At 62.8% G+C, this 50401-nt stretch carries 46 protein-coding genes; 22 read left to right on the forward strand and 24 right to left on the reverse strand.

The genetic code is table 11. The features are described 5' to 3' along the window. Positions 1 to 132 precede the first annotated feature (132 nt). Entirely contained in the window at positions 133 to 2079 is a 1947-nt protein-coding gene (locus tag BLU85_RS28335; RefSeq protein ID WP_092205092.1) for a methyl-accepting chemotaxis protein, read from the reverse strand. A gap of 52 nt (positions 2080 to 2131) precedes the next feature. Further along, positions 2132 to 3802, reverse strand: a complete 1671-nt coding sequence (gene gcbA, locus BLU85_RS28340) for a diguanylate cyclase GcbA (protein ID WP_092205093.1) — start codon at positions 3800 to 3802, stop codon at positions 2132 to 2134. A 284-nt stretch (positions 3803 to 4086) separates the two neighbouring features. Here gcbA and BLU85_RS28345 point away from each other — a divergent pair, with 284 nt between their 5' ends. The 6 genes from BLU85_RS28345 to BLU85_RS28370 all read left to right on the forward strand — a co-directional run bounded on the left by BLU85_RS28345 (position 4087) and on the right by BLU85_RS28370 (position 10734). Next, positions 4087 to 5154: a DUF2333 family protein gene (locus BLU85_RS28345; protein WP_092205094.1), complete on the forward strand. Its 1068-nt coding sequence runs from the start codon at positions 4087 to 4089 to the stop codon at positions 5152 to 5154. Between the two features lie 3 nt (positions 5155 to 5157). Then, the gene (locus tag BLU85_RS28350) at positions 5158 to 5715 is read left to right on the forward strand and encodes an NUDIX hydrolase (protein WP_060739343.1); all 558 of its coding nucleotides are present in this window, start codon (positions 5158 to 5160) and stop codon (positions 5713 to 5715) included. A 169-nt stretch (positions 5716 to 5884) separates the two neighbouring features. Next, the gene (locus BLU85_RS28355; protein ID WP_003197435.1) at positions 5885 to 6256 is read left to right on the forward strand and encodes a translation initiation factor Sui1; all 372 of its coding nucleotides are present in this window, start codon (positions 5885 to 5887) and stop codon (positions 6254 to 6256) included. A gap of 211 nt (positions 6257 to 6467) precedes the next feature. Continuing rightward, on the forward strand, positions 6468 to 8381 hold the full coding sequence (speA, locus tag BLU85_RS28360) for an arginine decarboxylase (RefSeq protein ID WP_060739342.1): 1914 nt from the start codon (positions 6468 to 6470) through the stop codon (positions 8379 to 8381). A gap of 254 nt (positions 8382 to 8635) precedes the next feature. Beyond that, positions 8636 to 9943, forward strand: coding sequence for a type VI secretion system Vgr family protein (locus BLU85_RS28365; RefSeq protein ID WP_092205095.1), 1308 nt, complete (start codon positions 8636 to 8638; stop codon positions 9941 to 9943). Next, positions 9940 to 10734: a DUF4123 domain-containing protein gene (locus BLU85_RS28370; RefSeq protein ID WP_092205096.1), complete on the forward strand. Its 795-nt coding sequence runs from the start codon at positions 9940 to 9942 to the stop codon at positions 10732 to 10734. The genes BLU85_RS28365 and BLU85_RS28370 overlap by 4 nt, the downstream gene beginning before the upstream one ends. Before the next feature lie 3 nt (positions 10735 to 10737). On the opposite strand, the gene BLU85_RS28375 is transcribed toward BLU85_RS28370, so the two are convergent. After that, positions 10738 to 12087, reverse strand: coding sequence for an MATE family efflux transporter (locus tag BLU85_RS28375; protein WP_092205097.1), 1350 nt, complete (start codon positions 12085 to 12087; stop codon positions 10738 to 10740). 183 nt (positions 12088 to 12270) lie between these two features. After that, a complete protein-coding gene (locus tag BLU85_RS28380; RefSeq protein WP_003197447.1) occupies positions 12271 to 12564 on the reverse strand; it encodes a hypothetical protein in 294 nt (97 codons plus the stop codon). Positions 12565 to 12728: 164 nt separating this feature from the next. Here BLU85_RS28380 and BLU85_RS28385 point away from each other — a divergent pair, with 164 nt between their 5' ends. From BLU85_RS28385 to BLU85_RS28400, 4 genes are read left to right on the forward strand one after another with little or no spacing between them, the layout of a single operon-like run. After that, on the forward strand, positions 12729 to 13034 hold the full coding sequence (locus tag BLU85_RS28385) for a MazG-like family protein (protein WP_092205098.1): 306 nt from the start codon (positions 12729 to 12731) through the stop codon (positions 13032 to 13034). After that, positions 13031 to 13780: a methyltransferase gene (locus BLU85_RS28390; RefSeq protein WP_092205099.1), complete on the forward strand. Its 750-nt coding sequence runs from the start codon at positions 13031 to 13033 to the stop codon at positions 13778 to 13780. Before BLU85_RS28385 ends, BLU85_RS28390 begins: the two co-directional genes overlap by 4 nt. A gap of 25 nt (positions 13781 to 13805) precedes the next feature. Continuing rightward, positions 13806 to 14423, forward strand: a complete 618-nt coding sequence (locus tag BLU85_RS28395; protein ID WP_092205100.1) for a DUF4136 domain-containing protein — start codon at positions 13806 to 13808, stop codon at positions 14421 to 14423. A gap of 20 nt (positions 14424 to 14443) precedes the next feature. Continuing rightward, a complete protein-coding gene (locus BLU85_RS28400) occupies positions 14444 to 15001 on the forward strand; it encodes a DUF4136 domain-containing protein (protein WP_092205101.1) in 558 nt (185 codons plus the stop codon). 213 nt (positions 15002 to 15214) lie between these two features. On the opposite strand, the gene BLU85_RS28405 is transcribed toward BLU85_RS28400, so the two are convergent. After that, positions 15215 to 16069 (reverse strand): MaoC family dehydratase, encoded by an 855-nt coding sequence (locus tag BLU85_RS28405; RefSeq protein ID WP_092205102.1) that lies wholly within the window; start codon positions 16067 to 16069, stop codon positions 15215 to 15217. A gap of 2 nt (positions 16070 to 16071) precedes the next feature. Further along, a complete protein-coding gene (locus BLU85_RS28410) occupies positions 16072 to 17424 on the reverse strand; it encodes a 3-oxoacyl-ACP reductase (protein WP_092205103.1) in 1353 nt (450 codons plus the stop codon). Positions 17425 to 17679: 255 nt separating this feature from the next. Here BLU85_RS28410 and BLU85_RS28415 point away from each other — a divergent pair, with 255 nt between their 5' ends. Further along, complete coding sequence (locus BLU85_RS28415; RefSeq protein ID WP_092205104.1) at positions 17680 to 18957, forward strand: acetyl-CoA C-acetyltransferase; 1278 nt, start codon at positions 17680 to 17682, stop codon at positions 18955 to 18957. Here BLU85_RS28415 and BLU85_RS28420 read toward each other — a convergent pair. After that, on the reverse strand, positions 18944 to 19972 hold the full coding sequence (locus BLU85_RS28420; RefSeq protein WP_092205105.1) for a bile acid:sodium symporter family protein: 1029 nt from the start codon (positions 19970 to 19972) through the stop codon (positions 18944 to 18946). The genes BLU85_RS28415 and BLU85_RS28420 overlap by 14 nt on opposite strands. A 79-nt stretch (positions 19973 to 20051) precedes the next feature. On the opposite strand from BLU85_RS28420, the gene BLU85_RS28425 reads away from it, so the two are divergent. Continuing rightward, on the forward strand, positions 20052 to 20843 hold the full coding sequence (locus BLU85_RS28425) for an AraC family transcriptional regulator (protein ID WP_092205106.1): 792 nt from the start codon (positions 20052 to 20054) through the stop codon (positions 20841 to 20843). Positions 20844 to 21064: 221 nt separating this feature from the next. Then, positions 21065 to 21958: a PA4780 family RIO1-like protein kinase gene (locus BLU85_RS28430; protein WP_072410317.1), complete on the forward strand. Its 894-nt coding sequence runs from the start codon at positions 21065 to 21067 to the stop codon at positions 21956 to 21958. A gap of 352 nt (positions 21959 to 22310) precedes the next feature. Here BLU85_RS28430 and cueR read toward each other — a convergent pair whose 3' ends face one another. The 3 genes from cueR to BLU85_RS28445 form a co-directional block, all read right to left on the reverse strand. Next, on the reverse strand, positions 22311 to 22712 hold the full coding sequence (gene cueR, locus BLU85_RS28435) for a Cu(I)-responsive transcriptional regulator (RefSeq protein ID WP_092205107.1): 402 nt from the start codon (positions 22710 to 22712) through the stop codon (positions 22311 to 22313). Continuing rightward, positions 22709 to 25102, reverse strand: coding sequence for a heavy metal translocating P-type ATPase (locus tag BLU85_RS28440; protein WP_092205108.1), 2394 nt, complete (start codon positions 25100 to 25102; stop codon positions 22709 to 22711). Before BLU85_RS28440 ends, cueR begins: the two co-directional genes overlap by 4 nt. A 193-nt stretch (positions 25103 to 25295) precedes the next feature. Then, positions 25296 to 25679 carry a hypothetical protein gene (locus BLU85_RS28445; RefSeq protein WP_092171257.1) on the reverse strand — a complete coding sequence of 128 codons (384 nt, stop codon included), beginning with the start codon at positions 25677 to 25679 and terminating at the stop codon, positions 25296 to 25298. 148 nt (positions 25680 to 25827) lie between these two features. Between BLU85_RS28445 and BLU85_RS28450 the strand changes: the two genes are divergently transcribed. Continuing rightward, positions 25828 to 26025 (forward strand): heavy-metal-associated domain-containing protein, encoded by a 198-nt coding sequence (locus BLU85_RS28450; protein WP_092171253.1) that lies wholly within the window; start codon positions 25828 to 25830, stop codon positions 26023 to 26025. Positions 26026 to 26120: 95 nt separating this feature from the next. Beyond that, positions 26121 to 27323: a multidrug effflux MFS transporter gene (locus BLU85_RS28455; protein WP_092205109.1), complete on the forward strand. Its 1203-nt coding sequence runs from the start codon at positions 26121 to 26123 to the stop codon at positions 27321 to 27323. Between the two features lies 1 nt (position 27324). Here BLU85_RS28455 and BLU85_RS31210 read toward each other — a convergent pair whose 3' ends face one another. Together BLU85_RS31210 and BLU85_RS28460 are read right to left on the reverse strand one after the other, a co-directional pair. Beyond that, on the reverse strand, positions 27325 to 27495 hold the full coding sequence (locus BLU85_RS31210) for a hypothetical protein (RefSeq protein ID WP_170842341.1): 171 nt from the start codon (positions 27493 to 27495) through the stop codon (positions 27325 to 27327). A 262-nt stretch (positions 27496 to 27757) separates the two neighbouring features. Continuing rightward, positions 27758 to 28771: a zinc-binding alcohol dehydrogenase family protein gene (locus tag BLU85_RS28460; RefSeq protein ID WP_092205110.1), complete on the reverse strand. Its 1014-nt coding sequence runs from the start codon at positions 28769 to 28771 to the stop codon at positions 27758 to 27760. 114 nt (positions 28772 to 28885) lie between these two features. Between BLU85_RS28460 and BLU85_RS28465 the strand changes: the two genes are divergently transcribed. The 3 genes from BLU85_RS28465 to BLU85_RS28475 all read left to right on the forward strand — a co-directional run bounded on the left by BLU85_RS28465 (position 28886) and on the right by BLU85_RS28475 (position 32189). Continuing rightward, a complete protein-coding gene (locus BLU85_RS28465) occupies positions 28886 to 29815 on the forward strand; it encodes a LysR family transcriptional regulator (RefSeq protein ID WP_092205111.1) in 930 nt (309 codons plus the stop codon). A gap of 141 nt (positions 29816 to 29956) precedes the next feature. After that, positions 29957 to 30691 (forward strand): ArsR/SmtB family transcription factor, encoded by a 735-nt coding sequence (locus BLU85_RS28470; RefSeq protein WP_092205112.1) that lies wholly within the window; start codon positions 29957 to 29959, stop codon positions 30689 to 30691. A 115-nt stretch (positions 30692 to 30806) separates the two neighbouring features. After that, on the forward strand, positions 30807 to 32189 hold the full coding sequence (locus BLU85_RS28475; RefSeq protein ID WP_092205126.1) for an MFS transporter: 1383 nt from the start codon (positions 30807 to 30809) through the stop codon (positions 32187 to 32189). 187 nt (positions 32190 to 32376) lie between these two features. On the opposite strand, the gene BLU85_RS28480 is transcribed toward BLU85_RS28475, so the two are convergent. From BLU85_RS28480 to BLU85_RS28490, 3 genes are all read right to left on the reverse strand, one after another. Then, positions 32377 to 33330, reverse strand: coding sequence for an adenosine deaminase (locus tag BLU85_RS28480; protein ID WP_060739317.1), 954 nt, complete (start codon positions 33328 to 33330; stop codon positions 32377 to 32379). Between the two features lie 84 nt (positions 33331 to 33414). Further along, a complete protein-coding gene (locus BLU85_RS28485; RefSeq protein ID WP_092205113.1) occupies positions 33415 to 34380 on the reverse strand; it encodes a 2-oxoglutarate and iron-dependent oxygenase domain-containing protein in 966 nt (321 codons plus the stop codon). Positions 34381 to 34431: 51 nt separating this feature from the next. Next, positions 34432 to 35514: a BMP family ABC transporter substrate-binding protein gene (locus BLU85_RS28490; protein WP_092205114.1), complete on the reverse strand. Its 1083-nt coding sequence runs from the start codon at positions 35512 to 35514 to the stop codon at positions 34432 to 34434. Between the two features lie 291 nt (positions 35515 to 35805). Here BLU85_RS28490 and BLU85_RS28495 point away from each other — a divergent pair, with 291 nt between their 5' ends. Beyond that, positions 35806 to 36897, forward strand: a complete 1092-nt coding sequence (locus tag BLU85_RS28495) for a calcium:cation antiporter (protein ID WP_092205115.1) — start codon at positions 35806 to 35808, stop codon at positions 36895 to 36897. Between the two features lie 124 nt (positions 36898 to 37021). Here the strand turns inward: BLU85_RS28495 and BLU85_RS28500 are convergent, their stop codons facing one another. The 3 genes from BLU85_RS28500 to BLU85_RS28510 all read right to left on the reverse strand — a co-directional run bounded on the left by BLU85_RS28500 (position 37022) and on the right by BLU85_RS28510 (position 39687). Then, positions 37022 to 38380, reverse strand: a complete 1359-nt coding sequence (locus tag BLU85_RS28500) for an 8-oxoguanine deaminase (RefSeq protein WP_092205116.1) — start codon at positions 38378 to 38380, stop codon at positions 37022 to 37024. Positions 38381 to 38624: 244 nt separating this feature from the next. Then, positions 38625 to 39311 (reverse strand): SDR family oxidoreductase, encoded by a 687-nt coding sequence (locus BLU85_RS28505; RefSeq protein WP_092205117.1) that lies wholly within the window; start codon positions 39309 to 39311, stop codon positions 38625 to 38627. A gap of 25 nt (positions 39312 to 39336) precedes the next feature. Next, the gene (locus tag BLU85_RS28510; protein WP_053118143.1) at positions 39337 to 39687 is read right to left on the reverse strand and encodes a MerR family transcriptional regulator; all 351 of its coding nucleotides are present in this window, start codon (positions 39685 to 39687) and stop codon (positions 39337 to 39339) included. A gap of 80 nt (positions 39688 to 39767) precedes the next feature. Between BLU85_RS28510 and BLU85_RS28515 the strand changes: the two genes are divergently transcribed. Further along, a complete protein-coding gene (locus BLU85_RS28515) occupies positions 39768 to 40196 on the forward strand; it encodes a hypothetical protein (protein WP_092205118.1) in 429 nt (142 codons plus the stop codon). Between the two features lie 76 nt (positions 40197 to 40272). On the opposite strand, the gene BLU85_RS28520 is transcribed toward BLU85_RS28515, so the two are convergent. From BLU85_RS28520 to BLU85_RS28545, 6 genes are all read right to left on the reverse strand, one after another. After that, positions 40273 to 41199 carry an ABC transporter permease gene (locus BLU85_RS28520; protein ID WP_092205119.1) on the reverse strand — a complete coding sequence of 309 codons (927 nt, stop codon included), beginning with the start codon at positions 41197 to 41199 and terminating at the stop codon, positions 40273 to 40275. Continuing rightward, entirely contained in the window at positions 41199 to 42305 is a 1107-nt protein-coding gene (locus tag BLU85_RS28525; RefSeq protein WP_092205120.1) for an ABC transporter permease, read from the reverse strand. The genes BLU85_RS28520 and BLU85_RS28525 overlap by 1 nt, the downstream gene beginning before the upstream one ends. An 11-nt stretch (positions 42306 to 42316) precedes the next feature. Beyond that, positions 42317 to 43870 (reverse strand): ABC transporter ATP-binding protein, encoded by a 1554-nt coding sequence (locus tag BLU85_RS28530; protein WP_092205121.1) that lies wholly within the window; start codon positions 43868 to 43870, stop codon positions 42317 to 42319. A gap of 534 nt (positions 43871 to 44404) precedes the next feature. Next, positions 44405 to 44986 carry an IMPACT family protein gene (locus BLU85_RS28535; protein WP_092205122.1) on the reverse strand — a complete coding sequence of 194 codons (582 nt, stop codon included), beginning with the start codon at positions 44984 to 44986 and terminating at the stop codon, positions 44405 to 44407. Between the two features lie 7 nt (positions 44987 to 44993). Beyond that, on the reverse strand, positions 44994 to 45644 hold the full coding sequence (locus BLU85_RS28540) for a TetR/AcrR family transcriptional regulator (protein ID WP_060739307.1): 651 nt from the start codon (positions 45642 to 45644) through the stop codon (positions 44994 to 44996). A gap of 264 nt (positions 45645 to 45908) precedes the next feature. Beyond that, positions 45909 to 46829 carry a LysR family transcriptional regulator gene (locus tag BLU85_RS28545; protein ID WP_092205123.1) on the reverse strand — a complete coding sequence of 307 codons (921 nt, stop codon included), beginning with the start codon at positions 46827 to 46829 and terminating at the stop codon, positions 45909 to 45911. Between the two features lie 123 nt (positions 46830 to 46952). Here BLU85_RS28545 and BLU85_RS28550 point away from each other — a divergent pair, with 123 nt between their 5' ends. Next, positions 46953 to 48302 (forward strand): omega-aminotransferase AptA, encoded by a 1350-nt coding sequence (locus BLU85_RS28550; RefSeq protein ID WP_092205124.1) that lies wholly within the window; start codon positions 46953 to 46955, stop codon positions 48300 to 48302. A 72-nt stretch (positions 48303 to 48374) separates the two neighbouring features. Continuing rightward, positions 48375 to 49868, forward strand: coding sequence for a CoA-acylating methylmalonate-semialdehyde dehydrogenase (locus BLU85_RS28555; RefSeq protein WP_092205125.1), 1494 nt, complete (start codon positions 48375 to 48377; stop codon positions 49866 to 49868). The last annotated feature ends 533 nt before the right edge of the window (positions 49869 to 50401 follow it).

Genomic DNA, 50401 nt, shown 5'->3' on the forward strand with positions numbered 1-50401 from the left:
CAGGCTTCCCTCGAATCTAATGTGGGAGCGAGCTTGCTCGCGATGACGGCGGCATATCCAGCATCGATGCAAGCTGACGCACCGCTATCGCGAGCAAGCTCGCTCCCACAGTGTTTCATGCAGTCTGTGGCGCTAAACCCGAAATGCCTGCACGGCGGTGTGCAAACGTCCGCCCAGCACCAGCAGATTGTCACCCTGTTCCCGGCCCTGGCCGATGCGCAGCAGGTTGTCTGCGCCCAGTTGATGAATCCGCTCGCTGTGATCGCGGATTTCGCTGACGGCGCCGCTTTGCTGGGCGGTGACGTCGGCGATGCGTACCGCCGTGTCGGAGATGGTCTGGATGGCGCCGACGATCTCATCCAGCGCGCCGTCGGCCGCTTGCGCCTGGTTGGCGGTGGCTTCGGCGTGTTCGACCTGGGCGCGCATGCCGTCCACCGATTGGCGCGCGGCCAGTTGCAGGCGGGCGATCAGTGTCTGGATTTCGGCCGTGGCGCCGGCCGTGCGCTGGGCCAGGGAGCGGACTTCCTCGGCCACCACCGCAAAGCCCCGGCCCATTTCCCCGGCGCGAGCCGCTTCGATGGCCGCATTGAGCGCCAGCAGGTTGGTCTGGTCGGCAATCGAGCGAATCACTGTCAACACGCCGCCGATGGTGGCTGATTCCTCGGCCAGTTGCTCGATCATCTGCGCGTTGCCTTGCACTTCCCCTACCAACGCATGCAGGCCCGTGAGGCTCAGGCCGATGACTTTCTGCCCTTGCTCCACCGCTTGCCCGGCGCTGCGGCTGGCGCCTGCGGCCTGGCTGGCATCGCCGGCCACTTGCTGGATCGTCGCTTCCAGCTCGCTGAGGGAATCACGGATCAGCGCCGTATCGTCGGCCTGATCCTCCGCACCACTGTGCAGTTCGCCGCTCAGCTCGGCCAGGGCCCGGCTGCTGCCGGCGACCTGTTCGGCGTTCACCCGAATGGTGCCCACCAGGTCCACCAGGTAAGCGCGCAGGCGATTGAGCGAAGCCTCGATGTCCTGCATTTCGCGGTTGCTGGCGCCCACGTGGATGTCCCGGCTGAAGTCTCCCTCGGCCCAGGTCGACAGGGCTGGAGCCAGGTGCGTCAGGGTACGGGCCAGGCGCCGCTGCAAGGTGTCGATGAGCAGCGCGATCAGCAGGATCAGGCCGATCATCAGCCCCTGGATCATGCGAACCTCCCCCTGGATCTGCCCATGCTGGGCCCGTACCGCCGGCTCCAGGGTATCGATCGCCGTTTGCACGTCGGCGATTTTCAGGTGCGTGGCATTGCTCAGCTCGGTGCGTTTCTGGATCAGTTCGCGGGTGCGGGTCAATTCCGCCGGGTAACGGCCGAGCAGGCTGTTGAGTTCGCGCTTGAGGGCGATGCCCGCATCTTCGGCGGCGGTTTTTTCCTGGGTCTCCAGGCCCATCAGCGCGGCGAAATCATCGCTGCCCGATTCGCTGCTGGCGGTGACACCCAACAGGGGCAGGCTGTCGAGGCGTTCGGCCTCGGCACGGATGCTCGCCAGTTCCCGTTCGACATCGGCGGCCAATTCACTACGGCCGCTGCTGACCAGTTTGTCCCGCGTGAGGGACAACCGACCCAGGTGCTGCGAAGCGGCAAACAACGGGGGCAGGTAGGCCGGGGCGCCATTGGCGTATTGGGCCAGTTGATCGAGGCTGGCGCTCAGTTCACGCTCGGCCTGCAGCAACAAGGCCTGCGGATCGCCAGCCAGTTTGCCGGCGGCCAACAGATCGGTCTTGCTGAAGCCGTCGAGGTTCGACAGGCTCGGGCGCAGGGTCTTGGCCAGCTCCGGGGGAAACTGGTCAAGGTCTTTCTGCAGCGTCTCCAAGGCCTGGGTGGCCGCGCTCAGGCGCAAGGCGTCGCCGCTGGCCAGGTAGTCCTCGATGTTGCGCGCCACTTCGCCCTGGAAATGCCGCGACAGGCCCAGGTAGCGCTCCATCAGCATGTAGGGCCGTTCCAGGGCGATCTGCGACCACCACAAGGTGGCTCCGAGGCCCAGGCAGACGGCAACTAAAAGAACGGTGTTGAGATTGGTCAGCAGCTTCAGGCGCATCAAGGGTCTACCGAGGGCAGAATCGTAAGTGCCTGAAGTTATTGCGTTTGCGTTACAGGTTTATGACCGAGTCAGTCGATTCCGATGAAAAGGTGGCACTTTGCTTTGATTGCCGGGCGCTCTGTACCCGGTTGCGTCCGGCATGCTTGGCACGGTACAGCGCTTCGTCCGCCTGGCTGGCCATCATCAGGCTGTCGGACTCATCGCTCATCTCCACCACGCCAGCGCTGAAGGTGCACCACAAGTCCTGGGGCTGGGCCGGATAGTGGATTTCGGCAAAGCGCTGGCGAATTTCATCCAGCACTTTGCAGGCGGCGTCGATGTCGGTGTCGGGCATGACGATGGCGAACTCTTCGCCGCCGTAACGGCCAATGAAGTCGGTCTTGCGCAGGCGCTGCTTGAGAAACAGCGCCAGGCTCTTGATCACCCGGTCGCCCATGGGGTGGCCGTGGCTGTCATTGACCCGTTTGAAGTGATCGATGTCGAGCATGGCGAAGCTCAGGGGCTTGCCTTCGCGACGAGCGCGGAAGCTGCAATCCTCGAGCAGTTGCAGGATATGGGTGTGGTTGTACAGGCCGGTGAGGCTGTCGCGCACCATCCGCGCCTTGAGGTTGCGCGCCCGGGCGGCACGGTTGCGCACGGTGGTGATCAAGTGCCGGGGCTTGATCGGTTTGGTCAGGAAGTCGTCGCCACCTTCGCTCATGGCGTCGAGTTGCTTGTCCAGGTCGTCTTCGGCGGACAGATAGATGATCGGCACGCTGACATAACGGTCATTGTGACGGATGACCTTGGCCAGTTCCGTGCCGGTGCAGGCTGGCATGTACATGTCGAGGATGATCAGGTCGGGCTGGAAATCCGCCAGTTCGGCCATGGCCTGGATCGGCTCGATCAGCGTGCGGGTGATGATGCCGGCGCTGTTGAGCAGGCGCTCGGTGTGCAAGGCCTGGGCGCGGGAGTCATCGATGATCAGCACTTTGTAGGGGTCGTACTGGGCGACGCAGGTCAGCACTTCGATCTTTTCCAGCAGGCTCGAGGCTTCGAGGGTGCCGGTGAGGAATTCCTGCCCACCGGCGCGTACCGCGGCCAGGCGTGTCGGGGTGTCGGTTTCCAGCAAGCTGAAGAACAGCAGCGGCAACGGTTGTTCCAGGCCTTCCTGGGCTTCGGCGGCCAGTTTCAGACCGGTGCCCGGGCCGCTGAAGTCCACGTCCATGACAATCGCCGCCGGCAGGCGCTCGACCATCGAGGCCCGAAATGCCGCGACACTGTCCAGTGCCTGGGCGCTGAGACCGAAGAACTCCAATTGCTTGGCCAGGCGTTCGGCGCGGTCATGGTCCTGCAGCATCACATAGATGGGTTTGCGCAGCGGCGGCAGGAAGGTCTGTTCGAGCTGGTCGCCGTGGCGCAGGCCGGTGCGAGACAAGCGTTGCATCAGTCGGTTGAGTTCGGTGATCAGCTGGCTGCTCAGGCGCCCGCGATTGGCGTCCACCGCTTGCAGCGACTGGCTGATGCCTTGGGCCAGTTGGGTATGCTCGGGCTGCTCGAAGCGCTCGGCAAAGCGCAGCAAGCGCAGATTGGCTTCGCTGAGCTCCGACAGATCGGTGCTTGACCACTCACTGCGCTGCAGGCGCTGCCAAATCTCCAGCATCTGGCGAGCCTGATGAATCACCCGCTGGGCGAAGTGGTGCTTGAGGCGCTCACGGCTGGGGTCTTCTGGCTCGGTCATATCCTGACTACTAGTTAGGGTGCATGCTGAGGTCGACTGGTGGCTCTATGCTAGCACCTCTTTTCCTCCATATGAGTGTCATACGTCAATATTCTGTCCAGTCGCCTGATTCAGTTTGTGACCGGACAGTCTCGTAGGCCGATGGCGACGCTTCCTTTATAGTGCTGTTCGATTGCCCTGTCGCGCCCGGCATGGTTGGCGCCGCATTATCGCGTTTCAAATCAGGCACGATGGCGTAGGGTTGTGGTCGAACCGAGAACTCAAGTGATTGAAGGAACATCGCCATGCTGGACTGGAAAAACCGCGCGGGCAGCGCGCCTGAACGTGCCGCCGAGCCGAAATCGGACACCCGCAGCTACCTGGGTGGGCTTTTTTTCAGCCGCGCACTGGCCACGCTGATCGGCCTTTACCTGCTGGTGACCATTGCCCTGGGCTGGTACTGGAGCCAGGAGCCCGCGTTGTTCCCCGTGCAGCAGAACGCCCAGGCCGCAGCCGAGAGGGATGGCCGGCAAATGGTGGTGGGCTACACCACGGTCGAGACGCTCAAGACCGTGGCCGGGACCCTGCTGACCAAGCAAGGCGGCTACATTTCCAACGACCGCTTCCCGCCAGGCCTGTGGATGGACAACATGCCGAGCTGGGAGTACGGCGTGCTGGTGCAGGTTCGCGACCTGAGCCGCGCCCTGCGCAAGGACTTCGCCCGATCCCAGTCCCAGTCCGCCGAGGACGCCGACCTGGCCAAGGCCGAGCCGCGCTTCAACTTCGACAACCGCAGTTGGGTGTTGCCTTCCAGCGAATCCGAATACCAGGAAGGCATCAACTCCCTGAGCCGCTACCAGGCCCGGCTGTCCGATCCGAACCAGAAAAGCGCGCTGTTCTACGCCCGCGCCGACAACCTGAACAACTGGCTGGGGGATGTCGGCACGCGCCTGGGTTCGTTGTCCCAGCGCCTGTCGGCCAGCGTTGGCCGGGTCAAGCTCAACACCTCGCTGAAAACCGAGGTCACGGCCCCGGGCCAAGTGCCGCAGGTGGACGAAGAGGTGGTCGAGACTCCATGGCTGCAGATCGACAACGTGTTCTATGAAGCCCGCGGCCAGGCTTGGGCACTGTCGCACCTGCTGCGCGCCATCGAAGTGGACTTCGCCGATGTACTGGCGAAAAAGAATGCCACGGTCAGCGTGCGGCAGATCATTCGTGAACTGGAAGCGTCCCAGGAACCGGTCTGGAGCCCGATGATCCTCAACGGCAGCGGCTTCGGTGTGTTGGCGAACCACTCGCTGGTCATGGCCAACTACATTTCCCGGGCCAACGCAGCGGTCATCGATTTGCGGCAACTGCTGAACCAGGGCTGATCCATGAGCGAAAGCCCCCGGGAGGTCGCTCACCGAGCGGCCTCGGATGCCGAACTGATCGCGTGGGTCGACGAGCACGACAACCTGCTCGGCAGCCTGGTGCGTTCGCAGCTGCGCGAGCGCGGCCTGATCGGGCGTGGCACCTACATCATGCTGTTCAATTCGGCCGGTGAACTGTGTGTTCACCGGCGCACCCTGAGCAAGGCCATCTACCCGGGTTTCTGGGACGTGGCGGCGGGCGGCATGGTCCAGGCCGACGAGACCTACGCCGAGTCGGCCGCCCGTGAGCTGGCGGAAGAACTGGGCGTGAGCGGCGTGGAACTGACCGCCCACGACCATTTTTATTTCGAAGACCCCGGCAGTCGCCTGTGGTGTTCGGCGTTCTCGGCGGTGTGGGACGGCCCGCTGGTCCTGCAGCCTGAAGAAGTCCTCGAAGCGCGTTTCCTGCCGCTTGAACAGGTGCTCGATGAAATCCAGCGCATGCCTTACTGCCCGGACTCCCTGGCGGCGCTTGAACGCTATTTGCGTGCCCAGGGTGGCGACGTCGCAAAGAAGCTATAAATTGGCGCTGATTGGCCCTTAGCAAGTCGGCTTTTTGCCGTTACACTGCGCGACTTTTCAAGCTGAACCGCGTCTGCGGTCCAGTAGCGCTGCCCCTGCCTGAGTGGGGTTTCGCGGTCGAGGCACGTTCTCCCCTCGACCAGTCTTTGTCCTCCCGAGAGGATTGCCGGTGGCCAAAAAAGCCGCATCCTTCGCCGCCCTGGGCGGCCTGGTATTTTCTACCGACGCCGGTCGTCATTGCCCTGATTGCCGTCAACCGGTGGATGCCTGCATCTGCAAACAGACCGCCATCCCTGCCGGTGACGGCATTGCCCGTGTGCGCCGTGAAAGCAAAGGTCGCGGCGGCAAGACGGTGACCACGATCACCGGCGTGCCGTTGGCCGAAGACGCGCTCAAGGAGCTGGCCACCACATTGAAGAAACGTTGTGGCACCGGTGGTGCGTTGAAAGACGGCATCATCGAGATCCAGGGCGATCACGTCGAGCTGCTGCTGGCGGAACTGGTCAAGCACGGCTTCAAGGCAAAGAAATCCGGCGGCTAGCAGCTTCTGTGAAAACCACCCTCGGCTTGACCCGGACCTGACGTTCGAGGTCGCCCGCATGGTTTTCACAGAGCCTGTTCTGAACGGGTTTCTAAACTCATCGCTGGGAGCAGGGTCTACCTTGCTAACAGGCAATTCGTCATTTTCACTCTCTAGACTGCCCCAGCCTCCGACCGGATGGTGCATTTTGACTTCTTTATAGGGGACTTCGATGTCCGTACGACGCACACGCAAAGACGATGGCAGCCAATGGACAGTTGCGGACAGCCGCAGCGTTTACGGGATTCGCCATTGGGGGGCCGGGTATTTCGCGATCAATGAAGCCGGTCGCGTCGAAGTCCGTCCGAACGGTCCCGGCAGTTCGCCCATCGACCTGTTCGAGCAAGTCGACCAGTTGCGCCAGAGCGGCCTCTCGCTGCCTTTGCTGGTGCGCTTTCCCGACATCCTGCAAGACCGCGTGCGCCAGCTGACCGGCGCGTTCGACAGCAACATCGCGCGCCTGGAATACCAGAGCAAGTACACCGCGCTCTACCCGATCAAGGTCAACCAGCAGGAAGCGGTGATCGAGAACATCATCGCCACCCAGAACGTCTCCATCGGCCTGGAAGCCGGTTCCAAGCCGGAGCTGCTGGCGGTGCTGGCCCTCGCGCCGAAGGGCGGCACCATCGTCTGCAACGGCTACAAGGACCGCGAGTTCATTCGCCTGGCGCTGATGGGCCAGAAGCTGGGTCACAACGTCTTCATCGTCATCGAGAAAGAGTCCGAAGTCGGCCTGGTGATCGAAGAGGCCGCGGTGCTCAAGGTCAAGCCACAGGTCGGCCTGCGCGTGCGCCTGTCGTCCCTGGCGTCGAGCAAGTGGGCCGATACCGGTGGCGAGAAGTCCAAGTTCGGCTTGTCGGCCGCGCAACTGCTGTCGGTGGTCGAGCGCTTCCGCGCCGCAGGCCTGGACCAGGGCATTCGCCTGTTGCACTTCCACATGGGCTCGCAGATCGCCAACCTGGCGGACTACCAGCACGGCTTCAAGGAAGCGATCCGTTACTACGGTGAGCTGCGCAATCTCGGCCTGCCGGTGGATCACATCGACGTCGGCGGTGGCCTGGGCGTGGACTACGACGGCACGCACTCGCGCAACGCCAGTTCGATCAACTACGACATGGACGATTACGCCGGTGTCGTGGTGGGCATGCTCAAGGAGTTCTGCGATGCCCAGAGCCTGCCGCACCCGCACATCTTCTCGGAAAGCGGCCGCTCGCTGACCGCCCACCACGCGATGCTGGTGGTGCAGGTGACCGACGTCGAAAAACACAACGACGACGTGCCGGTGATCGACAACAAGCAGGAACTGCCGGAAACCGTGCAATGGCTGGTTGACCTGCTGGGCCCGACCGATATCGAGATGGTCACCGAGACCTACTGGCGCGCCACGCACTACATGAGCGACGTGGCGACCCAATATGCCGACGGCAAGCTGACCCTGGCGGAGAAAGCCTTGGCCGAGCAGTGCTACTTTGCCGTGTGCCGTCGCCTGCACAACTCGTTGAAGGCCCGCCAGCGCTCGCACCGCCAGGTGCTGGATGAACTCAATGACAAGCTGGCCGACAAATACATCTGCAACTTCTCGGTGTTCCAGAGCCTGCCGGACACCTGGGCCATCGGCCAGGTACTGCCGATCCTGCCACTGCATCGCCTGGACGAAGAGCCGCTGCGCCGCGCCGTGCTGCAGGACCTGACCTGCGACTCCGATGGCAAGATCAAGCAGTACGTCGACGAGCAGAGCATCGAGACCAGCCTGCCGGTTCACGCTCTCAATCCGGGCGAAGACTACCTGCTGGGCATCTTCCTGGTGGGCGCCTACCAGGAAATCCTCGGTGACATGCACAACCTGTTCGGCGACACCGACTCGGTGAACATCTACCAGAACGCCGATGGCAGCGTGTACCACGCCGGTATCGAAACCCACGACACCATCGAAGACATGCTGCGCTACGTGCACTTGTCGCCGGAGGAGTTGATGACTCACTACCGCGACAAATGCGCCAGCGCCCGTATCAGCGCCGCCGAGCGCACCCAGTTCCTCGATGCGCTGCGCCTGGGGCTGACGCGTTCGTCGTACCTGTCTTCCTGACGGAGAGACAGCGCCAATAGCCGTCCCCTCAATGCCCGCTGGGGCTGTCAGAAAACACACCGCACATCGCGGGTTTTTTCTGATAGTTCCGGAGGGCATTTTTGTTTACGCCACGGCTATTTCTTCACACCGGTGCATTTAATCGGTGATGTCCTTATTTCGTGTAGTCCCTTTCCTAACCTGTACTTGCCCCCTCTACTCGACCATGGCGGTCGGCGAGAATCCCCGACCGCCCCTCCTGTAGAGATACGCCGATGTCCGATCCAGCCTGCGAGCCAGCATTTCGTCTGGAAATAGCCGGCCTGCCCGAGCCTGTTGACGTGGTGGCCTTCACGGGTAGCGAAGCCATTAGCGAACCCTTTGTCTATGAAGTGGAGCTTCTGTTGCACGATGCGAACCTGGACTTGGCGAGCCTGCTGTACCGCAGCGCCTGGTTGAGTTTCGAGACCCCGGGCCGGGGCATTCATGGGCAACTCCATGAATTGGTCCAGCACCGTCACGGCGCCGGTTGCCGGGTGCGTATCGGGCCGAAGCTGGCGTGTCTGGCGCAGCGCTTCAGCCAGCGGGTGTTCAGTGCCCGCTCGGTGCCGCAGATCATTCGCCAGGTGCTCAAGGCCCATGGCATCAGCGGCCGCCGCCTGTGCCTGGACCTGAGCGGCGATTATCCGCCCCAGGATTTCTGTACCCAGTATCGGGAATCGGACCTGCAGTTCCTCCAGCGCGTGTGCGCCCGGGCGGGTATCCACTTTCATTTCGAACACACGCGGGACGGGCATTGCCTGGTGTTCGCCGACAATCCCCACAGTTTTCCCCCTGCTGGCAAGGCTGTCTACAGGGACGACGGGCCAGTCGCCGCGGTGCGGACCTTCAGCGTGCACACCGATGTGTCGGGGCAGCAGGTTGCCCAGGGGCGCAGCGAACTGACAAACCTGCGCAGTGGCCAGGTGCTGACGTTGACGGACCATCCGTTTGCCGGTTGGAACCGGCGCTGGCTGTTGACGAAGGTCGAGCATCGCGCCCAGGGGGGGGTGTATGGCAACCATTTCAAGGCCATTCCCCGGGGCGTGCTGTTCGTGCCGGACAGTGTCCCGGCCACACCACGCATGGTGAGCCGGCAACGCGGCTGGGTCGTGGCGGTGGACGAGTCGCCGGAACTGGGGGCGGGGCGCGTGGCGGTGGAGTTCGACTGGGTCTACCAGGGCGAAGGTTCCAGCCCCAGTCATTGCTGGCTGCCCTTGGCGCCGGAGCTGGCTGCCGGCGGGGCGGCCGCGCTGTGTGACGGTACCGAGGTGCTGGTGAGCTTTATCGAAGGTGATCCGGATCGGCCGCTGATCAGTGCATTTCTGGGCGAGCCTGCCTCGGCAGCGGTTGCCGATGAGTCATCTTCAGGCGAAACACTTGGGCGGTCGGTTGCCGATCCGGTGCTGTTGTCGGCGATGCGGGAGGCCGAGCCGCTGGTCTTGTTGTGCCTGTTGCCCGAAGGCGGGCCTTTCAACCCCTGCGGCCAAACGCTGTGCACCTGCCGTATGCTCATGGGGCGCGGCGCGGGCGCTGCTCGATGAGCGCGGCCGTGCCTGGATCAACGCCGCAGTGGTTGCTGCTGGACGTACCGAGTGCGCCTGAGGCGGTGCGGCTGGTGCATGCGCAGTTCGCCGAGGCCCGGTGTTTTGCCCTGTTCGAAGGCACCGAGTTGCATGGGCTTCGCGAGCACGGCCCGCTGTTGGTGGATCTGCGCCAATCACCCGCGCTGGTCAGTCTTTGTCACCTGGACCCGCGCGCCTGGCCGGGGTTGTTGTTGGCCAGTCCAAAGCCCGTCGTGCAATTGCTCACGCATCTGCGACGCATGCTGACGGTGACACTGGGCCTGCATCACAAAGCCCTGTTGAATTACTACAACCCGCACACCGCCAGCTATTTTTTCGACGGTTGCGATTCCCATGAGCTCAGTTGCTGGCTGGGCCCGATCAGCCTGGCGCGCTGGTTCGGTGGCACGTGGGCCGACCGGGCGATCGGCAGCCAGGGTTGGCAACAACTGTCCAACCCGGGACTGCCGGTGGCGGCGCTGGAGAAAGAGCACGGCCTCAGCGACCGACAGCAGGGCCAGTTGCAACGATGCCTGTTGGAGCGCCACGCGTGGCAATGGTGCCGCTCCACCGGGCGTGATTACCGTCGCCTCTGGGAGGATTTGCAGCAGGGGCTGGCGTTGGGATTCACCGAGCGGACGGTGCTCGATGACTGGCTGTGGCTGCGCTTGCAATACCCCGATGCCCGGCCCATTCCGGGGCCGGAGGGAGGTTCGCAGCGCGAGCGTCTCGATCACCTGCGGCGGCGGTGGCGGGGTCGCCAGGATTGAAGGTTATGGGGGCGGCGCGCCGAGCCAACGGTCGCGCCGCTGCAAATGCCAGGCAAATGCACCGAGGGTCAGGCTGCGCAGGGCCATGAACAGCAGGAAGGTGATCCACAGCCCATGGTTGCCCAAGCCCAGCAGCATCCAGGCGATCGGCGATACGAGCAGTAGGGTCAGGACCATGCCGTTGCGCATTTCCCGGGCACGGGTGGCACCGATGAACAGGCCGTCGAGCAAGTAGCTCCAGACCGCGATCAGCGGCAAGGTCGCCAGGTAGGGCAGGTAGTCGTAAGCGGTGGCGCGCACGTCGGGGATATCGGTTTGCATGTCGATGAACAAGTGGCCGGCGAGCAGGAACAGCAGGGCAAAGCCGAGGCTTGCAATCAGTGACCAACCGCCGGCCACCACCAGCGAGCGGCGCAGGGCCAGTCGGTCGCGGGCGCCAATGGCATGGCCGCACAGGGCTTCCACGGCGTGGGCCAGGCCGTCCAGGGCATGGGCAGTCAGCAGCAGGCCGTTGAGCAGCAAGGCATTGGCCGCCACGGTGGCGTCCCCCAGGCGCGCGCCTTGCACCGTGATCAGGAAAAACACCGCTTGCAGTGCCAGGCTGCGAATGAAGATGTCCCGATTCACCGCCAGCAGCGGACGCCAGTTCTGCCACATGCCCAGGGCCGCCCAGGCAATCTGCCCGGGCCAGGCCCGCAGTGTCTTGCGGGCCAGGGCCAGGCCGACCAGCGCTCCGGTCCACTCGGCAATCACCGACGCCCGGGCCGAACCGGTCACGCCCCAGTCCAGGCCGATCACGAACCAAAGGTTCAGGGCGATGTTGACCAGGTTGGTCACCAACAGGATCGCCAACGGCGCACGGGCATTCTGGGCACCGAGGAACCAGCCCACCAGCGCATAGCTGGCCAGCGCCGCCGGCAAGCCGAAGAGCCGGGTATGGAAGAAGTCGCGGGTCAACTGGTTGAGCTCGGCGGACGGCTGCATGAAATGCAACGCCACGTCGCTCAACGGCACACCGACGGCACCGAGCAGCAGCGCCAGCCCCATCGCCAACAGCAGTCCTTGCCACAACACTTGCCGCAACGCCGCTCCGTCACCCCGCCCGGCGGCCTGGGCGGCGAACCCGGTGGTGCCCATGCGCAAGAAACCCATGGCCCACGCCAACACCGTATACAAGCTCGCCCCGACCGCCACGGCGCCCAACTGGTGGGCATGGGGCAAATGGCCGATGACGGTGCTGTCCACCAACGCCACCAGCGGCACGGAGATGTTCGAGAGAATCATCGGCGCAGCCAGTGCCCAGACCCGGCGATGGGTCAGGCGGTCGCGCCAGTCGGTGATCAGGTTGGACATGCGGGCTCCTTGATGGAGCGCGATTGTAGCGGGTTCTTGGATTGATCGTGCCCACGTCCCGCGTGGGATGCCTCCATAAATCTGTGGGAGCAAGGCTTGCCCGCGATGAGGATGACGCGGTCTTTCAGGGAACCGAGGCGTCTGTATCGCGAGCAAGCTTTGCTCCCACAAGTGCTCTGGAACCTAGTGAATGATCCAACTCAACAACCACAGCCCCAGCACCAGCCAGATGATGCCCATGACGATCGAGGCCCGCATGAAGGCGCGGATGGCCGAGTACAGCAGCATCAACCCGAGGATCAGCGCGATGATGCTGATGATCGAAGTGTCCATGCCCAAGGTGCGTGACAGCCCATCGACGAAGTTGCCGCCGGCGTTGGCCAGGGTGTTGAAGAGGCCGCTGAGCAGGTCGACGATGAAACGGATTACCGAACCGAGCGCCTGGCCGAGCCATTCGAAAAAGCTTTCTACCTGCATATGTGCATCCTGATGGGAGGGAATCCGAGCTGAGCCGTTGGCTCCTGATTGTAGGAGCTGTGGCGGCCGAGTTGGTTCGATTATGGGGCAAACCGTCGCTTCGTACCGAGACTCTTGCCTTCCCCGGTCATCCCCCTGAAGCTATGCGCATTCAGGAGAACCCGATGAACCTTGTTGAACTGACCGAACGCCTGCACGCCATTCGTGACCATAACGATTGGCGGCAATTCCACAGCCCGAAAAACCTCGCCATGGCCGCCAGTGTGGAAATGGCCGAGCTGGTGGAGATTTTCCAGTGGCTGACCGAGGACCAGTCGCGCCAGTTGCCGGCGGACAAACTGGCCCACGCCGGGCAGGAAGTCGGTGACATCGTGTTGTACCTGTTGCTGCTTTGCAGCGAGCTGGGCTTGGACATGGACGCCGTGGTGCGCAGCAAGCTGGCCGACAGCGAACGGCGTTTCGGCCAATGAGCGACCGTCATTTCGATCAGCTCGCCACGCGCTTCGCGGAAAAAATCTACGGCGGGGCCAAGGGCGCCATCCGCCTGGCGGTGCTTCAGGCCGATCTGCTGGAAACCTTGCCGCAGCGTCCATTGCGTGTGCTGGACATCGGCGCTGGCCTGGGCCACATGTCGTCGTGGTTGGCCGAGCGCGGTCACCAGGTGACCCTGGCCGAGCCGGCCGAGCCCATGCTCGAAGGCGCCCGTCAGCGTTTTGCCGAGGCGGGCCAGCAGGCCACGTTCATCCAGGCACCGTGGCAGGACCTGCTCGGCCAACTGACCGAGCCTTACGACCTGGTGCTGTGTCACGCGGTGCTGGAGTGGCTGGCCGAGCCCCACGCGATCCTGCCGGTGCTGCATCAACTGACGGCGCCTGGCGGTTGGCTGTCCCTGGCGTTCTACAACCGCGACGCGCTGGTCTATCGCAATCTGCTCAAGGGGCATTTCCGCAAGTTGCGCAAAAATGACATGGCCGGCGAAAAACAGAGCCTGACGCCGCAACAACCCCTTGATCCGCGAGATCTGGCGGCGCAACTTGAAGGCCTGTGGCAGGTCGAAAGCCAGAGTGGCGTACGGGTTTTCCATGACTACATGCCGGTGGAGTTCCAGGGCCGCGTGGAACTTGCGCAGTTGCTGGAAATGGAACTGGCCCACCGTCGCCATCCGGCGTTTGCCGGGTTGGGACGTTATCTGCACTGGATCTGCCGTCCCCTCTGATCCGCATGTGCAATTGGAGCGCGAAATGAAAGGTCGTTCAGGGTTGTTGGTGCTGTGCCTGGGGCTGGTGGCCTGCCAGGGCAGCAACCCCTATGTCGCCACCTCCAATCCGTTGCCGCCGGCACCACCGCAGGCCGCCACGGTGTTCGACCGCAGCGCCTACCCGGCGCCGCCCCGTGATTACGGGCGCTATCGCAGCTGGGCCTGGCGCGACGGGCGCCTGCCGCCGGGCACGGCCTGGGCGGATTCGGCCCAAGTGGCCGAAGCGGTGAGCAATGCCCTCGACCAGCGTGGCCTGCGGCCGCTGCATGACAACCGGCCCGCCGACCTGTTCGTCAGCGCCGACCTGCGCCTGGAGACCCGCGTGCGCCAGGTCCGGGATGATTATGATGCCGGCTATTACGGCGGCTATAACCGGTATGACCGCTACGGTCCGGGTTATGGCGTGTACCATCCGGTGCCGATGGTGCGCACCTATCAGGAGCAAGTCGTGGTGGTCCGGGTGGACCTGTTCGATGCGCGCACCGGTCAGCCGGTGTGGAGCGCCAGCGCCGAGACGGGCCAGCGGGGCAGCCAGAGCGAACGCAGCGATGCCATTCGCGAGGCGGTGGAAAAAGCCATGTCGGCGTATCCCCCAAGTTGATTACGCAACGGAGAAAAACCATGTTTCGCCGTCTTGCTCTATTGGCCTTCACCCTGTTGCTGGGGGCTTGTGCTTCTAATCAGGTCAACCATGACTTCGACACCAGCCGTGACTTTGCGGCGTATCGCAGTTGGAGCTGGAAAGACCCGGCGCTGCAGTATCGCCCCGATGACCCACGCATCAAGAGCGACCTGACCGAACAGCGGATCCGCCAGGCGGTGGCCGATCAACTCGACCAGCGCGGCTTGCGCCCGGCTGCGGCGGGCGGGCGCAGCGATGTGCTGGTCCAGGCCTATTTGATCGTCGAGGACCGCCAGCAGCAGGTCACCACTAACTACGGCGGCGGTTGGGGTGGCCCGTGGAATGGCTACTGGGGTGGGCCGATGTACAACGAAACCCGCAACATCAGCTACAAAGTCGCCACCGTGCAGATCGACCTGCTCGACGGCAAGGACGGCAAGCTGGTGTGGCGTGGCAGCGATGAACAACTGCTCAGCAACTCCCCCAACCCGGCCGACCGCAACACCGCCGTGCGCGAGACGGTCGGGCGGATTCTGTCCAACTACCCGCCGCGCTGAAGACGGCGAATTCAAGATGGATGGAGGCTGAGCCACCGCCATCGCGAGCAAGCTCTCTCCCACAGGGGTTGGCGGTGGACATCGAATCTATGAACACCCCGAAGCAAACTGTGGGAGCGAGCTTGCTCGCGAAGACGGCGGCACATTCGACCTCGATGCGAGCTGACCCAGCGCCATCGCGGGCAAGCTCGCTCCCACAGGGATGGACCCTGCTCAGGTCACCGGCCGCCACTCTCCCTCCATATGTTCCAGCGCCCCGGTCCCCACCAGCTGCAGTTGCCCACTGGAGCCCGCCGCGCTGGACAGCAGGGTCACTTCGCTGGGCAGGCGCACCGGTTTCTTGAAGGTCACCTCGATCTCGATGTTGGCCTCGGGCAGGTGGTCATCCAGCGCCGCGAGGGTCCTGGCCTTGTTCCACAAGCCATGGGCGATGGCGGTGGGGAAGCCGAACAGCCTGGCGCTGATACCGCTCAGGTGAATCGGGTTGTAGTCGCCGGACACCTTGGCGTACTGCCGGCCAATGTCGGCCGGCGCGGTCCAGTGCGCCACCTCCATCAAAGGCAGGCTGATATCCGGCCGGTCTTCCACCAGCGCGCCGTCAAGCTGGACCCCCTTGCACAGCATCTGGCTCTCAGCCTCCCATAAAGGGCCCAACTGGTCATCGATGTGGGTCACGAGATTGAACACCGCGCCCTTGGGATGGGCTTGCAGGTTCTCGACATGGACGCTGGCCCGCACCTGGCCGACCCCGCCCATGGGCCGCAATACGCGAATGCGGTTGTTCAAGTGGATCAGCCCCAGCAGCGGAAAGGGAAAGTCCCGCCCCGTGAGCAATTGCATCTGCAGGGCAAACGCCAGAACGTGGGGATAAGTCGGCGGCAGCAGTCCGTTATCGACGAAACCGCACACTTTGCGATAGGCCGCCAGCCGTTGCGGGTCGACTTGAAGCACCTGGCGCAAGCCTTCCTCGGGCAAGGTCGTTCCGGTGACCTTGCGCCGCGTCGCCGCTTTTGAATAGAGCCCGGACATGGATGGCGGGCTGCTGACCTCATGCCATTGGATCGTCATGGTCATGCTCCCAAAAGGCTTTGCCCGCATACCCGCAGGGCCTGCCCGGTCACGGAGCCCGTGCCCGGCTGCGCGAGCCAGGCCACGGCTTCGGCGACATCTTGAGGCAGGCCGCCCTGGCCGAGGGAACTCATGCGCCGCCCGGCCTCGCGCAAGGCGAAGGGGATCTCGGCGGTCATGCGGGTTTCAATGAAGCCCGGCGCCACGGCGTTGATGCTGATGCCCCGGGGTTGCAGCAGCGGCGCCCAGGCCTGGGCCAGGCCGATCAGCCCTGCCTTGCTCGCCGCATAATTGGTCTGCCCACGGTTGCCGGCAATGCCGCTGATGGAGGCCAGCAGGACGACCCGGCCATTGTCGCGCAGGGTGCCGCTGTCGAGCAGGGCCTTGGTCAGCACTTGCGGAGCGTTGAGGTTGACGGCCAACACGGCGTCCCAGAATTCCGGGGTCATATTGGCGAGGGTCTTGTCCCGGGTGATGCCGGCGTTGTGCACCACGATGTCGACCCCGTCGGGCAGGTGCTCGATCAACTGGGAGGCGGCATCTTCGGCGCAGATATCCAGCGTGACGCTGCGCCCGCTCAAACGAGCCGCCAGGGCGTCGAGGTCGGTCTTGGCCTGGGGGACGTCGAGCAGGATCACGTCGGCGCCATCGCGGGCCAGGGTTTCGGCGATGGAGGCGCCGATCCCGCGGGCCGCGCCAGTGACCAGCGCCTTGAGCCCCGTAAGCGGTCGGGTCCAGTCCTGGACCTGGGTGCCACAGGCGTCGAGGCGAATGACCTGCCCGGAAATGAAGGCACTCTTGGGCGACAGGAAAAACCGCAGCGCACCTTCCAACTGGGCTTCGGCACCGTCGCCGACATACAACAGTTGCAGCGTCCCGCCGTGGCGCAGCTCTTTGGCCAGGGAACGGCTGAAACCTTCCAACGCCCGCTGGGCACTGGCGGCGAACGGATCGCCAAGGCTTTGCGGCGCGCGTCCCAGGATGACGACATGGGCGCTGTGGTCGAGGTTCTTCATCAGCGGCTGGAAAAATTCCCGCAACTGCTTGAGCTGGTCGACCTGCACCAAATGGCTGGCGTCGTACACCACGGCCTTGATTTTCGGGCCGTGGCCGGGGATCCACTCGGTGGCCACGGTCGGTTCGCCGCCGTAGATGAAAATGGTGTCGGTCAGGCGCTTGGCGAACGTGCCGATCTGTTCGGTCAACGGCCCGCCGCCCAGCAGCAGTGCGCCTTCGATAGGCCGCAGCCGCCCGGCCTGCCAGCGCTCCAGGCGTACCGGCGATGGCAGGCCGAGGGACCCGACCATGCGTCGGCCAATGGGCGAATTGGCGAAGTCGATATAACGGTCAGACATGGAACACACTCCGACTGATGAGGTTCCAAGTGTGGACCATGATTGGCAATCAGTCGTTCGATCGGCGAGATAAAGCCTAAGCTTGAGCGGGAGCGCTTTGTCCAGGGCACCGAACCCCTGTGGGAGCAAAGCTTGCTCGCGATACAGACACCGCGTTTTTCAGTAGGCCGCGTCATCGTTCATCGCGAGCAAGCTTTGCTCCCACAGGGGGCGGTTGAGTTTTCTCAGTGCATCAGACTTACAGGGGAGTTCTTCATGACACAACTACGCCGCGTCGCGATCATCGGTGGTAACCGCATTCCTTTCGCCCGCTCCAACGGGCCCTATGCCACCGCCAGCAACCAGGCGATGTTGACGGCGGCCCTCGAGGGGTTGATCGAACGCTGCAACCTGCATGGCTTGCACATCGGCGAAGTGGCTGCCGGTGCGGTGCTCAAGCACTCCCGGGATACGAACCTGACCCGCGAATGCGTGCTCGGTTCGCGGCTGTCGCCCACCACGCCGGCCTATGACGTACAACAGGCCTGTGGCACCGGATTGGAAACGGTGCTGCTGGTGGCCAACAAGATCGCCCTGGGCCAGATCGACAGCGCCATTGCCGGCGGCGTCGACACCACGTCGGATGCGCCCATCGGGGTCAATGAAGGGTTGCGCAAGATCTTGCTGCAAGCCAATCGCGCCAGGACCACCGCCGAGAAAATCAAAATATTCCTGCAATTGCGCCCCCAGCACCTGGTGCCGGACTTGCCGCGCATCAACGAGCCGCGTACCGGCCTGAGCATGGGCGAGCACTGTGAATTGATGGCCCAGACCTGGCAGATCCCCCGGGAGGCCCAAGACCAGTTGGCCCTGGAAAGCCATCAGAAAATGGCCGCGTCCTACGCCGAAGGTTGGCAGAACGACTTGATGACACCGTTTCTCGGCCTGACCCGGGACAACAATCTGCGCCCGGACTTGACCCTGGAGAAACTCGCCTCCCTCAAGCCGGCCTTCGAAAAAAGTGCCAGGGGCACGCTGACGGCGGGCAACTCCACACCACTGACCGACGGTGCCTCGTTGGTGCTGCTGGGCAGCGAAGAGTGGGCCAAGGCCCGGGGCCTGCCGATACTGGCGTACCTGCGCGACGGTGAAACGGCGGCGGTGGATTTCGTCAATGGCGCTGAAGGGTTGCTGATGGCCCCGGTCTACGCCGTACCGCGATTGCTGGCGCGCAACGGCCTGACCTTGCAGGACTTCGATTACTTCGAGATCCACGAAGCGTTCGCCGCCCAAGTGTTGTGCACGCTGAAGGCCTGGGAAGACCCGGACTATTGCAAGACCCGCCTGGGCCTCGACGCGCCACTGGGGTCCATCGACCGCGGTCGGTTGAACGTGAAGGGCAGTTCCCTGGCCGCCGGGCATCCGTTTGCCGCCACGGGCGGGCGCATTGTCGCCAACCTCGCCAAGTTGCTGGATGCCGCCGGGCGAGGTCGCGGGTTGATTTCCATCTGCGCCGCCGCCGGCCAGGGTGTGACGGCGATTATCGAGCGTTGACGAGGGCGCCCTCCTGGCGGGACGCCAGTGCCTTGTGCTGGCTGGCGTAGCGCTCGGCCAGGATCGAGCAGACGATCAACTGCAGCGGGTGGTAGATCATGATCGGCAACAGAATCAGCCCCAGGCCGGGATGGTTGCCGAAAATCAACGCCGCCATCGGCACCCCGGCGGCGAGGGATTTCTTGCTGGCGCAGAACACCGCGGCGACTTCATCGGCGCTGTTGAATTTCAGGGCGCGGGCGGTGCGGGTGGTCGCCCACAGGATGATTGCCAGCAGCACGGCACTGCCCACCACTGCGCTGAGCAACACGCCGTTGCCTTGCTGGCGCCAGATGCCGGACACCATCGAGTTGCAGAAGGCTGCGTAGACCAGCAGCAGGATCACCAGCTTGTCGATGACGCTGGTGTAGCGTTTGTAGCGACCGAAAAAACCGGCCAGCCAACGCCGCAGGAACTGCCCCAGCACCAGCGGCAGCAGCAACATCATGCACAGGTCGAGCAAGGTCGAACCCAGGTCGATGCCACCGGCACCGCTGCCGACCACGAAACTGACCAGCAACGGTGTCAGGAAAATGCCCAGTACGCTGGACAGGCTCGCGTTGAGAATCGCCGCCGGCACGTTACCTTTTGCGCTGCCAGTCAGGGCCACCGAGGAAGAAATCGTCGAGGGCAGGGCGCACAGGTAGAAGAACCCCAGCATCAGCAGCGCCGGCACATGGCTGCCCAGCAGCCAGTTGCTGAGCAGCCAGAGCAACGGGAATACGCCAAAGGTGAAAGCCTGCACCATCACGTGCAGCCGGATGTTCTTCAGGCCGTGGCGGATCTGCTCGCCGGACAGGTTGATCCCGTGCAGGAAGAACACCACGAAGATGCCGATGTTGACCACCCATTCGGCATGCATGGCACCGCCCGTGGCGCCGAAGGTGGGAAAGAAGTACGCCAGCAGCGTGGCGAGCACCATGCCGCACAGGAACCAGTCGGTCACCATGCGTTTGAGGTGTCTGAAGATATGCATAGGGCACCGCATGTTGTAAGAAAAGTCGACTTAGCCTAACGTCGTCCTCATCAGTCGTCTTGCGACATAAGGCCAATCAATGCCGCCTAACGGACACCAGCAGCTGGAACGACGTATCCCCGACCTGGCGCAATTGCCGAGGCCGCTGTACGCCCGTGTCGAAAGTTTGAGCGCCGGTTCCTGGACGCAAGCCCATCGTCATGACTGGGTGCAATTTTCCTACGCCATCAGCGGCGTTCTCGGCGTACACACCGCCGCCGGCAGTTTCTTCGCCCCGCCACAACGGGGCATCTGGATCCCCGCCGACCTGGAACATCAGGTGGTGACCTCCACCCGGGCGGAAATGCGCAGCCTGTATGTCCATCGTCACGCCTGCCCCTGGGCCGATGAGCGCTGTCGGGTGCTGGAAGTCACGCCACTGGCCCGTGAGTTGATCAAGGTGTTCTGTCAGCTGCCAGTCGATTATCCCCAAGGCGATACCCAGGAAGAACGGCTGGTGCAGGTGCTGCTGGACCAGTTGGCGACGTTGCCGGAAGTGGGGTTTTCCCTGCCGCTGCCGCGACATGCCCGCTTGCTGGCGCTGTGTAACGAATTGATCGAACAGCCTGAACAGAACGTCACCTTGCAAGCCTGGTCTGAACGTCTGGGCACATCGGAAAAAACCCTGATGCGTCTGTTCCAGCGTGAGACCGGCCTGAGCTTTCGTGCCTGGCGCCAGCGCATGCGCTTGTTGTCGTCCCTGGGCTCGTTGGAGAAAGGGGACAGCGTCACCAGCGCCGCGTTGTCGTGTGGGTACGATTCAACGTCCGCATTCATTGCCGCGTTCAAGGGGATGTTCGGGTATACGCCGGGGGAGTTGTTCAAGCATTGAGTTGTCGGTAGACATGCCTGTCAGCTCTTGTCGCAAATACCTGGGTATCGAGTTGCCAACGCCAGCGCCGGTCTCGGCTATGATTCGACGCCGTCGATTGATCCGGCACATTGTGTGCATCACAGGTTCATAGGTCGGCAACCCCTCCCCGTGGAGGAAGGATTGCCGTATAACGACTGTCATTCGCGTGTTTGGTAATAAAGGACCCACAATAAAAGCTGATGAAGACTCCAAAACGCATTGAACCCCTGATCGAGGACGGTCTGGTCGACGAGGTGCTGCGCCCACTCATGAGTGGTAAAGAAGCAGCTGTTTATGTGGTGCGCTGCGGCAACGAGCTACGTTGCGCGAAGGTCTACAAGGAGGCGAACAAGCGAAGTTTTCGTCAGGCGGCCGAGTATCAGGAAGGCCGCAAGGTGCGCAACAGCCGTCAGGCCCGTGCCATGGCCAAGGGCTCGAAGTTCGGGCGCAAGGAAACCGAGGACGCCTGGCAGAATGCCGAAGTGGCGGCACTGTTCCGCCTGGCAAGCGCGGGTGTGCGCGTGCCCAAGCCGTACGACTTCCTCGAAGGCGTGCTGCTGATGGAGCTGGTGGCCGACGAGTACGGCGATGCGGCACCGCGCCTGAACGATGTGGTGCTGGAGCCGGACCAGGCCCGTGAATATCACGCCTTTCTGATTTCCCAGATCGTGTTGATGCTGTGTACCGGTCTGGTGCACGGTGACCTGTCGGAGTTCAACGTGTTGCTGACGCCGACGGGGCCGGTGATCATCGACCTGCCGCAAGCCGTGGATGCCGCGGGTAACAACCATGCCTTCAGCATGCTGGAGCGGGACGTGGGCAACATGGCGTCCTACTTCGGCCGGTTTGCCCCGGAACTCAAGCGCACCAAGTACGCGAAGGAAATGTGGGCGCTGTACGAAGCTGGCACCCTGCACCCGGCCAGCGTGTTGACCGGCGAGTTCGACGAGCCGGAAGAACTGGCGGATGTCGGCGGGATCATGCGTGAAATCGAGGCCGCCCGCCTGGATGAAGAACGCCGTCAGGCCGTCCGCGCCGCCGACGATGCCCCACCTGGCAAGACTGAAGAACCACCCCCGCCGTGGATGCAATGATCGGTTGAACAGAAACCCGGCCAATGGCCGGGTTTTTTGTGGGCGCTGTAAAATCTCCTATCCACCGCAGACCTCCAGTGGGAGCGAGCTTGCTCGCGATAGCGGTAGGTCCGCTTGTATCGATGTTGAATGTGCCGCCGTCATCGCGAGCAAGCTCGCTCCCACATTGGTTTTTGGAGGGGCCCGAGATTTAAGTCGCCGTTGATCCCTGTGGGAGCGAGCTTGCTCGCGATAGCGGTAGGTCCGCTTGCATTGATTTTGAATGTGCCGCCGTCATCGCGAGCAAGCTCGCTCCCACCGTTTTGCTTCGGCTGTTCACAGCATTGCTGTCCACCGCCGGTCTGTGTGGGCATCAACTCTTGCAGCACCCCGACGCCAGTTCCTTGAGGATCGGGCAATCCGGACGGTGATCGCCGTGGCAGTGCTCGACCAGGTCTTGCAAGGTGTCGCGCAGTTCGGCCAGTTCACGGATTTTCTGGTTCAGCTCATCGATGTGTTGCCGGGCCAGGGCCTTGACGTCGGCGCTGGCGCGTTGGCGGTCTTGCCAGAGAGCGAGCAATTTGCCGACCTCTTCCAGGGAAAACCCCAAGTCGCGGGAGCGCTTGATGAACGCCAGGGTGTGCAGGTCATCGGCGCCGTAGATCCGGTAGCCGCTGTCGGTGCGATGAGCGGCCTTGAGCAGGCCGATGGATTCGTAATAGCGGATCATCTTCGCGCTCAGGCCGCTCTGGCGGGCCGCTTGGCCGATGTTCATCGCTTGTCCTCCAACTGCTTGGGTGTCCAGAATTTCAACAGTAACGCATTGCTCACCACGCTGACGCTCGACAGGGCCATGGCCGCGCCGGCCAGCACCGGGTTGAGCAAGCCGAACGCGGCCAGGGGGATGCCGATCAAGTTATAGACGAACGCCCAGAACAGGTTCTGGCGGATCTTGGCGTAGGTCTTGCGGCTGATGTCCAGCGCCGCCGGTACCAGTCGCGGATCGCCACGCATGAGGGTGATGCCCGCGGCATGCATCGCCACGTCGGTGCCACCGCCCATGGCAATGCCGATGTCGGCGGCGGCCAGGGCCGGGGCGTCGTTGATGCCGTCGCCGACCATCGCCACCACCGAGTGGCGCTTCAATTGTTGGACGATGGCGGATTTATCCGCTGGCAGTACCTCGGCATGGACATTGGAAATCTCCAGCGCCTGGGCCACCACCCGGGCGCTGCCTTGGTTGTCGCCGGTGAGCAGATGGCTGGCGATGTGCTGTTCATTCAAGGCCTGTACGGCGGCGAGAGCGCCGGGCTTGAGGGTGTCACCGAAGGCGAACAGGCCCAGCACCCGCGGCATCGCGCCTTGTTCGAGCAGCCAGGACAACGTACGGCCCTCGGCTTCCCAGGCCTGTGCGGATTCGGCCAGCGCGCCGGGGTCCAGGCCCAGTTCGTCCAGCAGGCGGCGATTGCCCAGGGCCAGGCGTTGCCCGGCGAGGTTGCCGGCGATGCCGCGCCCGGCCAGGGATTGGCTGTCGCTGACATCCGGCACATCCAGGCCGCGCTCGGCGCAGGCGTCCAGCACGGCTTTGGCGAGCGGGTGTTCGCTGCCGCGTTGCAGCGCGCCGGCCATTTTCAGCAACGCATCTTCATCGCCGTCCAGGGCGGTCAAGTGGGCGATGCGCGGCGCGCCGGAGGTCAGGGTGCCGGTCTTGTCGAACACCACGGTCGTGACTTCATGGGCGCGTTCCAGGGCCTCGGCATCCTTGATCAGAATCCCGTGGCGCGCCGCCACGCCGGTGCCGGCCATGATCGCCGTGGGCGTCGCCAGGCCCAGCGCGCAGGGGCAGGCGATCACCAGCACGGCGACGGCGTTGATCAGCGCGGTTTCCAGTGGCGCACCGTACAGCCACCAGCCGATCAACGTCGCCAGGGCCAGCACCAGCACCACCGGTACGAAGACCTGGCTGACTTTATCCACCAGTTTCTGGATCGGCGCCTTGGCGGCCTGGGCGTCTTCCACCAGGCGGATGATGCGCGCCAGGACGGTTTCGGTGCCCAGGGCTTGCGTGCGGACCAGCAACCGGCCTTCGCCATTGATGGCGCCGCCGGTGACCTTGTCACCGGGCTGCTTGGGCACCGGCAGGCTTTCGCCGCTGATCAGCGCTTCGTCGGCGTGGCTCTGGCCTTCCAGCACTTCGCCGTCCACCGGGAAGCGTTCGCCGGGCTTGACCAGCACCAGGTCGTTCAAGCGCAGGGCGCTGATGGCAACGTCCCGCTCCCGGCCATCGATCACCTGGATCGCCCGTTCCGGGCGCAAGGCTTCGAGGGCGCGGATGGCGCTGGCGGTCTGGCGCTTGGCGCGGCTTTCCAGGTATTTACCGAGCAACACCAGGGCGATCACGACGGCCGAAGCCTCGAAATACAGGTGCGGCATGCTGCCGGGACGGGCCATCGCCCATTCATAGAGGCTCAAGCCGTAGCCAGCGCTGGTGCCCAGGGCCACCAGCAGGTCCATGTTCCCGGCACCGGCCCGCACGGCCTTGAAGGCGGCGACGTAGAAACGCGCACCGAAGATGAACTGCACCGGCGTCGCCAGGGCGAACTGCACCCAGGCCGGGAGCATCCAATGCACGCCGAACGGCTGCAGCAACATGGGCAGCACCAACGGCACTGACAGCACAATCGCCAGCACCAGGGCCAGGCGTTCTCGGTTCAGCCGGTTGTTCTGCGTGTCGGCGACCTGCTCGGCCTGCCAGACCTTGGCGTCATAGCCGGCGCGCTTGACCGCATCGATCAGGGTTTGCGCATCCACCTGGCCGAGCAGTTCGAGGTGGGCCCGCTCGTTGGCCAGGTTGACACTGACGCTGTTCACGCCGTCGACCTTGCCCAGGGCACGTTCGACCCGGCCGACACAGGAGGCGCAGGTCATGCCTTCGATGTTCAGTTCCAGGGTGTGAACCGCAACGCTATAGCCTGCCTGTTCGACGGCCTGCTTCAAGGCCGGCAGGCTGCCTTCGGGGGCCTGGACACGCGCCAGTTCCGTCGCCAGGTTGACGCTGACGGCGCTGGTACCGGCGACTTTGCTCAAGGCCCGCTCGACCCGCCCGGCGCAGCTGGCGCAGGTCATGCCGGCAATGGGTAGATCGAATGTGGTGGATCCGGACATCGGTCACGCTCCCTGTAGTGAATGACTACAGGATCAACCTTGCCATGCTGGCAAGGTCAAGCGCCAATCCTCTGTGGGAGCGAGCTTGCTCGCGATAGCGGTAGTTCAGTCGACATCCATGAAGGATGTTAGATCGCCATCGCGAGCCAGTTCGCTCCCACAGGGGCTCGCAGCCACAAGTTCAAGTGGCGTGTCAGTAACCGAGCCCAGCCTGCTTGAGGTACATACCTTGTTCATTCATGGCGATGCGGAACTTCAAGATGTCCCCGGCCTTGAGGGTGATGTTCTGCGACCCAGGCGCGAGCATGCCCGGGTTGCAACCCGGCGCCTGTCCCGGCAGCAATTTCAGGCGCAAGGAAAACTGGCCCGGCGGCAGGTTGAACGAGGTGCTCTGCTCCTGGAACAGCCGGGCCGAGAGTTGATCCTGGATGTAGATGCCGATTTCGCAACTGGTCGCCACTTCCAGGCGCTCGCGGGAAATGATCAACACGCCATAGTCTTCGCCGACGGCAGAGGCCTGGGGCGCCACCGCTGAAAAACCGAGCATGCAAAACAGACTGAACGCTGACCAGCGCATGGCTGAACCTCCGGTGTGAAATCCTTGATGTGTGCAGCTTGGCTGACGGCGATGCCGATTGCCAGCCCGGCAGTTTTTGTCAGAACTTGACCTTGCCATGATGGCAAGCTTGAGACTGGCGGCAACCTCAATCCAAAGGAGTCATCCCATGCAAACATTCAATGTCCAGGGCATGTCCTGTGGTCACTGCGTCAAGGCCATCACCCAGGCTGTCCAGGCCAAGGATCCGGCGGCGGACGTGCAAGTCGACCTGGGTGCCAAGACCGTCCGGGTCCAGAGCTCGTTGGCGACCGATGCCGTGCTCGCGGCCATCAAGGAAGAAGGCTATGAAGTCAGCCCTGCCTGAAGTTTTTTAATCGTTAGCGACCTATCGGAATGTTCAAGAGCGCCCGGCACGGCTAGACTGTCGGGCTGTCGAACGACGCCTGAGCTGGACGCCCGATGAACCTTCGCACCATTCTGATTCTTGGCGCCTTGAGCGCTTTCGGTCCCTTGGCGATCGACTTCTACCTGCCCGCCTTTCCGGCGATGGCCACCGCCTTCGGTACTGACGAAAAACATATCCAGTTGACCCTGGCGGCCTACTTCCTCGGCTTGTCCATCGGGCAACTGGCCTATGGGCCGGTGGCGGATCGCTTCGGGCGGCGCATTCCGCTGCTGACGGGCGTCGGCTTGTTTACCCTGGCGTCCCTGGCCTGCGCCTATGCGCCGAACCTCGAATGGCTGATCGGTGCCCGCTTCGTCCAGGCCCTGGGCGGATGCGCCGGGATGGTGATTTCCCGGGCGGTAGTCAGCGACAAATGCGACGCGGTGGGTTCGGCCAAGGTGTTTTCGCAGTTGATGCTGGTGATGGGCCTGGCTCCGATTCTCGCGCCGATGCTCGGCGGGTTGTTGGTGAACCTGCATGGCTGGCAGTCAATTTTCATTGCCCTGACCGTGTTCAGCGCAGTGGCGTCGACGGCAGTGGCCTTGTGGCTGCCGGAAAGCCTGCCGGATCATGTCCCTCGGCAACCGTTGTCGGGGGCGTTGCGCCAATATGGTCGGTTATTGACCGATGCCGTCTACCTCGGCCACGCGCTGACGGGGGGCATCGCTATCGCCGGGATGTTTGCCTACATCGCCGGTTCGCCTTTCGTCTTCATCAAGCTCTACGGTGTACCGGCCGAACATTTCGGTTGGCTGTTCGGCACCAATGCGGCGGGCTTCATCCTGGTCGCCCAGGTCAATGCCCGGCTGCTGTCCAAGCGCGGCCCGGCGTTCCTGCTGAGCCGCGCGGTATGGGTCTACCTGGGCGCGGGGCTGAGCCTGCTGGCCGTCAGTTCATTGCAACCTGCGCAGTTGTGGCCGCTGCTGGTTCCACTGTTTATCTGCATCGCCAGCCTGGGTTGCATCCTGCCCAATGCCTCGGCCTGCGCCATGAACGGGCAGGGCGCCCGGGCCGGCAGTGCTTCGGCGATGTTGGGATGCCTGCAGTTTTCCGTCGCCGCCGGGGCAGCCGCGTTGGTGGCGGCGCTGCATAACGGCACCGCCGTGCCAATGGCGCTGGTCATCAGCCTTTGCGGGCTGTTGGTGGTGAGCGCGGCGATGCTGACTCGTCGCCTGCAAAATGCCCGGGCATTGGCCCAGGCCAGTCGCGAGGGCTGACTCAGCCGGCCGCGCGCTGCTGCTGTTCGGGGAAGTGATGGGGCGCGAGGATCCGCGCTTGCAAGGTGGTGGCGAAAGCCTGGGCTTCGGCCTCGGTACGGAAGGTGACGACGTGCCGGTCAAGACGCACTTGCCATTGGTTTTTTGCCACTTCTTTTATCAGGATCTTCATTGCTGACCTCCTCACGAAAAGATTACGTTGCAAAGGCCTCGAGTGTAGACCCGAATACGATCGGAGTTGTGACAACGGTCAATTCTCGGACTGACGGTTAGTCGCCGGATAATGGCGAGGGAGTTTGTTCCCGCTGGTTCTGTAGGAGCTGGCGAAGCCTGCGATCTTTTGATCTTTCGCTTGAGACACAAGTGTCAGGGGAAAGATCGCAGCCTCGCTCCGCTCGACAGCTCCTACAGAGCTCAGCGGGGTTGATGTCCGGTCAGAAACCTTCAAGCACGATTTTGCCCTTGGACTGGCCGCTTTCCAGCAAGGCGTGGGCCCGGCGCAGGTTCTCGGCGTTGATGGTGCCGAAATGCTCGCCCACCGTGGTCTTCAGCGTACCGGCGTCGATCAGCGCGGCCACGCGGTTGAGCAGTTTGTGTTGTTCAAGCATGTCAGCCGTTTCGAACAGCGAGCGGGTGTACATGAATTCCCAATGCAACGACAGGCTCTTGCGCTTGAGCTTGGTCACGTCCAGCGCCTTGGGATCGTCGATCAGCGCCAGTTTGCCCTGGGGGGCGAGGGCTTCGACCAGTTGGTCCAGGTGCTGGTCGGTCTGGGTCAGGCTGGCGACGTGAGTCACCTGGGGCTGGCCTGCTTCCTTCAATGCTTCGCTCAAGGGACGGCTGTGGTCGATCACCAGGTCGGCACCCAGGTTGCGCACCCATTCCTGGGTTTGCGCACGGGATGCGGTGCCAATCACCTTCAGCCCGGTGAGTTGGCTGGCCAGTTGCGTCAGGATCGACCCCACGCCGCCGGCGGCGCCGACGATCAACAGGCTCTGGCCCTGGTTGTCCTGGCCTTCCTTGATATTCAGGCGCTCGAACAACAATTCCCAGGCGGTGATGGCTGTCAGTGGTAGCGCCGCCGCGTCGGCGAAACCGAGGGTCTTGGGCATGTGGCCGACAATGCGTTCATCCACTACGTGCAATTCGCTGTTGCCACCGGCCCGGGCGATGGAGCCGGCGTAGAACACCTTGTCCCCGGCCTTGAACAGCGTGACCTCGCTGCCCACCGCCTTGACCACGCCGGCCACGTCCCAGCCCAGCACCTTGGCGACGCCATCTTCGGGCTGGACGTTCTGGCGGACCTTGGTGTCCACCGGGTTGACCGAAATGGCCTTGACCTCCACCAGCAGGTCCCGGGGGCCGGCGACTGGTTCCGGCAGCTCGATGTCCTGGAGCGATTGTGGGTCGGTGATGGGTAGCGAGTGGTAGTAGGCAATGGCTTTCATGAAGCGGCTCCGTGAGGTGAGTTTCGATGAAGGTCATGTTTAGCTATTTATAGTCGAGATAAAACCAGCTAAAACAACAGGCTCTTTCAATACTTTTTTGATAATGGGCGCGTGATGCTTCGCTTCGATGACTTGCAATTGTTTGTCCGGGCAGCGGACCTGGGCAGTCTTTCGGCCGCGGCCAGGGTCATGGACCTGTCGGCGGCGGTGGCCAGTGCTGCGTTGAAACGGATCGAGCAGCACCTTGGAGCCCGGCTGCTGGCCCGCTCTACCCGCAGCTTGCGCCTGACGGCCGAAGGCGAGGGTTTTCTCGAATATGCCCGGGCCGCATTGAGCAGCCTTGACGAAGGCCGGCGGTTGTTGACCAGCGGCCAGGACCAGGTCAGCGGGGTGTTGCAGTTGTCCGCGCCGTCGGACCTGGGACGCAACCTGCTGCTGCCCTGGTTGGATGCGTTCCAGCGCGAGCACTCCGGGTTGACGGTGCGACTGCTGCTGGGCGATCGCATGGCCGACCTGTTCAAGCAGCCGGTGGACATCGCCCTGCGTTATGGCGAGCCGGAAGATTCGAGCCTGGTGGCCTTGCCTGTCGCCCCGGACAACCGTCGGGTGCTGTGTGCGTCGCCGGATTATCTGGCTCGCCGGGGCGAACCTCATCAACTGGAACAACTGGCCCAACACAACTGCCTGCTGTACATGCTGGGCAGCCGGGTCCATGACCGCTGGGCTTTTCATGACGGCAAGCGGGAGGTGAGCCTCACCGTCAGTGGCGACCGTTTCAGTGACGACGCCGACGTGGTGCGCCGCTGGGCGGTGGCGGGGGCCGGGATCGCTTATAAATCGTGGCTGGATGTGTCCACTGACGTGCTGGCCGGGCGTTTGAAAATCCTCTTGCCGCACCTGCGATGCGAACGCGCGCCCCTCAATCTGCTGTGTGCCCACCGGGCGCAATTGAGCAAACCGATCAAACTTCTGCGGGACATGCTCCAGGCTCGCTGCGGTGAGTTGACGGCTCGATTTCCACTCCCGACGGGGGCAGGCCATTAGTCGCGCGCAAATAGAGACTTTTCCCTCATGAACAATCGCCTCCAAAGGTTTCCGGAGGACAGGAAAGCTCGATCGTCGCGCTTATACTAACGACCGCCTGCGCCAGAGCAGTAGACGAATGATTCAACAGGGAGTGAATACATGGAACATGCACCTTGCATCAGCCAGATCGCCACGCTGCTGGCTGACCCCAAGCGCAGCGCAATGATGTGGGCCTTGATGGACGGCACGGCCCGCCAGGCCGAAGAGTTGGCGTTGCTCGCCGGTTTGTCGCCGTCCTCGGCCAACGCGCACCTGGGACGCTTGTCCGCCGGCGGCCTGTTGAAAGTCGAAGCCCGGGGGCGCAAGCGGTTTTTCCGCCTGGCCGCGCCTGAAATCGGCGCGGCCGTCGAAGCGCTGGCCAGCGCGACCCTGGTCAGTACGCCCCGGCAGATTCCGGATGTCTTCAAGCGCCGGGTCATGCCGACCAAGGCCCCGTCGGCCCCCGCTTCGTTGATGCGGGCCAGGCTGTGCGACGATCACTTGGGGGGAACCCTGGCGGCCGATCTCTACCAGCGCCTGCTCGACGCGGGGTGGATCGAGCAGTTCGAGCAACGGGTGATCGTCACGCACAAGGGCGCCAGTCAACTGGCCGAGCGTGGCCTGTTCATCCAGGCCCTGGCCCATCGCAACGCCCGTGTCGCCTGCCCTTGCCCGGACTGGAGCGAGCGTCGTCCGCATCTGGGAGGCGCGCTGGGGGCGGCGTTGCTGCAACTGTTCATGCAGTCGGGTTGGCTGACCTTGCCCAACGATTCGCGGGCCTTGCAGGTGACGACGCTGGGCCAGCAGGAAATCCACCGGTTCGCCCGGCAGGATGCCGTAGAGATGGCGTTCTAGGGAACTCGCCTGGCGCGTCGCTGAGGGCTGTCGACAGGTCGTATTCAGCAATAGCCGCCAGCAAGGTTCGCGCACACTCGATCCGGGGAATTTTTTCGGATTGGGGGGCAGCAACATGGACACTCACAGTTACAGCGCGGCGGAACGCCTGGAGCGGTTACCCATCAGCGGGTATCACCGGGTGATTTTCATCATCATCGCCCTGGCGTTTTTCTTCGACTCCATGGACCTGGCGATGATGACGTTCCTGCTGGGCTCGATCAAAGCCGAGTTCGGCCTGAGCACCGCCCAGGCCGGTCTGCTCGCCAGCTCCAGCTTCTTCGGCATGGTGTTGGGTGCATCGCTGTCAGGCATGCTGGCCGACCGTTTCGGGCGCAAGCCGGTGTTCCAGTGGAGCATCGTGCTGTGGGGCATCGCCAGTTACCTGTGCTCCACCGCGCAGGACGTCGAGACCTTGACGCTGTTTCGTATCCTGCTGGGGATCGGCATGGGCATGGAGTTTCCGATTGCCCAGTCGATGCTCTCGGAGTTGATCCCGGCCAAGCGTCGAGGGCGCTACATCGCCTTGATGGACGGCTTCTGGCCGCTGGGTTTCGTGGCGGCGGGGGTGCTGTCGTATTTTCTGCTGCCAGTGATCGGCTGGCGCGACATTTTCCTGGTGCTGGCGGTGCCGGCGGTGTTTGTCCTGGCGATTCGCTTCTTCATTCCCGAGTCGCCGCGCTGGCTGGAGCAGGCCGGACGGGGCGATGAAGCGGATGCCGTGCTCAAGCGAATCGAAGACAAGGTCCGGGCCTCGCTGGGACGGCGCGACCTGCCGGAACCGATTCGCCTGCCGAGGGGCGAGAGCACACCGGGCAATTTCTTTTCGGCCCTGGCGCAGATCTGGTCACCGCTGTATCGCCAGCGCACGATGATGATCTGGAGCGTCTGGTTCTTTGCCTTGCTCGGTTTTTATGGCCTGACGTCCTGGCTCAGCGCGTTGTTGCAGCAGTCGGGGTTCGCCGTGACCCAGTCGGTGTATTACACCGTGCTGATTTCCCTGGGCGGGATTCCCGGCTTCCTGATGGCGGCCTGGCTGGTGGAGCGTTGGGGGCGCAAGCCGGTGTGCATCATCACCTTGCTGGGCGGCGGGGTGATGGCGTTTCTGTATGGTCAGAGCGCGGTGTTTGGTGGCAACGTCGGCCTGTTGATCGGCACCGGGTTGCTGATGCAGTTTTTCCTGTTCGGCATGTGGGCGGTACTCTACACCTACACGCCGGAGCTGTACCCCACCTCGGCGCGGGCCACGGGTTCGGGCTTCGCTTCGGCGGTGGGGCGTATCGGTTCGCTGCTCGGCCCCCTGGTGACCGGCCTGGTGTTTCCCATCACCGGCCAGGGCGGTGTATTCGCCCTGGGGGCGTTGTGCTTCGCCGTGGCGGCGGGGGTGGTCTGGGTGTTCGGGATGGAAACCCGGGGCAAGACGCTGGAAGAGTTGAGTGAGGGTACGGTGGCCGATTAAACGCCACCCCCCTGTGGGAGCGAGCTTGCTCGCGATAGCGGTCTGGCATGCAACATCGATGTCGACTGATATATCGCCATCGCGAGCAAGCTCGCTCCCACAATTGGATCCGTGTCCAACCGTGGATCTGTAGGCGATCAAAAAACCTGTGGGAGCGAGCTTGCTCCCACAGGGTTGATTGTCTGGACTAAGGTTTTACCAGCCGCGCATCCAGGCTGTTCTGCGCCAGGCGCTTGGCCTGGTCCTGGGTCATGCCCAGGTGGGTGTGCAGGGCATGGAAGTTTTCGGTGACGTAGCCGCCGAAGTAGGCCGGGTCATCGGAGTTCACCGTCACCTTCACACCGCGTTCGAGCATGTCGAGGATGTTGTGCTGGGACATGTCGTCGAACACGCACAGCTTGGTGTTGGACAGTGGGCACACGGTCAATGGAATCTGCTCGTCGATGATCCGCTGCATCAGTCGCTCATCTTCGATGGCCCGCACACCATGGTCGATGCGCTGGATCTTCAGCAGGTCCAGGGCTTCCCAGATGTACTCGGGCGGGCCCTCTTCGCCGGCGTGGGCGACGGTCAGGAAGCCTTCGTTGCGCGCGCGGTCGAAGACCCGCTGGAACTTGCTCGGTGGATGGCCCATTTCCGAACTGTCCAGGCCCACGGCCACGAAGGCCTCGCGGAACGGCAGCGCCTGGTCGAGGGTTTTCTCGGCTTGTTCTTCACTCAAGTGGCGCAGGAAACTCAGGATCAGGCCGCTGGTGATGCCCAGTTGCTGCTCACCGTCCTTGAGGGCGGCGGCGATGCCGTTGAGCACCACTTCGAACGGGATGCCACGGTCTGTGTGGGTTTGCGGGTCGAAGAACGGTTCGGTGTGGATCACGTTCTGCGCCTTGCAGCGCAACAGGTAGGCCCAGGTCAGGTCGTAGAAATCCTGGGAGGTGCGCAGCACATCGGCACCCTGGTAATACAGGTCGAGGAACTCCTGGAGGTTATTGAAGGCATAGGCCTTGCGCAGGGTGTCGACGTCGTTCCATGGCAGAGCGATCTTGTTGCGTTCGGCCAGGGCGAACAGCAGCTCGGGTTCCAGGGAGCCTTCCAGGTGCAGGTGCAGTTCAGCCTTGGGCAGGGCGTTCAGCCAGTCGTACATGGTCTTTTCTCATCAGCGAAGCGATGGCGGGCATTCTACAGGGGGCTGGCCGCCCTGTCGGGTAAAACCTGACCGGCTGATCCACTACACGGCGTGGGGCTCCCGTCGGTAAGCATAGGTGTCGGCGAAGCGCGAGAGCAGGAATTCGGCGCAAGTGGTGGTCGGGTACTTTGGCGGGTGGGCGTCGTCCTGGCAACCGGGCAGGCATTGGATCAGCGTGTCGGGGTGCGGCTCGGCAAAGAAGGGCATCGAATAACGGTCCACTCCCAGCGGGCTGATCACCCGATGCGGCGTGGACAGGTAACGGTCGTTGCTCCAGCGCGCCATCATGTCGCCGAGGTTGACCACGAAGGTTCCGTCGATAGGCGGCGCGTCGATCCACTGGCCGTTGACGTTGCGCACTTGCAGGCCGCCGGCGGCGTCCTGGTAGAGCAGGGTGATGCAACCGTAATCGGTATGAGCTCCAGCCCCTTGCTGTTCGGCGCAGCTGGCGGCATCGCGGGGTGGGTAATGGATCAGGCGCAGCACGCTCACCGGCTCGTTGAAGCGCGTATCGAAAAAGTCCCGGTCGATGCCCAGGGCCAGGGTCATGGCCCGCAGCAGGGTTTGCGCAAGCGCCTGCATGTCACGGTAATGCTGCTCCATCAGGGTTGCCCAACCGCTCAGGTCGGGGTGCCGGTTGGGGCCGCGCAGGGGTTTTTCCGCCATCACCTCGGGGTGATCGGCCGGCAAATGCAGGCCCATGTCGAAGGTTTCCTTCAGGTCGCTGGGCTTGGTCGGGTCCAGTTGTTCCGTGGCGACGGCGCCGTAGCCGCGATGGTGACGGGTCTGGGTGATGTCGATCTTGAGCTTTTCTTCGACGGGCAGGGCGAAGAAGCGTTGCGCATTGTCCAGCACCTCGGCGATGCGCGCCGGGCTGATGGGGTGGCCCTTGATGTAGAAAAAGCCCCACTGGCGGCAGGCGCGGTCGATTTGCCCGGCGACGGCTTGCCAGGCGTCGGGCTCATCGCCGTAGAGCGGGCTGATGTCGATGATGGGCAGGCTGTTCATGCGGCTTTCCTGACTTGAAATAGGAGCCCCATTGTGGGTTGGGTTTGTGGACTATTTGGGAATCTCGGCCTTCATGCCTTCGACGTAGTAATTCATCGATGCCAGTTCCGCGTTGCTGGCGCTCGCGCCCGCGGGGATTTTCTCGACGCCGGCCTGGTCCTTGATCGGGCCGGTGAACGGGTGGAAGGCGCCGCTCTCGATGTCGGCGATGATCTGCTCGGCTTCGCCCTTGACCGCTGCCGGCACCAGATCGCTGATCGGCAGTTTCACCGTGCCTTCCTTCAGGCCGCCCCAGTAGTCCTGGGATTTCCAGTCATGGTCGAGCACGCTCTGGGTCGCCTGGATGTAATGCGGGCCCCAGTCGTTGACGATGGAGGTCAGCACCGCCTTGGGCCCGAAGTGGGCCATGTCCGAAGCGTAACCCACCGCATAGACGCCGCGTCGTTCAGCGGCCTGGATCGGCGCCGGGCTGTCGGTGTGCTGGAACACCACGTCCACGCCCTGGTCGATCAGCGCGTTGGCGGCGTCGGCTTCCTTGCCCGGGTCGAACCAGGAGTTGACCCACACCACCTTGATCTCGGTACCGGGGTTGTATTTGTTCAGGGCCAGTTGGATGGCGTTGATGTCGCGGATGACTTCCGGGATCGGGAAGGAGGCAACGTAGCCGATCTTCTTGGTCTTGGTCATCTTGGCCGCGAGGAAACCGCCGACGTAGCGGCCTTCGTAGGTACGAGCCAGGTACGTGCCCAGGTTCTTGTCCTGCTTGTAGCCGGTGGCGTGTTCGAAGATCACCTTGGGGAACTGCTTGGCGACTTTCAGCGTCGGGTTCATGTAGCCGAAGGAGGTGGTGAAGATCAGGTCGTATTTGTCCTTGGCCATGTTGCGGATCACCCGCTCGGCGTCGGCCCCCTCCGGCACGTTTTCCACGTAGTTGGTGGTGATCCTGTCGCCGAATTTCGCCGCCAGTTCCTTGCGCCCTTGTTCATGCTGATAGGTCCAGCCGTGGTCGCCGATCGGGCCGATGTAGACGAAGCCGACCTTCAGCGGGTCGGCGGCACTGGCATTCAGGCCGGCGCCCAGGCCGACGGCTGCGACGACGGCGCAAAGCAACTTCTTCAAGGGGCGTTTGTGCATGAACTCGAACTCCATTTTGTTGTGAGGTTGGCTGTGCAGCACCAATGCAAAATGCTGACCAACAGGACAACAAAATCTGCGATCTTTTCGGGGCAGCCATCGCGAGCAAGCTCGCTCCCACAAAGGCATGCATGACCTGTGGGAGCGAGCTTGCTCGCGATGAGGCCCTCCAGATCGATAAAGGTGCACCTGCCAGCCACTCGCCACTCCCTGGTGCGTCACACTCGAACGAAACGTTCGCCGCCCCCTACAGTCTGTAGCTCATGACCCGCCCACGCTGACAGGCCCGCGATGCTCACTTTGCTCAAGCAAGAAAAACTGCTGTTGCTGGCGCTGATCGCCGCGTTCATCGCCTACCCACTGGAACATTGGCTATTGGGCAACGGGCAGCTGGTCGCGTTGGTCGGCGGCCTGGTGCTGATCGGTTTCATCGTCGCCGCCTCCATGCGCGTGGCCCATCACGCCGAACTGCTGGCGGAAAAAGTCGGTGACCCCTACGGCACGATGATCCTGACCCTGTCGGCGGTGCTGGTGGAGGTGGTGATCCTGGCGATCATGATGAGTAACGAAGCGTCGTCGACACTGGTGCGGGACACGATCTACTCGGCGGTGATGCTGGACATCAACGGCATCCTCGGGCTGGCGGCGCTGATGGGCGGGATCAAGCATGGCGAGCAGGCCTACAACGACGATTCGGCGCGCACCTACAGCGTAATGATCCTCACCGCCATGGGGGTGTCGATGGTGGTGCCGGAGTTCATTCCCCAGCAGAACTGGAAAATGTATTCGGCCTTCACCATCGGCGCGATGATCGTGCTGTACACCCTGTTCCTGCGCATGCAGGTCGGGCCCCACAGTTACTTCTTCAGCTACAGCTACCCGGAAAAACGCCGCAAGAAAGAACCGGTGGAAAACGAGCCGGAACCCATCAGCCTGACGTTTTCCATCGGTGCCCTGGTGTTTGGCGTGGTGGTGATCGGCGCCCTGGCCGAAGTCATGTCCAAGGCCCTCGACCTGGGTCTGGAAGGCTCGGGCGCGCCGCCGGTGGTCACGGCGATCCTGGTGGCCGCGATCTCCGCCGCACCGGAAATCCTCACCGCCCTGCGCGCCGCCCTGGCGAACCGCATGCAGTCGGTGGTGAACATCGCGTTGGGCGCGTCGCTGTCCACCGTGATCCTCACCGTACCGGTGATGGAGGCCATGGCCCTCTACACCGGCCAGCCCTTCCAGATGGCGATGACTCCGGTGCAGACGGTGATGATCTTCATCACCCTGATCGTCAGCGCGATCAACCTCAATGATGGTGAAACCAATGCCATCGAAGGCATGACCCACTTTGTGTTGTTCGCGACTTTCATCATGTTGTCCTTGCTGGGCCTCTAGGCCCGATACAGCACCCATTGTGGGAGCGAGCTTGCTCGCGATGGCGGCCAGCCATTCAACATCAGTGTTGACTGATCTGGCGCTATCGCGAGCAAGCTCGCTCCCACAGGGGATTTGGGGTGGGTCAGGCGCCGGCGATCAATTCCCGTGCCGCCTGGCTGTGATCGGCAATCAGCCCCTTCAAGTCCAGTCCCTCGACCTGCCCGTCGATCACTCGCCATTGCCCACCGATCATCACCCGATCCGCCCGGTCCGCGCCGCACAGCAGCAGGGCCGAGATCGGATCGTGGCTGCCGGAGAAACGCAGCTCATCGAGCTTGAACAGCGCCAGGTCGGCCTGCTTGCCCACGGCCAGTTCGCCGATATCGCTGCGCCCCAGCAGTTGCGCCGAGCCCCGGGTCGCCCAGCCCAGTACGCGTTCCGGCGTGATCGCTTGAGCGCCATAGCGCAGGCGCTGGATGTACAGCGCCTGGCGGGTTTCAAGGATCATGTTCGAGGCATCGTTGGACGCCGAACCGTCTACCCCCAGGCCTACGGGAGCGCCGGCGGCGGTGAGCTCCAGGGTCGGGCAGATGCCCGAGGCCAGGCGCATGTTGGAACTGGGGCAATGGCAAATGCCGGTGCCGGCGGCGCCGAGACGAGCGATTTCATCCGGGTTGAAATGAATGCCGTGGGCCAGCCAGGTGCGCGGGCCGAGCCAGCCGACGCTGTCCAGGTAATCCACGGTGCGCAGGCCGAAGCGTTGCAGGCAAAAGTCCTCTTCATCGAGGGTCTCGGCCAGGTGCGTGTGCAGGCGTACGTCGAGTTGCTCCGCCAGCCCGGCGCTGGCCTGCATGATCTCGGGCGTGACCGAAAACGGCGAGCAGGGCGCCAGGGCAATCTGGATCCGGGCGCCGTCGCCGCGCTCGTGGTACTCGGCGATCAAGCGCTGGCTGTCGGCGAGAATCACCTCGCCTTGCTGCACGGTCTGCTGCGGCGGCAAGCCTCCGTCGGCCTCGCCCAGGCTCATGGAACCGCGGGTCAGCATCGCGCGCATGCCCAGTTCACGGACACTTTTCACTTGCACGTCGATGGCCTGTTCCAGGCCCTGGGGAAACAGGTAATGGTGGTCGGCCGCCGTGGTGCAGCCCGACAGCAGCAACTCGGCCAAGGCCACTTTGCTTGCCAGGGCGAGTTTTTCCGGGGTCAGCCGCGCCCATACCGGATAGAGGGTTTTCAGCCACGGGAACAACGGCTGGTTCACCACCGGCGCCCAGGCGCGAGTCAGGGTCTGGTAAAAGTGATGATGAGTGTTGATTAACCCCGGCAGGATCACATGCTCGCGCGCGTCGAAGACGTAGTCGCAGGGCTGGGCGGGTTGTTGGCCGGCGCTCAGCAGTTCGACGATCACACCGTCCTGCAGGACGAGGCCGCCACGGGCATCGAGGTCGTTGGCGGTGAAAATGGCGAGGGGATTTTTTAACCAGGTACGGGTCGCAGGCATGATGGCCGGCTCCTCTGAAAGTGGGTTCAGGTTAGCCAGCTCAGTGATGCCCTGTCTGCTGATCCAGGGTCGCCGGTAAAGGCGAGGAATGGAGTTTACTCAGGTTGCCGGGCGCAGATCCAGTGTCAGGCCGAGAACCCTCTGGGAGCGAGCTCGCTCGCGATAGCGGTAGATCAGTCGACATCAATGTTGGATGTAAGGCCGCCATCGCAAGCAAGCTCGCTCCCACAAAGGAAAGGTGGGGTTACCAGGGAATCGTTTCGCCCCTGTAGTTGACGAAGTGATGCCCACCCTTGCCGGCGAAGGCATTGACCTGGTCGATCAGCCCGCGGGTACTGGTCTCGACATCGATGTCCGCGCCTTCACCGCCCATGTCCGTCTTGACCCAGCCCGGGTGCAGCGACAGCACGGTCAATGCCTGCTCGCCCAGTTGGCTGACGAAGCTGTTGGTCATGGAATTGAGCGCCGCCTTGCTGGCCTTGTACAGCGCCAGTTCCGGCGCGTCGGGCATGGTCACGCTGCCCAGCACCGAACTCATGAACGCCAGCACGCCGCTGCCGTCGCGGATCTGGCTGACGAAGCGCTGGGCCAGGTTGATCGGCGCCACGGCGTTGGTGAAGAACAACTGGCCGACTTCCGCCAGCGTCGCGCCGCCTGGGTTCTGGTTGTCCGGGCCTTTGACACCGGCATTGACGAACAGCAGGTCGAAGGTCTCGTCCTTGAGCTGCTGGCTCAGGGCGATGACGGCTTGCTGATCGTCCATGTCGAGTTTTTCGATGCGCAGCGGGCCCAGCGCCTTCAAAGCTTCTGCGTTCTGCGGGTTGCGCACGGTGGCGGTCACGTTCCAGCCATCGCTGAGCAGCGTCTTCACCAGACCGAGGCCCAGGCCCCGGGAGGCGCCGATGATCAATGCGTTTCTTGCCGAAGTCATGAGGGGCATCCTTGAAAGAAAAAGGTCATGGGTTTAATGGACAACGTTGCCCGAGCCGTTGTTTCAGCTCGTGACGCAACGCGTCGAGTTCGGTCATGCGGGTTTCGATCAGGTTCAGTTTGTCTTGCAGCAATTGCGTCACCGCGCAGTCGGGGTCGGGGGCGTTCCACAGGGCGGCGACGCTGGCGCCGATCTCGCCCAGGGTAAAGCCCAGGCGCTGGGCGGTCTTGATATAGAGCACCAGTTGGACCACATCGGCGGGGTAGTCGCGATAGCCATTGGCACTGCGCGTTGCCGCGATCAGGCCCCGCTGTTCATAGAAGCGCAGGGTGTCTCGACTGACGGCGCAGGCTTGGGCTAATTCACCGATACGCATGGACGACTCCGGAGGGCTTGACCTTGGAGCATACCCCAGGCTTTAGCCTTTTCGCTCCCCAATTATCTGGAGCAACGTGTATGTGGACTTCGATGCAATATCGCCAGGTGGTGCGCGGCAGCGCCTGGTACGACCTTATCGTGTCGGCCGTGCTGGCCACGCCGTGGAGCTTTGCGGCGTTGCATGGTGTGTTGACGAGCCTGACTCAGCTATTTGACCTGCCTGGAGAACTGCCGCCGTTTGCGCCGGCGCATCTGCTGATGGTGAATTTGCTGGGCTCGATTGTCTGCGTGTGGGCAGTGCTGCGGATTCGTGATCCGCAACCGCTGTACGGACGGTATGACGCGGTGGGGCGGTTTCTGTTTGCGGCCTGGCAGCTGTATGCGCTGCTTCATGGGGCCAGTGCGGTGTTGTGGGTTTTCCTGTTTTTGGAGGTGGTGTGGGGGGTGGTTCAGGTGTTGCCTGTTCGGGCCTCATCGCGAGCGAGCTCGCTCCCACAGGGGGCCTGAGTCAAGCCTGAACTCAGTGTTCACCTGGTCTGGTGTGGGAGCGAGCTTGCTCGCGATAGGTGCGCCGCGGTCTATCTCAATGCCCCGCCTGCCAAGGCTGCCCCAGTGACACCGGCGCATACAACCGGGTGCGTACGGCATCCCGGGACAGCAGCACCAGCACTATGATGGTCGCGGCGTAGGGCAGCATCGCCAGCAGACTCGATGGAATCGCCAGCCCCAAGCCCTGGGCCACCAGGTGCAGGATGCTGGCGAGGCCGAACAGGTAGGCACCCAGCAGCAGGCGCCACACTCGCCAACTGGCGAACACCACCAGGGCCAGAGCGATCCAGCCACGGCCGGCGCTCATGTTCTCGGCCCACATCGGCGTGTAGGCCAACGACAGATAGGCGCCGGCCAACCCGGCCATGGCGCCGCCAAACAATACCGCCAGGGTCCGCACCCGCAACACCGGCAGGCCCATGGCGCTGGCGGCATCGGGGTTCTCGCCGACGGCCTGGATGATCAATCCGGTGCGGCTTTTCATCAGCACCCACGCCACCAGGGCAAACAGCGCGAAGGACAGGTAAACCAGCAAGTCCTGGGCAAACAGCATCCGCCCGATCAAGGGGATGTCACTCAGGTAGGGAATGGCCAGCGGCTCGAATCCCGCCAGCGGTTTGCCGACCCAGGTCGCGCCGACAAAACTCGACAGGCCCACCCCGAAAATCGTCAGCGCCAGCCCGGTGGCCACCTGATTGGCGTTGAACACCAGTGCCACCAGCGCGAACAATGCCGACAACAGCATCCCGGCGGCCATCGCCAGCAGCACGCCGAGCCAGAGGTTGCCACTGTTGAACGCGACGATAAAACCGATCACCGCGCCGAACAGCATCATGCCTTCCTGGCCCAGGTTGAGGACGCCGCTTTTTTCGCAGACCAATTCACCCAGGGCCACCAGCAGCAGTGGCGTGCCGCAGCGGACCATGGCGTAGAAAATATTGCTCAACAGGTCGATATCCATCACAGGGCTCCTGCCTGTACCGCAGTGGTTCGGGCGCGCCGGGTCCAGCGCAGGTTCAGGCGTGGCCGGTAGAGGATCAGCACGTCGCAGGCCAACAGGAAAAACAGCATCATCCCCTGGAACAACTGGGTGATCGCCTGGGGCAGGTTCAACGACATCTGCGCGCTCTCGCCGCCGATGTACAGCAACGCCATCAACAGGCTGGCAAACAGAATGCCGATGGGATTGAGCCGTCCCAGGAATGCCACGGTAATCGCCGCATAGCCGTAGCCCGGCGACACCTGTGGCACCAGTTGGCCGATCGGCCCGGTCACTTCGCAGACGCCGGCCAGCCCGGCCAGCGCACCGCTGATCAACAGCGCCAGCCACACCAGCGGCTTCTGGCGAAAACCGGCGAAACCGGCGGCGCGGGCGTCGAGGCCCAGCACCTTGATCTGAAAACCGACGAAGCTTTTCTGCAGCAAAACCCACACCGCCACCAACGCCAGCAGGGCGAAGTACAGCCCGGCATGGACCCGGCCATCCTCCAGCAGCAATGGCAGGCGACTGGCCTCGCCGAACATCGCCGACTCCGGGAAGTTGAAACCCGCCGGGTCTTTCAACGGCCCGTGAACGCAAAACAGCAGCAGGTTCAGGGCGATGTAATTGAGCATGATGCTGGTCAGGATTTCGTTGGCATTGAAACGCGTGCGCAGCCACGCCGTGAGTCCGGCCCAAGCCGCCCCTGCCAGGGTGCCGGTCAGCAGGATCAGCACCAATGCCCAGCGGCTTTGCACGTCGATGATGTTCACCGCCAAGGCACTGCCGGCCAGGGCGCCCAGCAGCAGCTGGCCTTCGGCGCCGATGTTCCAGATCCGCGCCTGATAGGCCACGGCCAGACCGAGGGCGCAGAGCAGGATCGGCAAGGTCTTGACCAGCCACTCGGACACGCCGTACAGGTCGCTGATCGGGGCGATCAACAGGGTGTACAGCGTTTGCAACGGGTCATGCCCCAGGGTGATGAACAGCAGCGAGCCGCAGCCCAGGGTCAATACGGCGGCCAGCAGCGGCGAGCACCAGAGCATCAGGCGCGATTGCTGGCCGCGGGGTTCGAGAGAAAGCAGCATGTGAAACTCCGTTATACCGGCGCGGGGGCAGAGGGTTGAGGGGCGTCGAACTGGCCGGCCATCCAGCCGCCGACGTCGCTGAGCCGGGTCTCGCCCGTGGGGCGCAAGGCCGACAGGCGCCCGCCGCACAAGGCGCCGAGGCGGTCGCTGATCTGGAACAGTTCGTCGAGGTCTTCGGAGATCACCAGAATGGCCGCGCCCGCATCGCGCAGGGCGATCAGGGCACGATGGATGGTCGCCGCCGCCCCGACGTCCACGCCCCAGGTCGGGTGCGCGGCCACCAGCAGTTTTGGCTGTTGGAGAATTTCCCGGCCAAGAATGAATTTCTGCAAGTTGCCCCCCGAAAGGCTGCGTGCCGGGGTTCGGGTGTCAGGTGTCTTCACACCGAAGCGACGGATGATTTCCTCGGCCAGGTGTTTGACCTGGCGGCGTCGAATCAGCCCATGACTGACCAGGCCCTGTTGGAACGCGCTGAGCAAGGCGTTATCCGCCAGGCTCAATTGCGGCACGGCGCCGTGGCCCAGGCGTTCGGCGGGGACAAATGCCAGGCCGAGTCGACGACGGGCATCGGGGCGCAGGTGCGCGACGGGTTGACCGGCGAATCGGATCGTTTCGCCTTGCTGGCGGGGAAGTTGCGTTTCTCCGCTGAGCAACGCCAGCCATTCGTCCTGGCCGTTGCCCGCCACCCCGGCGATGCCGACGATTTCGCCGCTGCAGACCTCCAGGTCAATGCCCCTCAACGAGCAGCCGAACGGGTCCGGGTTGTGCCAGGACAGCTGGTTGATTTGCAGGAAGGCTTTGTCTGCGCTGACCTTGGGGTAGTCCGTGATCAGCCCGGCCGCTTCGCCGACCATCAGTTGTGCCAACTCCCGGTCCGAGCAGTGCGCCGGGGTGCAATGCCCCGAAACCCGCCCGCCTCGCAGTACCGTGGCGCTGTGGCACAAGGCTCGCACCTCTCCGAGCTTGTGGCTGATAAACAAAATGCTGCAGCCCTCGCTCGCCAGGCGGCGCAGGGTCACGAACAACTCTTCGGCTTCCACGGGCGTGAGCACCGAGGTCGGCTCATCAAGAATCAACAGCCGAATGTCCTGCATCAGGCAGCGAATGATCTCCACCCGTTGGCGCTCGCCGATCGACAGGCTGTGAACCAGCCGCTGCGGTTCCAGCGCCATGCCGTAGCGCCGGGACACTTCGCGAATCCGGGGTTCCAGCTGTGCTGGCGAACCGGCTGTCGCGCCCATTGCCAAGGCGATGTTCTGCGCAACGGTGAGGGTTTCGAACAGCGAGAAATGCTGGAACACCATGCCGATGCCCAAGCTGCGAGCCTGGGCCGGGTTACGCAGGTTGACGCGCTGGCCTTGCCAGATCACTTCACCCGAATCGGCAGGGGTGACGCCGTAGATGATCTTCATCAGAGTGCTTTTGCCCGCACCGTTTTCGCCGAGCAGGGCGTGGATTTCTCCGGGCTGGATGCTCAGGTCGATGGCGTCGTTGGCCAGGCAACCGGGGTAGCGTTTGCTGATCTTGCGCAGTTGCAGGCGCGCGATGGAGTCGGGGTTGGACATGACAGGCTCGGGCCGATGGACAGGAATGCCTGTGGATAAAGCAATTTCCTGGCCATGAGGTCAGGAAAATGCCTTGGCCCCGCTGCCAAGGCCCTCTGCGTATGGCCTGGATAGCTGCAACAGGAAAATCTGCACCGGGTTGGAGCGCGCATGTTTTATGCAGGCATCGGTTTGCCCTGAAATGGGTGGTTAAAAATTGAACAAGCGACCGCGAGCCGTGATCTTCTTGGGGCGGGAGGAGCCATGAACGGGTTATCCACAGGTTGCTCCACAGTTATTGTGCGCAAGCTGGAGACTCGGGCATAAGCACTGCGTGGCTTTCTTCTAAAGGTGATAAACCCCTGCAAGCATTTGTTTTGCAGATGGATTTGTCGATTGGGCAGGACTTTGGACGAAAAATGAGCAACCCTCTGAAACCCGCATGACAGAAGGGTTACAGAGGAATGTGCTCAGGTTATCCACAGTTGGGTGCACAGTGGATGTGGGCAAATTGAACGATTGCGCGATGCCCTGAAAGGTTGCAAGCCTGCGAACTCAACGCTCCAACAGGATCCGTCCACGGCTCAGGCCGGCCAGTTGCGCTTGCAAGGTTTCGATGTGAGCTTCACCCACGGCCAATTGCAGGTCTACGCCATTGGCGGTGAAGCGTTCTTCGTTCACCAACCCGCCGCACTCGGCGACGCGCAGTTTCACCAGGGGCAGTTCGGCGAACCCGCAGCTACAGTGCAGCGGCACACGGCTGATCAGTTCGATTTTTTCGGCGTTTTGCAGGCATTTGTTCGCACCGCCGCCGTAAGCCCGGGCGAGCCCACCCGTGCCCAGTTGAATCCCGCCGTACCAGCGAATCACCAGCACCACGACTTGATCGCAGGCCTGGGCTTCGATCGCGGCCAGGATCGGCCGCCCGGCGGTGCCACCTGGTTCGCCATCGTCGTTGCTGCGGTATTGGTCGCCGAGTTTCCAGGCCCAGCAATTGTGCGTGGCATCCAGGTCGCTGTGCTGCTCGATGAACGCTTGGGCATCGGTGGGGCTTGTGATGGGCGCGGCGAAGGTGATGAAGCGGCTTTTGCGAATTTCTTCGCGGTACTCGCAAAAACCGGCAAGGGTAAAGGGCATGGCGATCTTAAAGAGTGGGTGTCAGGCCGCAGCCCTTGAGAATGATGCGGATCAGGTTGTCACCCGCATCGATCATGTCCTGCTTGGTCAACTTGCTGCGACCGGTCACACGACAGATCTGGGTGGCGAAGTCGGCGTAATGCTGGGTGCTGCCCCACAACAGGAAAATAAGGTGCACCGGATCGATCGGGTCCATCTTGCCGGCGTCGATCCAGGCCTGGAACACGGCCGCCCGACCATTGAACCAGGCGCGATAATCCTGGTTGAAATACTCGGTCAGGCATTCGCCACCGCTGATCACTTCCATGGCAAACAACCGCGATGCCTGGGGCTGGCGACGAGAGAACTCCATTTTGGCGCGGATATAGCGGGTCAAGGCTTCGGCCGGATCATCCTCGGCGGTGAGGGTATTGAAGGTGCTGTCCCACAATTCGATGATGTTGCTCAGCACCGCCACGTACAAGCCGAGTTTATTGGTGAAGTAATAATGCAGGTTCGCCTTGGGCAGCCCGGCCTTGAGGGCGATGGCATTCATGCTGGTGCCTTTGAACCCGTGGCGGGCGAATTCATCTTCGGCAGCCTTGAGGATCGTCTCTTCGTTCTTTTGACGAATGCGACTGGTGGGCTTGCCACTGTGGGCTGGGACTTCAAAGGTCATGGGCGTTTCCGGGCTGGGTCTGTGGGCAAGCAAATGCGTTGATAGCGCACCGGCATCAATCCGACAAGTGTCATCACACTAAAAAGACCTCCGCCGATGACCAGGCCAACCTCGACCAATGTGGGAGCGAGCTTGCTCGCGATAGCGGTTAGTCAGTCAATGGTGATGTGGATGACCTATCGCTATCGCTATCGCTATCGCTATCGCTATCGCTATCGCTATCGCTATCGCGAGCAAGCTCGCTCCCACAAGGGGCAAATGGGATCAGCGGGTTGCCGCCAGGCTCTCGAGGAAACTCTCCAGCACCAGATGAGGCCGGCGACCCTTGCGCGTAACCGACGCCAGGCTCAGGTCATAGAACCGTGCCGCGGGTTTCAAGGGCCGCAACCGACCTTGCTGGACCCAGAGGTTGGCGTAGTGATCAGGCAGGTAACCGATGTAGCGCCCGGTGAGAATCAGGAACGCCATGCCTTCACGGTCCGATGCACTCGCGGTGCAATTGAGCGCCTGATAGTGGGCCTGGATCTCGGCCGGCAGGCGGAACGTGGGGGCGATGGCGTCCTGGCTATTGAGGCGAGCGTCTTCAAGCTGTTGGTCATCGACATAAAACAGCGGATGCCCGACCGCGCAGTACAGCAGCGACCGCTCACTGTACAGCGGTTGATATTCCAGCCCGGACAGGGCACTGGCCTGGGGGACCACGCCGACATGCAAGCGCCCGTCGAGTACGCCTTGCTCGACTTCGTTGGGGGCGATCATGCGAATCTGGATCTGCACGTCGGGCCCGCGCTCTTTCAATTGCGCCAGGGCGTGGGTGATGCGCATGTGGGGCAGGGTGACCAGGTTGTCGGTCAGGCCGATGGTCAATTCGCCGCGCAAGTGCTGATGCAGGCCGTTGACCTCGGTGCGAAAACTTTCCAGTGCGCTCAAAAGCTGCAACGCCGACTGATACACCTCGCGGCCTTCCTCGGTCAGGGAAAAACCCGCGCGCCCGCGTTGGCACAGACGCAACCCGAGGCGTTGCTCGAGATCGCTCATCTGCTGGCTGATGGCCGAGCGGCCGATGCCCAGCACGGTTTCCGCGGCGGAAAACCCACCACATTCCACGACGCTGCGGAAAATGCGCAGCAGGCGAATATCAAAGTCGCTGACCTGGGCCAGTGGATCGGGACGACGCGCGCTCATAGTTTAGTGATCCGCCGACTGAAGGTTACAAAAGTTGCATTTCATCGACTTTATCGCCGTGGCAACTTAGCTGCAAGAACGCTTTCGATTCCCTGTCGCTTATGACCTGCGAGGTTTTTGTCGATGAACATGCCCGAACACGCTGCCGGTTCCCTGGCCAGCCAGCTCAAGCTCGATGCCCACTGGATGCCTTACACCGCCAACCGTAATTTCCAGCGCGATCCGCGCCTGATCGTCGCCGCCGAAGGCAGCTGGTTGGTGGATGACAAGGGGCGCAAGGTGTACGACTCGCTGTCGGGGCTGTGGACATGCGGCGCCGGGCACACCCGCAAGGAAATCCAGGAAGCGGTCGCCAAGCAACTGGGCACCCTCGATTACTCGCCGGGGTTCCAGTACGGTCATCCGCTGTCGTTCCAGTTGGCGGAAAAAATCACCAGCCTGACCCCGGGCAATCTCAATCATGTGTTCTTCACCGATTCCGGCTCCGAATGCGCCGATACCGCGGTGAAGATGGTCCGCGCCTACTGGCGCCTCAAGGGGCAGGCGACCAAGACCAAAATGATCGGCCGTGCCCGTGGCTATCACGGGGTAAACATCGCCGGCACTAGCCTCGGCGGTGTCAGCGGCAACCGCAAGTTGTTCGGCCAGGCGATGATGGATGTCGATCACTTGCCCCACACCTTGCTGGCCAGCAACGCCTATTCCCGTGGCATGCCGAAAGAAGGTGGCATCGCCTTGGCCGATGAGCTGCTGAAGCTGATCGAACTGCACGATGCGTCCAACATCGCTGCGGTGTTCGTCGAACCGATGGCTGGCTCGGCCGGTGTGCTGGTGCCGCCAGAGGGGTACCTCAAGCGCCTGCGGGAAATCTGCGACCAGCACAGCATTCTCTTGGTGTTCGACGAAGTGATCACCGGTTTCGGTCGCACCGGTTCGATGTTCGGTGCCGACAGCTTTGGCGTGACCCCGGACCTGATGTGCATCGCCAAGCAAGTCACCAATGGCGCGATTCCCATGGGTGCGGTGATTGCCAGCAGCGAGATCTACCAGACGTTCATGAACCAGCCGACGCCTGAGTACGCGGTGGAATTCCCCCACGGCTACACCTACTCGGCGCACCCGGTGGCTTGCGCGGCTGGCCTGGCGGCGCTGGACCTGCTGCAAAAGGAAAACCTGGTACAGAGCGTGGCCGAGATCGCCCCGCATTTCGAGAATGCACTGCACGGTTTGAAGGGCGTGAAGAACGTCATCGACATTCGTAACTATGGCCTGGCCGGCGCGATCCAGATCGCCGGGCGCGATGGCGATGCCATCGTGCGTCCGTTCGAGGCCGGCATGGCGTTGTGGAAAGCCGGGTTCTATGTGCGCTTCGGCGGCGACACCCTGCAATTCGGGCCTACGTTCAACAGTAAGCCGCAGGACTTGGATCGCCTGTTCGATGCAGTCGGTGAAGTGCTGAACAAGCTCGACTGATGCGTCCTTCTCTATAGCTTTCGATAACGGGCGTCCGGTCACGGGCGCCTGTGGATAATTCCGGAGTCCCCCATGAGCCTCATCCCGCATTTGATCAATGGCGAACTGCTGAGCGACAGCGCTCGCACCGCCGATGTGTTCAACCCGTCCACTGGCCAGGCCATCCATAAGGTGCCGTTGGCCGACCGCGCGACCATCCAGCGGGCTATCGACGCCGCCAAGGCGGCTTTCCCGGCCTGGCGCAATACACCTGCGGCCAAGCGTGCGCAGGTCATGTTCCGTTTCAAGCAATTGCTGGAGCAAAACGAGGCGCGTATCGCCCAGTTGATCAGCGAAGAACACGGCAAGACCTTGGAAGACGCGGCCGGTGAACTCAAGCGCGGCATCGAGAACGTCGAGTTTGCCTGTGCAGCGCCAGAAATCCTGAAAGGCGAATACAGCCGCAACGTAGGACCGAACATCGACGCCTGGTCAGACTTTCAACCCTTGGGCGTGGTGGCAGGCATCACGCCGTTCAACTTCCCGGCGATGGTTCCGCTGTGGATGTATCCGCTGGCGATCGTCTGCGGTAACTGCTTCATTCTCAAGCCGTCCGAGCGCGACCCGAGTTCGACGTTGCTGATCGCTCAGTTGCTGTTGGAAGCCGGTTTGCCCAAGGGCGTCTTGAGCGTGGTCCATGGCGACAAGGCCGCGGTGGACGCGCTGATCGAAGCGCCGGAAGTGAAGGCGTTGAGTTTTGTCGGTTCGACGCCGATTGCCGAATACATCTATGCCGAGGGCACTCGACGTGGCAAACGCGTCCAGGCACTGGGCGGGGCGAAGAACCATGCGGTGCTGATGCCGGATGCCGACCTGGACAATGCCGTCAGCGCGTTGATGGGCGCGGCGTACGGTTCGTGTGGCGAGCGTTGCATGGCGATTTCGGTGGCAGTGTGTGTGGGCGACCAGGTGGCGGATGCGCTGGTGGCCAAGTTGGTACCGCAGATCAAGGCGTTGAAGATCGGTGCCGGCACGTCTTGCGGGCTGGACATGGGGCCGTTGGTGACCGGTCAGCACCGGGACAAGGTCAGTGGCTATATAGAAGAGGGCGTGGCGGCGGGTGCTTCGCTGATTGTCGATGGTCGCGGCTTGAGTGTGGCTGGGCACGAGGAGGGCTTCTTCCTGGGTGGCTGCCTGTTCGATCGTGTGACCCCCGAGATGCGCATCTATAAGGAAGAGATCTTTGGGCCGGTGCTGTGCATCGTCCGGGTCAACAGCCTGGAAGAGGCGATGCAACTGATCAATGATCACGAGTATGGCAACGGCACCTGCATCTTCACCCGCGATGGCGAGGCGGCGCGGTTGTTCTGCGACGAGATCGAGGTCGGCATGGTGGGCGTCAACGTTCCGTTGCCGGTGCCTGTGGCCTATCACAGCTTTGGCGGTTGGAAGCGTTCGCTATTCGGCGACCTGCACGCCTATGGCCCGGACGGCGTGCGTTTCTATACCCGTCGCAAGGCGATCACCCAGCGCTGGCCGCAGCGTGCCAGCCATGAGGCTTCACAGTTCGCATTCCCCAGCTTGTAATCGGTCAGAGAAGAGGCCGGCGCCGTCAGGCGCCGGCCTCCATGTTTGTGGGGCTTTTTGATCGATGTGACAGAATTATGAAAAAAGCTGTTGACGGCAGATTCTGGAAGTCTATAATTCGCCCCACTTCCGGCGCAGTCGAAACGTAAAACTCCTTGAAATTCAACGAGTTAAGTAGGTTTCGAAGATGCAGGGCTTCAGTTCATCGAAGCCTGGAAGGCGCAGATAGAGCAGTGTTGTTTGGCTCTATATGCGGTTCGATCCTCTCGGTCGAAAGCGGTGAAAAAGAGGTGTTGACAGCAGCGAGTAACGCTGTAGAATTCGCCTCCCGCTAACGAGAGATCGGAAGCGCAAGTGGTTGAAGTTGAAAAGGAAACTTTGAAAACTTCTGAAAATAACCGCTTGACAGATACACGGGGCGCTGTAGAATGCGCGCCTCGGTTGAGATGAAAGGCTCAGCCAACCGCTCTTTAACAACTGAATCAAGCAATTCGTGTGGGTGCTTGTGGAGTCAGACTGCTAGTCAACAGATT

Origin of the sequence: Pseudomonas sp. NFACC14, from assembly GCF_900106885.1 — a bacterium.
GTDB lineage: Bacteria > Pseudomonadota > Gammaproteobacteria > Pseudomonadales > Pseudomonadaceae > Aquipseudomonas > Aquipseudomonas fluorescens_AA.

Coding starts and splice junctions, on each gene's coding strand:
- BLU85_RS28375 (WP_092205097.1), bottom strand. CDS start 12,087: ATGTCCAACCTGATCACCGACTGGCGCGACCGCCTGACCCATCGCCGG.
- BLU85_RS28495 (WP_092205115.1), top strand. CDS start 35,806: ATGCTCACTTTGCTCAAGCAAGAAAAACTGCTGTTGCTGGCGCTGATC.
- BLU85_RS28470 (WP_092205112.1), top strand. CDS start 29,957: ATGGAACATGCACCTTGCATCAGCCAGATCGCCACGCTGCTGGCTGAC.
- BLU85_RS28350 (WP_060739343.1), top strand. CDS start 5,158: ATGAGCGAAAGCCCCCGGGAGGTCGCTCACCGAGCGGCCTCGGATGCC.
- BLU85_RS28345 (WP_092205094.1), top strand. CDS start 4,087: ATGCTGGACTGGAAAAACCGCGCGGGCAGCGCGCCTGAACGTGCCGCC.
- BLU85_RS28420 (WP_092205105.1), bottom strand. CDS start 19,972: ATGCATATCTTCAGACACCTCAAACGCATGGTGACCGACTGGTTCCTG.
- BLU85_RS28385 (WP_092205098.1), top strand. CDS start 12,729: ATGAACCTTGTTGAACTGACCGAACGCCTGCACGCCATTCGTGACCAT.
- BLU85_RS28500 (WP_092205116.1), bottom strand. CDS start 38,380: ATGCCTGCGACCCGTACCTGGTTAAAAAATCCCCTCGCCATTTTCACC.
- BLU85_RS28515 (WP_092205118.1), top strand. CDS start 39,768: ATGTGGACTTCGATGCAATATCGCCAGGTGGTGCGCGGCAGCGCCTGG.
- BLU85_RS28550 (WP_092205124.1), top strand. CDS start 46,953: ATGAACATGCCCGAACACGCTGCCGGTTCCCTGGCCAGCCAGCTCAAG.
- BLU85_RS28520 (WP_092205119.1), bottom strand. CDS start 41,199: ATGGATATCGACCTGTTGAGCAATATTTTCTACGCCATGGTCCGCTGC.
- BLU85_RS28555 (WP_092205125.1), top strand. CDS start 48,375: ATGAGCCTCATCCCGCATTTGATCAATGGCGAACTGCTGAGCGACAGC.
- BLU85_RS28505 (WP_092205117.1), bottom strand. CDS start 39,311: ATGACTTCGGCAAGAAACGCATTGATCATCGGCGCCTCCCGGGGCCTG.
- gcbA (WP_092205093.1), bottom strand. CDS start 3,802: ATGACCGAGCCAGAAGACCCCAGCCGTGAGCGCCTCAAGCACCACTTC.
- BLU85_RS28540 (WP_060739307.1), bottom strand. CDS start 45,644: ATGACCTTTGAAGTCCCAGCCCACAGTGGCAAGCCCACCAGTCGCATT.
- BLU85_RS28430 (WP_072410317.1), top strand. CDS start 21,065: ATGAAGACTCCAAAACGCATTGAACCCCTGATCGAGGACGGTCTGGTC.
- BLU85_RS28450 (WP_092171253.1), top strand. CDS start 25,828: ATGCAAACATTCAATGTCCAGGGCATGTCCTGTGGTCACTGCGTCAAG.
- BLU85_RS28425 (WP_092205106.1), top strand. CDS start 20,052: ATGCCGCCTAACGGACACCAGCAGCTGGAACGACGTATCCCCGACCTG.
- BLU85_RS28415 (WP_092205104.1), top strand. CDS start 17,680: ATGACACAACTACGCCGCGTCGCGATCATCGGTGGTAACCGCATTCCT.
- BLU85_RS28410 (WP_092205103.1), bottom strand. CDS start 17,424: ATGTCTGACCGTTATATCGACTTCGCCAATTCGCCCATTGGCCGACGC.
- BLU85_RS28490 (WP_092205114.1), bottom strand. CDS start 35,514: ATGCACAAACGCCCCTTGAAGAAGTTGCTTTGCGCCGTCGTCGCAGCC.
- BLU85_RS31210 (WP_170842341.1), bottom strand. CDS start 27,495: ATGAAGATCCTGATAAAAGAAGTGGCAAAAAACCAATGGCAAGTGCGT.
- BLU85_RS28475 (WP_092205126.1), top strand. CDS start 30,807: ATGGACACTCACAGTTACAGCGCGGCGGAACGCCTGGAGCGGTTACCC.
- BLU85_RS28545 (WP_092205123.1), bottom strand. CDS start 46,829: ATGAGCGCGCGTCGTCCCGATCCACTGGCCCAGGTCAGCGACTTTGAT.
- BLU85_RS28390 (WP_092205099.1), top strand. CDS start 13,031: ATGAGCGACCGTCATTTCGATCAGCTCGCCACGCGCTTCGCGGAAAAA.
- BLU85_RS28365 (WP_092205095.1), top strand. CDS start 8,636: ATGTCCGATCCAGCCTGCGAGCCAGCATTTCGTCTGGAAATAGCCGGC.
- BLU85_RS28525 (WP_092205120.1), bottom strand. CDS start 42,305: ATGCTGCTTTCTCTCGAACCCCGCGGCCAGCAATCGCGCCTGATGCTC.
- BLU85_RS28400 (WP_092205101.1), top strand. CDS start 14,444: ATGTTTCGCCGTCTTGCTCTATTGGCCTTCACCCTGTTGCTGGGGGCT.
- BLU85_RS28485 (WP_092205113.1), bottom strand. CDS start 34,380: ATGAACAGCCTGCCCATCATCGACATCAGCCCGCTCTACGGCGATGAG.
- BLU85_RS28395 (WP_092205100.1), top strand. CDS start 13,806: ATGAAAGGTCGTTCAGGGTTGTTGGTGCTGTGCCTGGGGCTGGTGGCC.
- BLU85_RS28440 (WP_092205108.1), bottom strand. CDS start 25,102: ATGTCCGGATCCACCACATTCGATCTACCCATTGCCGGCATGACCTGC.
- BLU85_RS28460 (WP_092205110.1), bottom strand. CDS start 28,771: ATGAAAGCCATTGCCTACTACCACTCGCTACCCATCACCGACCCACAA.
- BLU85_RS28480 (WP_060739317.1), bottom strand. CDS start 33,330: ATGTACGACTGGCTGAACGCCCTGCCCAAGGCTGAACTGCACCTGCAC.
- BLU85_RS28335 (WP_092205092.1), bottom strand. CDS start 2,079: ATGCGCCTGAAGCTGCTGACCAATCTCAACACCGTTCTTTTAGTTGCC.
- BLU85_RS28455 (WP_092205109.1), top strand. CDS start 26,121: ATGAACCTTCGCACCATTCTGATTCTTGGCGCCTTGAGCGCTTTCGGT.
- BLU85_RS28465 (WP_092205111.1), top strand. CDS start 28,886: ATGCTTCGCTTCGATGACTTGCAATTGTTTGTCCGGGCAGCGGACCTG.
- BLU85_RS28510 (WP_053118143.1), bottom strand. CDS start 39,687: ATGCGTATCGGTGAATTAGCCCAAGCCTGCGCCGTCAGTCGAGACACC.
- speA (WP_060739342.1), top strand. CDS start 6,468: ATGTCCGTACGACGCACACGCAAAGACGATGGCAGCCAATGGACAGTT.
- BLU85_RS28380 (WP_003197447.1), bottom strand. CDS start 12,564: ATGCAGGTAGAAAGCTTTTTCGAATGGCTCGGCCAGGCGCTCGGTTCG.
- cueR (WP_092205107.1), bottom strand. CDS start 22,712: ATGAACATCGGCCAAGCGGCCCGCCAGAGCGGCCTGAGCGCGAAGATG.
- BLU85_RS28405 (WP_092205102.1), bottom strand. CDS start 16,069: ATGACGATCCAATGGCATGAGGTCAGCAGCCCGCCATCCATGTCCGGG.
- BLU85_RS28535 (WP_092205122.1), bottom strand. CDS start 44,986: ATGCCCTTTACCCTTGCCGGTTTTTGCGAGTACCGCGAAGAAATTCGC.
- BLU85_RS28445 (WP_092171257.1), bottom strand. CDS start 25,679: ATGCGCTGGTCAGCGTTCAGTCTGTTTTGCATGCTCGGTTTTTCAGCG.
- BLU85_RS28530 (WP_092205121.1), bottom strand. CDS start 43,870: ATGTCCAACCCCGACTCCATCGCGCGCCTGCAACTGCGCAAGATCAGC.
- BLU85_RS28370 (WP_092205096.1), top strand. CDS start 9,940: ATGAGCGCGGCCGTGCCTGGATCAACGCCGCAGTGGTTGCTGCTGGAC.